Annotated in this window: 42 protein-coding genes and 2 pseudogenes (2 of these 44 only partly in view); 18 read left to right on the top strand and 26 right to left on the bottom strand. The window is 69.6% G+C overall.

Annotated features, from left to right (window positions below; translation table 11 throughout):
• From POL72_RS42410 to POL72_RS42365, 10 genes are all read right to left on the bottom strand, one after another.
• Nucleotides 1–3,825 carry the 5' portion of a non-ribosomal peptide synthetase gene (locus POL72_RS42410; protein WP_272102577.1) on the bottom strand. 1,701 nt of this gene lie to the left of the window's left edge, so 3,825 of the gene's 5,526 nt are visible here — the first part of the coding sequence; its start codon is at nucleotides 3,823–3,825; its stop codon lies off the left edge, out of view.
• Between the two features lie 140 nt (nucleotides 3,826–3,965).
• On the bottom strand, nucleotides 3,966–10,571 hold the full coding sequence (locus POL72_RS42405) for a non-ribosomal peptide synthetase (RefSeq protein WP_272102576.1): 6,606 nt from the start codon (nucleotides 10,569–10,571) through the stop codon (nucleotides 3,966–3,968).
• Nucleotides 10,572–10,644: 73 nt separating this feature from the next.
• Nucleotides 10,645–12,027, bottom strand: coding sequence for a salicylate synthase (locus tag POL72_RS42400; RefSeq protein ID WP_272102575.1), 1,383 nt, complete (start codon nucleotides 12,025–12,027; stop codon nucleotides 10,645–10,647).
• A 4,324-nt stretch (nucleotides 12,028–16,351) separates the two neighbouring features.
• Entirely contained in the window at nucleotides 16,352–17,239 is an 888-nt protein-coding gene (locus POL72_RS42395; RefSeq protein ID WP_272102574.1) for an ABC transporter ATP-binding protein, read from the bottom strand.
• 20 nt (nucleotides 17,240–17,259) lie between these two features.
• Nucleotides 17,260–18,579 (bottom strand): hypothetical protein, encoded by a 1,320-nt coding sequence (locus tag POL72_RS42390; protein ID WP_272102573.1) that lies wholly within the window; start codon nucleotides 18,577–18,579, stop codon nucleotides 17,260–17,262.
• A 30-nt stretch (nucleotides 18,580–18,609) separates the two neighbouring features.
• Nucleotides 18,610–19,566, bottom strand: coding sequence for an energy transducer TonB (locus POL72_RS42385; RefSeq protein WP_272102572.1), 957 nt, complete (start codon nucleotides 19,564–19,566; stop codon nucleotides 18,610–18,612).
• Nucleotides 19,563–20,015, bottom strand: a complete 453-nt coding sequence (locus POL72_RS42380) for an ExbD/TolR family protein (RefSeq protein WP_272102571.1) — start codon at nucleotides 20,013–20,015, stop codon at nucleotides 19,563–19,565. Before POL72_RS42380 ends, POL72_RS42385 begins: the two co-directional genes overlap by 4 nt.
• Nucleotides 20,016–20,017: 2 nt before the next feature.
• Nucleotides 20,018–20,773, bottom strand: a complete 756-nt coding sequence (locus tag POL72_RS42375) for a MotA/TolQ/ExbB proton channel family protein (protein ID WP_272102570.1) — start codon at nucleotides 20,771–20,773, stop codon at nucleotides 20,018–20,020.
• Nucleotides 20,774–20,861: 88 nt separating this feature from the next.
• Entirely contained in the window at nucleotides 20,862–23,666 is a 2,805-nt protein-coding gene (gene mxcH / locus POL72_RS42370) for a TonB-dependent siderophore myxochelin receptor MxcH (RefSeq protein WP_272102569.1), read from the bottom strand.
• Between the two features lie 237 nt (nucleotides 23,667–23,903).
• Nucleotides 23,904–25,295, bottom strand: coding sequence for an MATE family efflux transporter (locus POL72_RS42365; protein ID WP_272102568.1), 1,392 nt, complete (start codon nucleotides 25,293–25,295; stop codon nucleotides 23,904–23,906).
• A 497-nt stretch (nucleotides 25,296–25,792) separates the two neighbouring features.
• Between POL72_RS42365 and POL72_RS42360 the strand changes: the two genes are divergently transcribed.
• A complete protein-coding gene (locus POL72_RS42360) occupies nucleotides 25,793–26,158 on the top strand; it encodes a hypothetical protein (RefSeq protein WP_272102567.1) in 366 nt (121 codons plus the stop codon).
• 51 nt (nucleotides 26,159–26,209) lie between these two features.
• Here the strand turns inward: POL72_RS42360 and POL72_RS42355 are convergent, their stop codons facing one another.
• From POL72_RS42355 to POL72_RS42345, 3 genes are all read right to left on the bottom strand, one after another.
• Nucleotides 26,210–27,394: a CE1 family esterase gene (locus tag POL72_RS42355; RefSeq protein ID WP_272102566.1), complete on the bottom strand. Its 1,185-nt coding sequence runs from the start codon at nucleotides 27,392–27,394 to the stop codon at nucleotides 26,210–26,212.
• Entirely contained in the window at nucleotides 27,384–28,382 is a 999-nt protein-coding gene (locus tag POL72_RS42350; RefSeq protein WP_272102564.1) for a hypothetical protein, read from the bottom strand. Before POL72_RS42350 ends, POL72_RS42355 begins: the two co-directional genes overlap by 11 nt.
• 212 nt (nucleotides 28,383–28,594) lie before the next feature.
• Entirely contained in the window at nucleotides 28,595–29,269 is a 675-nt protein-coding gene (locus tag POL72_RS42345; RefSeq protein WP_272102563.1) for an HAD hydrolase-like protein, read from the bottom strand.
• Nucleotides 29,270–29,872: 603 nt separating this feature from the next.
• On the opposite strand from POL72_RS42345, the gene POL72_RS42340 reads away from it, so the two are divergent.
• Both POL72_RS42340 and POL72_RS42335 read left to right on the top strand, forming a co-directional pair.
• Nucleotides 29,873–30,499, top strand: coding sequence for a hypothetical protein (locus POL72_RS42340; protein WP_272102562.1), 627 nt, complete (start codon nucleotides 29,873–29,875; stop codon nucleotides 30,497–30,499).
• A 224-nt stretch (nucleotides 30,500–30,723) separates the two neighbouring features.
• A complete protein-coding gene (locus POL72_RS42335; RefSeq protein ID WP_272102561.1) occupies nucleotides 30,724–31,737 on the top strand; it encodes a formylglycine-generating enzyme family protein in 1,014 nt (337 codons plus the stop codon).
• A gap of 81 nt (nucleotides 31,738–31,818) precedes the next feature.
• Here the strand turns inward: POL72_RS42335 and POL72_RS42330 are convergent, their stop codons facing one another.
• Nucleotides 31,819–32,505 carry a TetR/AcrR family transcriptional regulator gene (locus POL72_RS42330; protein ID WP_272102560.1) on the bottom strand — a complete coding sequence of 229 codons (687 nt, stop codon included), beginning with the start codon at nucleotides 32,503–32,505 and terminating at the stop codon, nucleotides 31,819–31,821.
• Nucleotides 32,506–32,693: 188 nt separating this feature from the next.
• Between POL72_RS42330 and POL72_RS42325 the strand changes: the two genes are divergently transcribed.
• From POL72_RS42325 to POL72_RS42315, 3 genes are all read left to right on the top strand, one after another.
• Complete coding sequence (locus POL72_RS42325) at nucleotides 32,694–33,911, top strand: FAD-dependent monooxygenase (protein ID WP_272102559.1); 1,218 nt, start codon at nucleotides 32,694–32,696, stop codon at nucleotides 33,909–33,911.
• 88 nt (nucleotides 33,912–33,999) lie between these two features.
• Nucleotides 34,000–34,380 (top strand): BlaI/MecI/CopY family transcriptional regulator, encoded by a 381-nt coding sequence (locus tag POL72_RS42320; RefSeq protein ID WP_272102558.1) that lies wholly within the window; start codon nucleotides 34,000–34,002, stop codon nucleotides 34,378–34,380.
• A gap of 1 nt (nucleotide 34,381) precedes the next feature.
• Entirely contained in the window at nucleotides 34,382–36,562 is a 2,181-nt protein-coding gene (locus POL72_RS42315) for a M56 family metallopeptidase (protein ID WP_272102557.1), read from the top strand.
• Between the two features lie 47 nt (nucleotides 36,563–36,609).
• Here the strand turns inward: POL72_RS42315 and POL72_RS42310 are convergent, their stop codons facing one another.
• A complete protein-coding gene (locus POL72_RS42310) occupies nucleotides 36,610–37,803 on the bottom strand; it encodes an FAD-dependent oxidoreductase (protein ID WP_272102556.1) in 1,194 nt (397 codons plus the stop codon).
• A 90-nt stretch (nucleotides 37,804–37,893) separates the two neighbouring features.
• Between POL72_RS42310 and POL72_RS42305 the strand changes: the two genes are divergently transcribed.
• Nucleotides 37,894–38,901: a LysR family transcriptional regulator gene (locus POL72_RS42305; RefSeq protein ID WP_272102555.1), complete on the top strand. Its 1,008-nt coding sequence runs from the start codon at nucleotides 37,894–37,896 to the stop codon at nucleotides 38,899–38,901.
• Nucleotides 38,902–38,928: 27 nt separating this feature from the next.
• On the opposite strand, the gene POL72_RS42300 is transcribed toward POL72_RS42305, so the two are convergent.
• Together POL72_RS42300 and POL72_RS42295 are read right to left on the bottom strand one after the other, a co-directional pair.
• A complete protein-coding gene (locus tag POL72_RS42300) occupies nucleotides 38,929–39,891 on the bottom strand; it encodes an endo alpha-1,4 polygalactosaminidase (protein ID WP_272102554.1) in 963 nt (320 codons plus the stop codon).
• Between the two features lie 255 nt (nucleotides 39,892–40,146).
• Nucleotides 40,147–40,770, bottom strand: coding sequence for a glutathione S-transferase family protein (locus POL72_RS42295; RefSeq protein WP_272102553.1), 624 nt, complete (start codon nucleotides 40,768–40,770; stop codon nucleotides 40,147–40,149).
• A 675-nt stretch (nucleotides 40,771–41,445) separates the two neighbouring features.
• On the opposite strand from POL72_RS42295, the gene POL72_RS42290 reads away from it, so the two are divergent.
• Complete coding sequence (locus POL72_RS42290; RefSeq protein WP_272102552.1) at nucleotides 41,446–42,192, top strand: hypothetical protein; 747 nt, start codon at nucleotides 41,446–41,448, stop codon at nucleotides 42,190–42,192.
• Nucleotides 42,193–42,599: 407 nt separating this feature from the next.
• Nucleotides 42,600–43,358 (top strand): nucleotidyltransferase domain-containing protein, encoded by a 759-nt coding sequence (locus POL72_RS42285; protein WP_272102551.1) that lies wholly within the window; start codon nucleotides 42,600–42,602, stop codon nucleotides 43,356–43,358.
• Between the two features lie 126 nt (nucleotides 43,359–43,484).
• On the opposite strand, the gene POL72_RS42280 is transcribed toward POL72_RS42285, so the two are convergent.
• Nucleotides 43,485–44,294, bottom strand: a complete 810-nt coding sequence (locus tag POL72_RS42280; RefSeq protein WP_272102550.1) for an SDR family oxidoreductase — start codon at nucleotides 44,292–44,294, stop codon at nucleotides 43,485–43,487.
• Between the two features lie 83 nt (nucleotides 44,295–44,377).
• Between POL72_RS42280 and POL72_RS42275 the strand changes: the two genes are divergently transcribed.
• The 4 genes from POL72_RS42275 to POL72_RS42265 all read left to right on the top strand — a co-directional run bounded on the left by POL72_RS42275 (nucleotide 44,378) and on the right by POL72_RS42265 (nucleotide 46,544).
• Complete coding sequence (locus POL72_RS42275; protein ID WP_272102549.1) at nucleotides 44,378–44,773, top strand: winged helix-turn-helix transcriptional regulator; 396 nt, start codon at nucleotides 44,378–44,380, stop codon at nucleotides 44,771–44,773.
• Nucleotides 44,774–44,972: 199 nt separating this feature from the next.
• Nucleotides 44,973–45,149 carry a type II toxin-antitoxin system HigB family toxin gene (locus POL72_RS52025; RefSeq protein WP_506377485.1) on the top strand — a complete coding sequence of 59 codons (177 nt, stop codon included), beginning with the start codon at nucleotides 44,973–44,975 and terminating at the stop codon, nucleotides 45,147–45,149.
• Nucleotides 45,150–45,159: 10 nt separating this feature from the next.
• The gene (locus POL72_RS42270) at nucleotides 45,160–45,591 is read left to right on the top strand and encodes a helix-turn-helix domain-containing protein (RefSeq protein ID WP_272102548.1); all 432 of its coding nucleotides are present in this window, start codon (nucleotides 45,160–45,162) and stop codon (nucleotides 45,589–45,591) included.
• The gene (locus POL72_RS42265) at nucleotides 45,588–46,544 is read left to right on the top strand and encodes an alpha/beta fold hydrolase (RefSeq protein ID WP_272102547.1); all 957 of its coding nucleotides are present in this window, start codon (nucleotides 45,588–45,590) and stop codon (nucleotides 46,542–46,544) included. The genes POL72_RS42270 and POL72_RS42265 overlap by 4 nt, the downstream gene beginning before the upstream one ends.
• A 9-nt stretch (nucleotides 46,545–46,553) precedes the next feature.
• On the opposite strand, the gene POL72_RS42260 is transcribed toward POL72_RS42265, so the two are convergent.
• The 4 genes from POL72_RS42260 to POL72_RS42245 all read right to left on the bottom strand — a co-directional run bounded on the left by POL72_RS42260 (nucleotide 46,554) and on the right by POL72_RS42245 (nucleotide 50,089).
• Nucleotides 46,554–47,777: an MFS transporter gene (locus tag POL72_RS42260; protein WP_272102546.1), complete on the bottom strand. Its 1,224-nt coding sequence runs from the start codon at nucleotides 47,775–47,777 to the stop codon at nucleotides 46,554–46,556.
• A gap of 351 nt (nucleotides 47,778–48,128) precedes the next feature.
• Nucleotides 48,129–48,749, bottom strand: coding sequence for a glutathione S-transferase family protein (locus POL72_RS42255; protein WP_272102545.1), 621 nt, complete (start codon nucleotides 48,747–48,749; stop codon nucleotides 48,129–48,131).
• Between the two features lie 112 nt (nucleotides 48,750–48,861).
• Nucleotides 48,862–49,263, bottom strand: coding sequence for a VOC family protein (locus POL72_RS42250; RefSeq protein WP_272102544.1), 402 nt, complete (start codon nucleotides 49,261–49,263; stop codon nucleotides 48,862–48,864).
• A 262-nt stretch (nucleotides 49,264–49,525) separates the two neighbouring features.
• Nucleotides 49,526–50,089: a cysteine hydrolase family protein gene (locus POL72_RS42245; protein WP_272102543.1), complete on the bottom strand. Its 564-nt coding sequence runs from the start codon at nucleotides 50,087–50,089 to the stop codon at nucleotides 49,526–49,528.
• A gap of 903 nt (nucleotides 50,090–50,992) precedes the next feature.
• Here POL72_RS42245 and POL72_RS42240 point away from each other — a divergent pair.
• On the top strand, nucleotides 50,993–51,697 hold the full coding sequence (locus POL72_RS42240) for an NADPH-dependent F420 reductase (RefSeq protein WP_272102542.1): 705 nt from the start codon (nucleotides 50,993–50,995) through the stop codon (nucleotides 51,695–51,697).
• Nucleotides 51,698–51,887: 190 nt separating this feature from the next.
• Complete coding sequence (locus POL72_RS42235) at nucleotides 51,888–52,280, top strand: GFA family protein (RefSeq protein ID WP_272102541.1); 393 nt, start codon at nucleotides 51,888–51,890, stop codon at nucleotides 52,278–52,280.
• A 489-nt stretch (nucleotides 52,281–52,769) separates the two neighbouring features.
• Here the strand turns inward: POL72_RS42235 and POL72_RS42225 are convergent.
• From POL72_RS42225 to POL72_RS42215, 3 genes and pseudogenes are all read right to left on the bottom strand, one after another.
• A pseudogene (locus POL72_RS42225) lies at nucleotides 52,770–53,015 on the bottom strand (JAB domain-containing protein); the annotation flags it as partial.
• Nucleotides 53,016–53,317: 302 nt separating this feature from the next.
• Nucleotides 53,318–53,542: an addiction module protein gene (locus tag POL72_RS42220; protein ID WP_272102540.1), complete on the bottom strand. Its 225-nt coding sequence runs from the start codon at nucleotides 53,540–53,542 to the stop codon at nucleotides 53,318–53,320.
• 269 nt (nucleotides 53,543–53,811) lie between these two features.
• A pseudogene (locus tag POL72_RS42215) lies at nucleotides 53,812–54,243 on the bottom strand (JAB domain-containing protein); the annotation flags it as partial.
• 72 nt (nucleotides 54,244–54,315) lie between these two features.
• Here POL72_RS42215 and POL72_RS42210 point away from each other — a divergent pair.
• Nucleotides 54,316–54,819, top strand: coding sequence for a hypothetical protein (locus POL72_RS42210; protein WP_272102538.1), 504 nt, complete (start codon nucleotides 54,316–54,318; stop codon nucleotides 54,817–54,819).
• Between the two features lie 338 nt (nucleotides 54,820–55,157).
• Here the strand turns inward: POL72_RS42210 and POL72_RS42205 are convergent, their stop codons facing one another.
• Nucleotides 55,158–56,141, bottom strand: coding sequence for a LysR family transcriptional regulator (locus POL72_RS42205; protein ID WP_272102537.1), 984 nt, complete (start codon nucleotides 56,139–56,141; stop codon nucleotides 55,158–55,160).
• 178 nt (nucleotides 56,142–56,319) lie between these two features.
• On the opposite strand from POL72_RS42205, the gene POL72_RS42200 reads away from it, so the two are divergent.
• Both POL72_RS42200 and POL72_RS42195 read left to right on the top strand, forming a co-directional pair.
• Nucleotides 56,320–56,796: a DUF4260 family protein gene (locus POL72_RS42200; RefSeq protein ID WP_272102536.1), complete on the top strand. Its 477-nt coding sequence runs from the start codon at nucleotides 56,320–56,322 to the stop codon at nucleotides 56,794–56,796.
• Between the two features lie 446 nt (nucleotides 56,797–57,242).
• On the top strand, nucleotides 57,243–57,671 hold the 5' portion of the coding sequence (locus tag POL72_RS42195; protein WP_272102535.1) for an RlpA-like double-psi beta-barrel domain-containing protein. 39 nt of this gene lie beyond the right edge of the window; only the first 429 of its 468 coding nucleotides appear in the window; its start codon is at nucleotides 57,243–57,245; its stop codon lies off the right edge, out of view.

Here is a 57,671-nt window from a genome sequence, read left to right as displayed (position 1 = left end):
GAGCAGCTCCACCGCGGCCGCCACCGCAGCTTCGACGTTGCGGGTGCTGTTCAGCATTCCGGCGCACAGCACGACGTCGACGGAGTTCGGCAGCAGGCCCTGGGCGCGGTAGTCCTCGTTCAGGTCGAGCTGTCCGAATCGGACCCAGGGGCGCTCCCGGAACCGCTCGCGCGCATCGGCCAGGAAGAAGGCTGTCAGGTCCGTGAACAGATAATCGACGTCATGGCCGTCGAGCATCGGGATGACCACGCCGCTGGTCGCGCCCGTGCCGGCGCCGATCTCGAGCACCCGCAGGGGGGCGCCGTCCGTATGCGCGGCGGCGATCCGGTACAGCAGCGCCGCGACCGCGTGGTTGTTGTAACGCGCGATCGCGTCATCGCGGTACACCGAGAGCGCCACGTCGTGCTTCCCTTGCGGAAACAGCAGCTCGAACGGGTTCTGCTGGTTCTCGAGCAAGGCGTGCAGCCGCTCCACGTGCGCTCTGTGGTACTGAACGAACTCGGGCGTACACAGCCCGGACGACGTCGCCAGCTCCTCGAACCGCCGCCAGGCGTCGTGGACCGCCGTCGCGTCGGCGGCCCTGCGCTGCGCATAACGACGGCTCTCCTCATGGTACGTGAGCCATCCAGCCTCCGCCAGGAGCCCCAGCCAGCGGCGAACGAGCCAGTGATGGCGGTCGTGAACGCGCGCCTCGCGCAGGATCTCCTCGGCCGAGTGCGCGTCGCGCGGACCGGCGAAGAGCCCGCGCTCGGCAAACGCGTTCACCATGGACGCGAACGAGGCGTCGTGAAGCGCTCGAATCGCCTCGGTCACCTGGGCCGCGGTCACGCCGCTGACCTCCTTGTCGGCGAACTGCCGCGCCGCAGACACCAGACGGGCCTGCGACGTCGCCAGATCATCGTCCGTGGGCGCGCCGCGCCGCGCGAGCTCGACGAAGCCGAGCAGCGCGCGATCCGTGAGGTCCTTGCCGGCCACCACGGCCGCCGCGGCGCCTACCGCCGGATGCGCGAGCAGCGCGGCCTCGATCTCGCCGAGCTCGATCCGGTGCCCGCGAATCTTGACCTGGCTGTCCTCGCGGCCGAGGAACTCGATGGATCCGCCGGGGAGATAGCGCCCGAGATCTCCGGTCCTGTAGAGGCGCTGGCCATCGACGGGGTGGTTGAAGAAGCGCGCTGCCGTGAGCTCCGGATCGCCCAGGTACCCCGCTGCGAGGCCGTGCCCGGTGATGTACAGCTCTGCAGCGACCCACACCGGCGCGTCGCGGAGCGACTCGTCGAGGACGCGGAAGCCCTGGTTGGCGAGCGGGATCCCGTAGGGGATGCTCGTCCACGCCGGATCGACCCGCTCGATGCGATGGTAATTCGACCAGATGGCCGCCTCGGTCGCGCCCCCGAGCCCGATGAGCGTCAGCTCAGGAATGAACCGGCGGATCTGGTCGGGCAGCGTGACGGGGATCCAGTCCCCGGACAGCAGCGCCATGCGCAACGAGCGAATCGCGACAGGCTCTGTCTGCAGGTAGCTCGCCAGCATCTGAAGCTGCGCAGGCACGGAGTTCCACAGGGTCACCTCGTGCTTCACGAGGAGGTCCGCCCAGTGGGAGGGATCGGCGCCACGGTCGGGATCCGGGAGCACGAGCGTCCCGCCGAGGGCGAGGGTTCCGAAGATGTCGTACACGGACAGGTCGAAGCCAAGCTGGGCGAGGCCCAGCACCCGGTCCGAACCGGTCACCCCGAAGCGACGGTTGATGTCGTCGATCGTGTTCAGCGCCGCTCGGTGGGTGATCATGACCCCCTTCGGGTCGCCCGTGGAGCCGGAGGTGTAGATCACGTACGCCAGCGCGTCGGGGTCGCCCGTCGGAGCTTCGGGGAAGCTCTGCGCAGGCGCCTGCGTGTCCACATCGATCACGCGCAGGCCGTCCGGCAGCTTGGCCGCCGCGGAGATCCACGACTGGGTCAGGACCTGTCGCACCGCCGCGTTCGACAGCACCTTCTCGATGCGCAGACGTGGCTGCGTGGCGTCCAGCGGCAGATAGGTCCCTCCGGCGAGCAGCACGCCCAGCACCGCGACGACCTGCTCGATCCCCTTGTTCATGACGACGGCGACCCGGTCGCCCGCGGTACAGCCGCCGTCTCGCAGCGCCTGCGCGACCGACGCCGCCCTCATCGCGAGGTCGCGGTACGTCAAGCTGCCCGCATGGCCGATCACCGCCACCGCTCCGGGGTCGCGGGCGGCCTGCTCCAGGAACCCTCGGTGCAAGAGGGAGTCTGGCAGCGGACAGCTGGTCTGATTGACGCGCTCGCGCTCCTGCATCTGCCATCCGGGCAACGCGACAGGCTCGACGGCCTCCCACGCCTCGGAGCGCTCCGCGAGATCCTCCAGTAGCCGCAGCAGCGCGCCGAACATGTCGTCGATGAGGCCGTCCGGGAAGATGCCCTGACGCACGTCCCAGTTGACCTCGAGCCCGTCCGCGTCATCCATGACCTGGCAATCGAGGTAGACCTGCGGGGTTTGCGTGACGCCATGGCCGAAGCGCCGCCCGCTGCTGGGCCGTCGCCGCGAGCCGAGTCCGATGGCGCTGGTGAAGACGACCGGCATCAGCGCGGCCTCCCGCCCGCGCCGGCGGGTCACCTCGCGCAGCACCTCGACCCCCGTGAACAGCCGGTGGTCGAGATCGGCGAACATCTGATCGCCGAGCCGCGCAGCCCATTCCTTGAAGCTGCGCCCGGACGCCGCCTGCACGTCCATGAGGCTGACCGACGTGAAGTCTCCGACGATCCGGTCGACGTGCGGGTGCAGCGGCAGACGGTTGAGCAGCGTGAGGTTGAGGCTGAACCGTTGACGACGGCTCCAGCGCTGGAGCACCGCCGCATAGGCGCCCAGCACGGCGATCGAGGCCGTGAGCCCTCGCTCGCCGGCCCGCTGCCGGAGGCGCTCCCAGCGCTCGGCGGACAGGCGGCTGTGGTAGCGGCGGAAGCGCACGGGTCCAGCTTCCGCGGCCGATGGAAGCATCGGCAGCTCGGGCGCGGCGGGCAGATCGTTGACGCGCGCGAGCCAGTACTGGCGGTCACGCTGGTAACGCCCGGTCTCGCGCAGCCGCCGCTCTGCGAAGATGTAATCGCGAAAGCGGAGGTCCAGCGGTCGCAGCTCGTCGCTGCGACCGGCGAGGATGAGATCGAGCTCCTCGAAGAAGATCCCGGCGCTCGCCCAGTCGGCGATCAGCGAGTCCAGCGAGAAGTGCACCACGTCGCCGCCGCTGGTGCGGGTATGCCGCAGCTCGAACAGCGGCCATACGGTGGTCTCGTACATCCGGTGGTCCATCTCGGCGCGGATCCCGCGGAGCGCGCGCTCCACCTCGGCGGCGGACGCGCCGCGGAGGTCCGTCGACTGGATGTGGTACCGAGGTACCGTGGGCAGGACGCGCTGGTAGCCGTCCTGCTCGATCACGGCGCGCAGCATCTCATGCCGCTCGATCAGCAGGTTCCAGGCGTCGGAGAGGCGCGCGGGGTCGAGCTCTGGATACGTCACCTCCAGGTACCCGTGGCAGGCGACGCCGCCGTAACCGAAGGAGCTCTGGCGCCCCAGCAGGTAGGCCGTCTGCACGTCGGTGAGCGGGAACGGCTCATGACGCGCCTGCTCGTCCGCGGCGACGACCACCCCCTGGTTCGCTGCCAGAAAATCGATGATCTGCGCCTTGTGCGTGCGCAGCACCGTCATCTTGTCTTCCGTGAGCAAACCTTTGGGCGCACGGAACCGGAGCTGCCCCGATTCCGTCCACAGATCGACACCCAGCGTCTTCAGCTCTTCGATGATCCCGGCAACGGGCATGGATGGTTGCTCCTGTAGCTTGTTGAGGACAAGCGTCACATCAGAGGATGAACTCACCGGCGAGGCGCTCTCCCGCGCGCGGCTCCGGCGGCGCGCCGTCGCCCGATCTCGCGGGCGGGGCGCCGCCGTCGCGGGCGCCGCTAGAGCACGCCCTCCTCGATCTCCTGGCGGGCCTCCTGCTCGGCGGCGAGCGCCGCTGCGACCTCGCGCAGCGTCGGTCCGTTGAACAGGCGCCTCAGAGGCAACATGATGGCGTGGCGCTGATTCACCGCTTCGATGAAGCGCGTCGCGAGGAGGCTGTCGCCGCCCAGCTGGAAGAAGCTCTGATGGCGGCCGACGTTGCCGACGGCCAGGAGCTCGCTCCAGAGCGCCGCGACGGCGTGCTCCCATTCACCCTGCGGGGGCTCGACCTCCCGGGCGTCGGGTTCGGCTTCCGCCGAGATCCTCCTGATGATCTCGGCATGGTTGACCTTGCCGTTCGCGCTGAGCGGCAGCTCGGCCAGCACCAGGATCCTCTCTGGTACCATGTGAAGCGGGAGGGTCATGGTGACATGGTCGCGCAGCTGCTCCGCGCTGAGCGCCGCCGCGGCGTCCGGGCGGCGGCCATTCAGGCCATCGACCATCGCGCCTCGCGCTTCCTCCACGGCAGCAGGGACGACCGCGGCGGCGAGGCGTCCGGAGGCCGCCACGGCCACCGCATCCCGCACGCCGGGGTGCGATCGCAGAGCGGCTTCCACCTCGCCGAGCTCGATGCGATGCCCGCGGATCTTGACCTGAGTGTCGGTGCGGCCGAGGAACTCCAGCGCGCCGTCGGGCCAGTAACGCCCGACGTCGCCGGTGCGATACCACCGCGCGCCCTCTCCGACGAACTTGCGAGCCGTCAGGTCCGGTGCGGCGCAGTAACCGCGCGCCACGCCGAGACCGCCGATCCACAGCTCGCCTGGCACCCAGTCCGGGCAGTCGCGGCCATGCGCGTCCACCACGCGAAAGAGCTGGTTGCGCAAGGGATAGCCATAGGGGATCGAGCGCCACGACGGCTGGACCACGTCCACCTCGAAGAAGTTGGACCAGATGGAGGCCTCGGTGGCGCCGCCGAGCGCGATGAACCGACACCCGGGCCGCTGCGCGGCGAGCCGCCCGGGCAGATCCGTCCTGATCCAGTCGCCCGAGACGAGCGCCAGACGGATGGCGCCCGGCGGCTCCGCCGCGCTGCCGACGATGAGCAGCATGTCGAGCAAGGTCGGAACGCTGTTCCAGATCGTCACCTCGTGTCGACACACCAGCTCATGCCAGCGCCTCGCGTCGCGCCGCGATTCCTCCTCGATCAAGACCAGCGAGCCGCCGGCGGACAGCAGACCGAAGATATCGTAGACGGACAGATCGAAATCCAGCGCAGACACGGCCAGGACGCGGTCTTCCGCGCCGACGCCGAAGCGTTGATTGATGTCCAGCACCGTGTTCAGCGCGGCGCGATGGGTGATTTCAACGCCCTTCGGCTCGCCGGTCGATCCGGAGGTGAAGATGATGTAAGCGAGCTGCTCTGCGTCGATCGCTGCCGGGCTCGGCGCTGGCGCGGACGCCATCGCCTGTCCAAACATGCACGGACGGACGCCCTCCGGCCAGCACCTCGGCTCCGAGCCGGTGACGGCGACGCGGACCCCTGCCTGACCCAGCATCCGATCGCGGCGCGCATCGGGTTGATCCACCCCGACGGGCAGGTAGGCGGCTCCGGCCGCCAGCACCCCCAGCACCGCGGCGATCTGATCGGGCCCCTTGGGCAGGTTCACGGCGACGACATCGCCTGTCGCCACGCCGTGCTGTGCCAGCGCGGCCGAGAGGCGCAGCGCGCGCGACGCGAGCTCGCCGTAGCTCATCACGTCGGCCTCGCCCCAGCGCAATGCGATCCGTTGCGGCTGCTCGCGCGCCAGGTCGAAGAACGCGCGGTGCAGGCTCCGCCGTGGGCTCTCTCCGGAGGTCGCGTTGACGAGCGCGCGCACGCGCCGCTGCGGCTCGGGCATGAGATCGGGCACAGGCAGGTGCCATTCGGAGCTGCTCAGCCAGCTCAGCTCGCGCAGGTACGCATCGAACATCGTGGCGATCAGGCCCGCCGGGAACAGGTCCTCGACCACATCCCAGTTCAGGGCGATGCCGCCCTCGGCCTCTATCACCTGATGGTCGAGCCACACCTGCGGGGTCTGCGTCAGGCCCCACACCTGCTTCCTGAAGGGGCCGCTGGCCGGCGCAGCGGTACCCCCGGGGACGCCGAGGGCGCTCGTGAACACCACCGGCATGGTCAGGCTCGGCGCGCCGCTCAACCTGCCCAGCTCGCGAACGAGGGAGATGCTCGAGACGTCGCGATGGTCCAGCGCGTCGCCCAGCTCCTTCTGGACACGCCGGGCTCGCGTCACCCAGCTCTCGCCGGCGGCGGGCCGGTATCCGATCAACGTGAGCGACGTGAAATCGCCCATGACCGTGTGGATGTCGGGATGCACCTCGCGGCGATCGAACAGCGTCAGGTTGAGCGTGAGGTCGGGTCGGCTGCACCAGCGGCTGAGCACCTCGGCGAACGCCGTGAGCAGGACCGTGGACGGCGTGACGCCGTGCTCGCCTGCGCGCTCGACGATGCGGCGCCATCGGCTCGCGTCGACGCTGCCCTCGTGGCGCGTGAAGCGCGGGCGCCCCACCTCGGCCGGGTCTCTGGCGAGCGGCAGCTGCGGCGCCGGCGGCAGCTCTGGCAGCTTCTTCGCCCAGTATGCCCGCGCGGCGGCGAGCGCCTCCGGTCCCGGCGTGCACGTCAGCACATAGTCGCGGAAGGACAGCCCGATCGGCGGCAAAGCAGCGTCCGGCGCCTCGTAAAGCGCGGTGAGCTCCGAGTAGAAGGTGAGGATGCTGAGCGCGTCGAGGATGAGGTTGTCCAGGCTGATGCCGAGGCGCGTCCGGTCGCCCGACCGCACCGCCCGCATGCCGAACAGCGGCCATCGCGTCGGGTCGAAGACCCGGTGCGAGCAGTCGCGCCGCAGCTCCTCGTACGCCTGAGCCGGATCTTCGCCGCCGTCGACGACCTCTATCGTGAACCGCGGCACGTCCGCGAGGATGCGTTGCTGGCCCTGGTCATCGAAGACGGCGCGCAACATCTCGTGCCGCCGCACCAGGACGTTGACGGCCGCCTCCAGCCGCGGCACGTCGAGGTCGACGACGTCGTACTCGCGGTAGAACTGGCAGGCGACGCCCCCGAGCGTGAAGCTCTCATCACGACCTAGCCAGTAGGCCCGCTGCACCTCGGTCGGCGGGAAGGGCTGGTGACGGTTCTCCGGATCGGCGACCAGCGTCGGCAGCGCCGGAGCGCCCGCGCCGAGCGACAACGTGACAGCGAACTCGGCCAGCGTCGGATGGGCGAACAGATCGGCCAGCTTGACGCCGTCGAGGCCGACCTCGCGCAGCCGGCGCACCAGGCGTGTCGCCAGGAGGGAGTCGCCGCCCGCGGCGAAGAAGTTGTCCTCGCGGCCCACCTCCGGCACCTTGAGCAGCTCGGCCCAGACCTCGGCGACCCGGCGTTCCACCTCGCCCACCGGAGCGGTCACGGTCGCCTTGGCCTGAAGGGCCATGGTGTTCACCGTTCGCTGCAAGGCTTTGCGATCGATCTTGCCATTGGGCGTGAGCGGCAAGCTCCTGCAGCGCCACAGGTGATCCGGCACCATCACGGCGGGCAGGCGGCTCACAAGGAACTCACGCAGATCCGCGAGCTCCGGCGGCGGTTGGCGCAGATCGATGATCTCGCCTGCCTCAGGCACTTCGATCCTCGGATCATCCGAGGTGATGGCCACATAGAGCCCACGTTCGCCCAGCACGGCAACGGCCTGGCTGACGCCGGAGTAAGCTCCGACCGCGGCCTCGATCTCGCCGAGCTCGATGCGGTGCCCGCGCAGCTTCACCTGGAAGTCGGCGCGCCCGAGGAACTCCACGCTGCCGTCGGCCCAGTAACGGGCGCGGTCGCCGGTGCGGTACCAGCGCGTCCCGTCCACCTGGAGAAACTTGTTCGCCGTCTTCTCTCGGTCGCCACGGTAGCCGCGGGCCACGCCGGCGCCGCCGATCCACAGCTCGCCCGGGACAAAGTCGGGACAGTCGCGCCCCAGGGGATCGACGACGCGCAGCTGCACGTTGCCAAGGGGCTTTCCATACGGCACCGACTTCCAGTGCGGAGGCACCTCGGTGACCTCGCAGATCGTGGAGTGGATCGCGGTCTCGGTGGTGCCGCCCAGCGCGATGAAGCGGCAGCGCGGAGCGCGCTGCGCAAGGCGCCCCGGCAGATCGAGGGTCACCCAGTCGCCGCCCAGGAGCACCGCGCGGAGCGCCAGCGGACCGGGGCCGTCGCCGGCGGCAGCGAGCGTCACATCGAGCAGGGCCGGCACGCAGTTGAGGACGGTCACGCGATGGCTGCGCAGCAATTCGACCCAGACCGCTGCGTCGCGACGCGCCCACTCCTCGACGCAGACCACGGCGCCGCCGACCGACAGCGGCGCGAAGATGTCGTACACCGACAGATCGAACTCGAGCGCGGACAGCGCGAGCGTCCGGTCGGCCGTGCCCAGCGAGAGGCGCTGGTTCAGATCATCGATGGTGTTCATCGCTGCGGCGTGGGTGATCTCCACGCCTTTCGGCTCGCCCGTCGAACCCGAGGTGAACAGGATGTACGCGAGATCCGAGTCCTCGCCGGCCAGCGGCTCCGCCAGCGACGCCTGCCCCTCCGGGACGTTATCGAGGACGAGGGCGGCGCCGGCAGCGTCGAGGATGCGCTGACGGCGCAGCGCGGGTTGATCCACGCTGATCGGCAGGTACGTGCCGCCGGCGGCCAGCACGCCCAGCACGGCGACGATCTGGCTCGGCCCCTTGGGCAGCTGGATCGCCACCACGTCGCCTGCGCTCACGCCGCGCTCGCGCAGGTAGCCCGCCACGCGCAGCGCGCGCTGCCGGAGCTCCCCGTACGAGATCCTGCCGTCGGCTCCCCACAGGAGAGCAGGCGCCTCTGGCTGTCGCTTCGCGAGCTCGAAGAAGCCGTCGTGCAGGCGCTTGCCCGAGACGGCCGTCCTGGTGGCGTTCGCGGCGACGCGCACCTTCAGCTGCTCTGCCGGGAGCAGCGCAGGCACGGGCTGCCGCCAGGCTTCCTCATACGACAGCAGGCGCTCCAGAAGGCGGCCGTGCGCGTCGAACATCGCGTCCAGCACGCCTGGTGCAAACGCATCTTCACGCGCATCCAGGTTGACCAGCAAGCCGCCGTCGAGCTCCGTGACCTGCGCGTCCAGCCACACCTGCGGCCCCTGGGAGATGATCCAGGACGCCCTCCCGAAGAGCTGCTTCACCACCTCCGGAAACAGCTCGCCCAGGCCGAGCGCGCTCGTGTACACGACAGGCGCCAGCACCTGCTCGCCTCGCAGCCGAGAGAGGTCGCGCAGCACCTCGACGCCCGAATACCCCACGTGCTCGGCGTCTGCATGGAACTGGGCCTGCAGGCGCTGCGCGCGTTCAGCGAAGGTGCCGGGCGCCGCGCCGTCCCAGGCCAGGAGCACCGAGGAGGTGAAGTCGCCCACCAGCATCCCGACGTCGGGGTGCAAGGGCTCGCGGTCGAACATCGGCAGGTTCATCAAGAACCGCGGCTCCGCGCTCCAGGCGGTCAGCGTCTCCGCGAACACCGCCGCCATCGCCATGGCCGGCGTGAGGCCGTGGCGCGCCGCCAGAGACGTGAAGGCGCGCACCTGCTCCGGAGCGAGCCAGCGATGACGCCGCACCACCGTCGTGGCGCCCACGTTCACGTGGTAGGGCGCGGCGGGCAGCTCGGGCGCCGCGGGGAGGTCGCTCAAGCGAGCTTGCCAGTACGCTCGGTCGGCGGTCCGCGACCGCTGGCCCTTGACGCTCGCGCGGCTGGCCTCGCGCTCCGCCAGGTAGCGCGGATAGCTGGTGTTGATCGGAGGCAGCGGCTGCGATCCGGCGTAGAGGTGCGCCAGGTCGGCCAGCAGCACCCGCAGGCTGAGCGCGTCGGCGGCCACCATGTCCAGGTTCACATGCAGGCGCGTGCCGCCCGCGCGGATCGCGTCTGGCAGGAGCGAGATCTGGAGTTCGAACACCTCGCCGGCAGCCAGGTCCAGCGTCCGATGCGACAGCGTCCGGCGCAGCTCGGCGAGCGCCTCTTGCGCCGCTTCGGCCGACAGGGCGCGCAGATCGTGGACCTTCAGCCCACGCCCGCGGCTGTCGGGCAGGATCTGCTGCCGGCCGTCGCTCAGGATCTGCACGCGCAACATGCCGTGCCGCCCGAGCAGGGCTCGTACGGCGGATTCCAGCCGCGCGGGGTCGACCCCCTCGCCATCGAACTCGTTGTAGAAATGCGCGGCGACGCCGCCCAGCTGCTGGCCTTGCTCGCGTCCGACCCAGTACGCGTGCTGCATCAGCGCGAGCTCGAAGGGCGCCGCCTCGTCGATGGTGGTCGCGGCGGGCGAACGCTCGTCGCGTTCGCCCTTGGTACAGCTTCGCTCTCCTATCAGCGCCTTCCAGGCGGACACCCGCGGGTTCGCCGCGAGCTCGGCGAAGTCGACCTCGATGCCTTGCCGCCGCCACCTGCCGGCGAGGCGCATCATCGTGATCGAGTCCATCCCGAGCTCGATCAGGTTGCTGTCTTCACGGACCGCCTCGGCCACCACGCCGAGCACGCTCGCGACCGTATCCCTCAGATCCGAAGAGGCGACTTCGTCGTGCATTCGCTGTGTCTGTTCGTGCATTGGCTGACTCGTGAGAAGAAAAGCTCAAGTCCGGAAAACCATGTCCCCTGCGTCACACCGGCTCGCTGGCGAACTCCGGAGGCACCAGGTGGCGCGCCACGCTCTGGAGCTTCTCGCAGGTCTCCTCCAGCTCTCGCTCGGGCGTCGACTCCGCGACGATCCCGGCGCCCGCGCGCAGCCAGACGCTGCTCCCCCGCTGGAAGATCGTCCGCAGCACCAGCGCCGCATCCATCGCTCCGTCGTGATCCAGCGTCAGGACCGCTCCCGAGTAGAGGCCCCGGCTCTCCGCCTCGTGCCTCCGGATCCAGTCGACCGCCTCCCTCTTGGGGATCCCCGACGCGGTGATGGCGGGGAAAAGCACCTGGAACGCCGTCCAGGCCGTGTTGCCCGCCTCGAGCATGCCCGAGAGCCGTGAGGCGAGGTGCTGAACGGTCCCGCGGCGGGATATCGCCATGAACTCGTTGACGGTCACGCTCCCCTGCTTGCAGACGCGGCTGAGCTCCTCGAACGCCAGCTTCACGGACATCGCGTGCTCGGCCAGCTCCTTCGAATTGCTGAGCAGCTCGGCCCGCAAGCGCGCGTTTTCAACGTCGTCCGAGACGAGCGCCCGGGTCCCGGCGAGCGGCTGCGTCATCACCTGCCCTTCGGCGGTCACCTCGAGCACGGTCTCCGGGCTGAATCCGGCGAACTTCAGGTCGCGGCAGTTGACCACGAACGATCGGGCCGGGGTGTTCTGCCGCCGCCCGGCGACGTACGTCGCGATCAAGTCGACGGGCGCGGCGACCGGGACGACGCGCGACGCGATGACCTTGTGGAGCTTGCGCGCCGCGATCTCGTTCGTCGCCGCGGCCACCAGCTCCTTGTACTTCGCTGCGCCGGTCGTCTCGAGCAGCCTCGCGGGGAGCACCTCCGGCGACGGGACGGGGGGGAGGACGGCGACGTCCGTCATCCCGCGCGCATGGCGGCGGTTCGAGGAGGCGAGGACGTCCACCATCCGCTCGAGCTCGCCCGAGGTCAGCGCGCGAACCAGCGCCGTGCCGCGCTGGAGGCGGATCTCGACCTCTGGAATGGTCAGGTGAAGCAGGGGCTCTGTGCCGAGGTTCGCCTCGATGCCGTGCAGCAGGTACGCGAACTCGAACGAAGCCGTGCCGTACGCGCGCCAGCCACGGACCGGGATCGACGCGAGCGCCGACTCGACCGCGGCGAGGCAGTCCCCGCCGGGACAGCTCTGCTTTCCTGTCGCATCGAGGCGGTGCACGCCGTGTACGTCTGCAGTGAGCTCGAAGGCCGCGCCGAGGGCGACGCTCCATTCGCCGTCGCGCTCGTACACGAAGTACGTCGTGTGCGAGCCCGACCTGGCGAGCGCCGCCGCGAGGTCGATGGGGTCTGCGCTGATCGAGACGCGGCGCTCGAGGTAGTGCCGTTGATGAGACATGTTCATGCTCGCCCCGCACGTGAGTGACGCAATCCCGGGCTGCCTGCGCCTCGATTTCTTCGAGGAGAGCCGGAGATGGCACATCCGCTCTGTCGCCCCGCATCGCCCCTGTTGTTTTTACATAACCGTTGCTTTTGCAACATAGTTAACCCCTGGTACGAGAGGCCGCACAAGAGACGCCAGTCGCAGGAGGAGCACGTGAGCTCTTCAGCCCACGTCCCACTCGCTACACGCAGCATTCCAGGCGCGAGCCACGGCAGTGTTCGCACCCCCGATTCGCGCTCGGGTGGCGAGCCTTCGAATCGGGAACAGGCGTCACGGTAAACACCTCGACCGAGCGGCAGAGGGTCGAAGCGTTCCTCTTCGCGCGCCTTCCAGCATCGACCCGCAGGTCCTGCGAGGGTTCGCAGGCCCGTGCGGTCGCACCCCATCCAGACGAGCTTCTCGTCACAACATGACAATACGGCAGCGCCCGCCCCCGCGATCTGCGGGTCGGAGCTCACGCCGACCTGTCATTGACAGCTATCGCAAATGTACCCCTCCCGCCTCGCGGCACCATGCCCGTGGAGCGTGGCCTCGCGAGCGCCGATAGGCACGACGCTCAGTCGCCTACATCTTGAAGCTGCGTACAGATTGTATATACATACGAATTGCATCAGCGTCAAGCCGGGCGGACGGCGAATTCGTGCGACGGACACGATCGCTCCCCGGAGGCGCCTCCGCGCTGAATTTGAGCGAATCTGGGGGAATTCGACTGCTCAGATCAGAATCGAAAGTCTAACGAAATGAGTCGATGATGCGCTCGTCAGGCGCTGCCCTACGCAGCGCCCGCCAGCGGGGCCAACGAGCCCTCCATGCCGCAGCGAAACATGTTCGTTGCACAGCCCTCATCCTCGTGACGCGCAGAGATGCGCAGGTGCGGGCTCGCGCCATCAATGCGGGCCTGCCTTCCAGGCGTTGTCCCGCGGCGAGCGTTCGAATGAGGGCCACGCGTCGAAGACGACGAACCGGGCATCGCTCTCCAATCTTGCCGGCACGCGGGTCATCCGCGCCGGCGTCTCCTCATCGTAGAAGCGTTGAACGATCTCGAACGTGCTGGAGACGGGCTGCCAGCCGCCCCTCTCCCACTGCGAGCGCTCGCCGCGAACCTCCAGCGTGCCGCCGTCGGCGATCGCGACGGTCACGTCCGAGGCGGAAGGAGGGCCCAGGAGGCGGTCAGCCATGCTCTGGCCTGCTGCTTGCGCAAGCGCGCCTCGGACCGGTTCTCCGGAGCGCACCAGGTCGGCGACCCGCGTCGCTGCGTGCAACGCCTCGGCGTCTCCGGCGGCCTGCGCCCATGCGAGGGTCTCCAGCGGGGCGTATGCCATGACCCATTGGGCCGCGCCGTCATCGGCCAGACCCGACACGGGCGCGTCGAGGGCGCCGAGCGCATCCGCGACGTCGTCGCTGCGGCGTTCCAGGAGCGCGAGCCACGCGTCACCGCCATCGGACCGCCGCACGCATTCGAGCCCGATCCACCCTGCAACGCCGTTGATAAGCCACCGCGCACCCGGCTCCGCGCGCAAATCGGCGCGGTCCGCGAGCGAGCGCGCGGCGAGCGCCTCGGCCACCGCAGCCCGTCGCTTCAGGCGGCCGACGCCGGACGCGGCCACGTCCCAGCCGTCCCCTTCCGGCAGCCACAGGACCGCGCCATGCGCCCGGATCTCGCCGAGGTCGCGAGGCGCCTGCACGACCGTCGTCACCTCCGGGATGGACCCGAGCCGCGCGTGAACACACTCGCCCATCGCCTGGACGTCCTCCAGGACCTCACGCGCCGTATCGGCGTGAGACGGGCCATGCAACGCCGTGATGCCCTCTTGCCGCAGCTGCCTCAGCTCCGCACCCCTGGGCAGCCACGCCACCGCGAAATCGAGGCCCTGTGTCGTGCTCCCCTCGACAGGCGTGCTCACGCCTTGCTCGGAGAACGACACCGACCAGCGCCAAAGGCCCGCCGGCGCCACGGCGAGGGCGGGTACCAATGCATTCCTGTCGAGCGCGCCGGGGCGCTCCGCGAGCCCGAGCTCGCGGCGTGTGGACGGAGATCGCAGCGCTCGCTCTCCGTCGTGTCCGAGCCGCGGGACGAGATCGGCCGCGCGCGCCCACACGCCAGAGCCGTCCAGCCACGGCGCCTCCCCCTCGGCAAACCAGCGAGGCGAGGCGATCGATATCTCGAGCTCGACGTCGCACCCGCTTTGCGCGCAGCTGCCCAGGTCGACCATGAAGTGCTCGTTCGCCGTGACGACCTCACGAGGAGCGCCGTCGACGCGGACGCTGTCGATGTCCATCCCGGTGCGCAGGCTCCCGTGCAGCTTCGCCGCGCTGGCCCGTACTCCCCGCAGCTTCCAGCGGACATGCGCGGAGCGCGCGGACGGCGCGATCTTCGCCTCGACCTCGCCGCCCTCCACGGAGAACGCCGACGCTTCCGGCCAGAAACGGGCTTCCCAGGCCGCGTCGGCGGCGTTCTCCTCGCTCTTCGATGCGAAGCCGCTCTGCACCACGATCTGCTCGTGCAAGATCGTCGCTGAGCACGCGATCACAAAGAGGCTGAGGGCCGCCAGGGATCCCGCGCCCTGGGTGAGCTGCCGCGCTGCCCCGCGCCATCGTTCGATCATCCTCAGGGCCGTGCCGCGCGGGTAGGCGAGCCACGCCAGGGCGACGGCGAGGCCGACGCAGCCGAGCTTGAGCACGCCCATCTCGAGCACGGGCACGATCCACGGCGACCACCCCGAGAGCTCGGAGAGGGCAACATGCACCGGGATCCCTACCTGCGCTGGCGGATACGAGACGATGTCGATCTCGTGATTCACGAGCGCGATGAACGCAGCCAGCATCGATGCGGCGTAACCCGTACCGGGCGAACGCACGAGCGCGTGGACGAGGAACGTGATCGCGCCGAGCTCCAGCAGGGCAGGCGCAGCAATCAGCGCGTTCACGAGCAGCGCATTCCACGGCTCGAAGCTGCTAGGTACGGTGAGAGCTGTCACGATCCACGCCGAGAGCGTCGGCGCCAGGGCCATGACCGTCGTCAACAGGAGGGCGGCGAGGGCGCGGCCAACCACGCGTGTGCCGAGCGGCGCCAGCGTGGCGTCGATCATCTCGTCGAACCCGGATTGCTGATCTCGACGAGCGAGCGCCCCCACGAACCCCGCCACGGCGAACACGGAGAACACGTAGCAAAGGCGGATGAGGAACGGCGCGAGCAGCGCAGGCCGTGGGACCAGCGGCCCCTCGGCGTGCCCGATCACATGGTAGAAGGCCCCTGCCACGTTCATGAGGGTCCAGAGCGCGATCGCGGTACGGAACGCCCACCCTCGGGTCGTCAGCGAGAGGTGCCAGCGAGCCTCGGACAGCGCCGCGCGGAGCCATGATGGCGCCGTGACCGGCGGCAGCGCCGCGGCGGCGGGCGCGTAGGCACGAAAGGTCACCTCGCCGTTCGGCGACGGCTTGCCGGCGCGCCCGTTCACGAGCGCCTCGCGCCCCTGCCGCGCGAGCGCGAACGCCAGGATCGCGAGGGGGACCAGGCCCCAGAAGAGCCGATTGATGAGGAGCGGCGCGGTCATCGCCAGCTGCGCCGTCGCCTTTTCGTGCGGCGTCCAGCGCTTCGTCTGCGCCTCCGCCTCCCCGAAGCCGCTCACATCGACCACGGTCGCGATGTCCGTGTGCAGGTCACCGCCCCGCAGGACGATCATGGCCACCATCCAGATCAAGATGACCACCGCCGCCACGGCGAACGGCCCGGCCGTGCTCCGGGTCCGGAGCGCCGCGGTGAGGTAGAGCGCCCCGAGGCCGATGGCCGACGGCACCACGAAGAGCGCCCACGACGACGCGATCGCCAGGATCGGCGTCGGCCCGACCGCCTCTTTTGGGAATACCCCGAGCGCGGCGAGCCCGGGGACGAGCAGAAACCCGAGCGAGCTCGCCGAGCCCAGGATGCAAGCGAGCCCGACCGCGCCGACGTAGCGCGAGATCAGCAGCCCGCGAAGCGACACGGGCGCGGAGAGGACCAGCTCGTGGAGCCCCGCCGCGCGATCCCGCGTGACGACCTGCGCGAAGATCCACGCCCACGCGAAGATGAGCCAGAACGATTGCCCGGAGGTCATCAAAAAGACCACATGCGGGCTGTTGCGCGCGACGTCCGCCCCGCCCATGTCGCGCAGGTACTCCGCGCTCGAGAGCATGATGAACAGATAGCCGACGAGGCCGACAAACATGAGCGGGACGAGCGAGGTACGCAGCCCCGCCCGCAGCTCGTGCCACGCCTCGACGGCGTAGATGCGCGTCGAGCTCATGCGGCCTCCGCCTGCCGCGATTCGGCCAGCAAGTAATGATAGGCGTCGTCGAGCTTGGGCGCGTGAGCGACGAAGCCGTCGCCGGGCGACACGTCGCGCACCACGACGGCGCGGGTGCCGCTCGGCGTGGGCGAGACGTTCAGCGCGTCGTCGGGGATCGGCTCGCCCCGCGCGTACGTCCGGGTCCACAGGCGGCCCGCGAGCGGCGCGGTCAGCTCGGCCGGCGCTCCTTCGGCGACCACGCGCCCCCGGTTGACGATCGACAGCCGCCCGCAGAGGTTCTCCACGTCATCGACGATGTGCGTCGAGAGCAGCACCACGGCCTCCGCGGCGACCTCCGCGAGCACGCGATGAAAGTGGTTGCGCTCGGCCGGATCGAGGCCGGCGGTCGGCTCGTCCACGATGAGGAGCTGCGGAGATCCCACGAGCGCGAGCGCGATGCCGAACCGCCGCAGCATCCCCCCGGAGTAGGTCGCGACCTCGCGGTGGCCGACGTCGCTCAGGTTGACGCGCGCGAGCAGCGTCGAGATCTCCGCGTCGCGCTCGCGCCGGTCCGTGCGCCCCTTCAGCCAGGCAAACCGCTCGAGCAGAGACCGCCCCGTCACCCCCGGGTACGCGCCGATCTGCTGCGGAAGGTACCCGAGGCGGCGACGGAGGCGGTCAGGAGACGCAATGACGTCGATCCCGTTGAACGTGATCGTCCCCGCGTCCGGCGTCTGGAGCGTGGCGAGGGTGCGCATCAGCGTGCTCTTGCCCGCGCCGTTTGGACCGAGGAGCCCGTAGAGCCCCGGTCCGACGTTCAGGTGGACGCCGTTCAGCGCTCGAACGCCGTTGGCGTACGTCTTCGTCAACCCCTTCACGATCAGCCCGTTCGAGTTTGACATTGGATCCCTCCGCATCTGGTTCAGCGCACGCGCAAGACACCCCACGTGGCGCCAGGCATCGTCAGCGCGCGCGCGGGCGCGCCCTCCCCGGTCGTCCGCACCAGCGTGGTCGAGCCGAAGCCTGCCGTTGACTCGTTCACGTAAGCTTGATCGTCCACCTCGAACACCTTGATGCCGCCGGCGAGCGGAGGGCGATCGAGGGGCTCGGCCGAGCCTGGATCGTCGAGCTCGATGCGCCACGTCTGCCAGCCCTGCGCCGAGAAAGCCTCGAGATGGGTGGCGTCGGCGCTGGGCGAGTAGAGGCCGCTGTCCAGCACGCGCAGGTACGCCGCGCCGTCGGAGCCAGGGACCAGGCCGCCAGTCGGGCCGCCGGTCACGTCGTTGAGCGCCACGACGCTGGTGTCGAGCTCGTCCTGGCCCGCCGCCATGCGCGCCATGCACGGCGCAGGAGCTCTCTCCGGATCGACCATGAAGATCGAGGCGACATAAGGATCGGACGCAAAATGGATGTCTCCGCTCGGCGACTTCACCGTGTAGTAAAGGCCTCCGCAAGGGGCGCTCTTCACCTCGATCGAGCCGTCGGTCGGATCGACGAAGAGGACCTTCGACTCGCTGGCCACGCGATCGTACGCCGCGCTCGTGCCGTACAGCGGAGCGACGAGCCGGCCGCCGTGCTCCCGAAAGCCGGGCTCCCCGATGAACGTGTAGTCCGCGGAGTCGATCCGCGCGTCAGACACGTCGATGCTCCGGGTGATCTCCATGGCAGCGAGATCGAGCTCGAGCGCCTGCCCCGAGACGAGATCGAAGAGAAACCCTCGGTCCGGGCCGTCGAACACCATCCTCTCTCCGAGGAGGAACGAGATCCCGGCTGCGCCCAGCCCGAGCCGAGCTTCGAGCTCCGGTTTGCCGCCGGCCACGCCGTATTTCGAGACCGTGAGCTCTTCCGCGCTGACGACATAGAACACCTCGGTCCGCGGGACTCCCCAGATAGAGCCTCTCCCGGGAAGCTCGGTGGCCTCGCCCAGGCTGACGGATCCTCCGCTCAGGTCGTCCACCACCCAGACGAACATGGTGCTGTTCGTGAAGTCATTGTCCTCGATGCGGCTGGCGACGGCATAGCGGGGCCCGCCGTCGTCCGGCTCCCCGGCGCCGCTCTCCCCGGGGTCGCTGCCGCAGCCAGCCATGAGCGGCAGGCACACGAGGCACGACGTCGCGAGCGGCCATCGAGCGCCCCATTTCACGCATCGTTCATTGAGCGGCCGCCCTTCCCCGCCGCGCCAGGCGCCCCGGCGCGCGGCGGCCTCGACATCGAGGAGCCTGCTGGTACCTGAAGAGCTCATCTCTTGCTTCCTTTCTCGCGTCGGGCTTCGCTAGGGCGCGCCTGTGGATCGCGGATGTCGCGTGAACCTCACGCGGATGGGCGGCGACGTCGCCGTGATAGGCTGACCCCCCTCGTCGGCGGCCGGCACGAATCGCTGCCTGCGGGCGCACGCGAGCGACATCTGGCCAAAGCCATATCCCGGGTCCGCGAGGAGCTCCGCCGAGGCGACGGTGCCGTCCGAACGAACGACCGTGCGGATGACCACTGTTTGCTCGTCCACCGAGAGCGCATCCGCTTCGCGCGGCCAGGGGCAATTCCACTCCCGCGCGGGCTGCCCGACGGGCCTTGCGCGCGAGGGGCCCCCCTGCCGGCGCTCCGGAGGAGCGCTCGGGTCCACACGCGCGGCGTTCACCGCCTGCGCGCTCGTCCCCGCAGAGGAGGTGACGCCCCCGGCATAACGCTCTCCGCGGCCAACGGCGATGTCGAATCCGGTGTAATCGAGGGGCGCAGCCGCGTTTTCCGCCAGGGCGACCTGCCCTGCCTGCGCGGGCGGAGGAGGCGCGGCGGGAGCGGCAGGGGCCCGAGCAGCGTCAGGCGCCCGAGGAGCGGCAGGAGCGGCCGCGCGCGCCGGCGAGCGCTCGGCGGCCCTGGGCGCCAGCGCTTCCTCTCGCGGCGAGGGGCTCGGCGGCGGCGGAGGTGGGGCCAGATCGACCACGTGCTCCACCTGCAGCGGCGGGCGCTCCTCGCGCTGGCTCGCCGTCGTGCCGTCCGGTCCCAGGCGGAGCGCGATGATCCCGACCGTGCCCTCCATGACGGCTGCCGGCATGAGCGCGAGCACGAGCGCTCTGGCCGAATGTTCCTTGACGGCTCCCAGGACGATCCCGGCCGTGCTGTCGGCCGCGAATGCGCGGGCTCGTCCCCTCGCGCGCCGGGGCTGAGCGTGGGCGCGCGCCGCGTCGAGGACGATACCGGCGACGCTCTCGGGGTGGAATTCCGATCGAATCATTGGTGTCCGGTCCTCTCCACCGCATGGGCCTCGGCCTCCGGGCGGACAGCTCCGAAGGCGACGCGCGCGATCCCCGCGGCTTTCAGCGTGTCGAGCACCGTCATCACGCGGCCGTGCGAGACGGCGCGATCGGCCTGGATCACGGCCCGGAGCTGCGGATCGCGCGACAGGGCCGCCCGCGCGCGTTCGCGGAGCGCCGCATCGTCGATCGCAGCTCCGTCGACCTGCACCGGCCCCTCCGCGGGCAGCACCACGCTCAGCACCGCCTGGACCTCTTCGCTCTGCGACGCGTGCGGCAGATCCAGCGGGACGGCGGGCGCGACGACGATCTTGGCGGTGACGATGAAGATGATCAAGAGGACCAGCGTGATGTCGACGAGCGGCGTCACGTTGATCCCTTCGATGATCCCGCCGCGGCGGGATCTAGCGCTCTGCCCGGCGCTCGCCATGGCTAGGCCGCCTCCGGGCGTGACGCCTCGCCGTTCATCGGCTTGTCGATCGAAACGCCGCCGTGGACCGCACGCGCGGAGTCGACACGAGAGGACTGCGCGGCCTCTCCGGTCGCCAGGTAGGCGAGCACCAGATTCGAGAGCGTCTCGGCGTCGTCGAGCATCGCGGCGACCCGACGCTGCAGGTAGTTGTAAGCGGCCACGGCCGGCAGCGCGACGCCGATGCCCACGGCCGTCGCCACGAGCGCTTCCGCGATCGCCGCCATGACCGCGGCGGAGGCGACCTGGCTCGCGGCCCCGCCGCCCGCCGCCCCCGTGGCCTGACCGAGCTGCTCGAACGCCAGGATCACGCCGATGACGGTGCCAAAGAGGCCGACGAAGGGCGCGTTGTTGCCGAGGGTCCCGAGGTACGCGAGCCTCGTCTCGAGCGCCTTCCGCTCGGCGGACATCGCGCTCTGCATCCCCTTGTCCGCCGCGGCCGACCCGCGCGGCGCGAGCCTCAGACCCGCGCGGGCGACGATCGCCCCGACCGATCGCATCGGCCGGAGCGCGTCGAGCGCGGCGGCGACCGAGCCGTTCGACAGGTGAGCGTCGAGCTCGGCGGCGAGCGCTCGCACGTCGTCGTCCTTCGAGCGGAAGTAGAGCCAGCGCTCGATCGCGATGGCGATGCTGCCCCCCGAGAGCGCGAACAGGAGCCACAGGACCCAGGACGCGCCGGACTGAACGAGCAGGTTCTTGACGGCCACAACGGTGTGCATCTCATCTCCTCGGGTTCGTGTGCTCCGCGAGTCGCAGGGTCTGTTGATTCATCGTGTGGCCGTTCATCCCATCACCTGCCTCTCGAGCTCAGAGCTCCGCCGTGGTCTTGACGTAGAAGCTCCTTCCCGGGCGCGGCGTGCCGAAGAAGTCGAACACACGCTCATCCGTGAGGTTCTGCATCTCGAGCGTCGTGCTCAGGCTCGCGCGGCCGCGCCGCACGACGTACCCGAGCCCGGCCGAGTGCACGAGCTGCGAGGGGATCACCTGCTTGGACTCACGCCGGCCGAGGCTCTCCCACGTGCGGAAGTACTCGTGTACGTAGCGGCTGTTCCACGTGAGCCCGACCTCGTCCTCCGCGGCGAAGACGCGGCGAAACAGGAGGCGCGCTGAGCCGTTGGCGAAGAGGTACGGGCGGTTCGGGATGCGATCTCCTTCGAAGGCGCCGAACGCGCCCTCGCTCGATGTGTTGCGGAAATCGAGGTAGGTGACGTTGCCGTCGAGCGCGAGGCGCTCCCCGGGCGAGGTCCATCCGACGGAGCCTTCGACGCCGAGCGACCGCGCGCCGTGGACGTTCTCGTAGCTCTGGTCCCGATCGTTGCCGAGGAGCACGATCAGACGGTCGGCTGCGCGCAGGGAGCCGTTGCCCGTCGCGCGAAAGGCGCCCGCCGGCGTCCCGCGGGCGTCGAGGGTGAGCCCGAGGTTGACGTTGTGGCTGATCTCGGGATCGAGCCCGAGGTTGGCCGCGATGAACGTATTGTCGCCGAAGACCTCGTCTGGGCTGGGCAGCCGCGTCGCCCACTCGTAGGAGGCCTTCCCGTAGAGCCAGGGCGTGAGCCTGTATCGGAGCGCGTCGCCGATACCGAAGCGGTGGGTGCTCCGGTCGCGGTCGCGCGCAGGATCACCGACGACCGGGCTCTCGCTCGCGACGCGCTGCACGTACTGCTTGACGAAAAGAAGGTGTTCGAGCCGGTCCTCGAGCAGGTCGAGGTCGTACTCCAGGCCGTTCACCAGCGCGAGCACGCTGCGGCGGTCGGCGAGCGGATCAGGGCTATCCGGGTCGCTTTGCCGGCGCTCATCGCCCGTCCGCGTCACGTAGGTCGGCGCGGCGGCCAGGCGGACGGCGTGCGACGGATGGATGCGCCATTCCACGTTGAGGCGCGCGAAGGCGGAATGGTCCCAGAAGACCTGGTCGTGGGGGACGACGTCCGTCTCGCCAGGCTCGGCGCCCTCGGGGTCGCAGCGTCCCATCCAGTCGTAGTCGCAGCGCGCGACGTCGAGGAAGCGCCCTCGGACGTAGGCATAGCCGCCCACCGCGTCGAGCGACACGCCGCGCCCCAGCGGCTGTTCGTAACGAAGGTTCACGCCTGCCGAGGTCTCCCCGTACGTCACGCCGCCGTACGGGACCCTCATGACGAGCTTGTGCTGGTACTCCTTGTCGTAATCGGTCACGAAGGCGCGCAGTCGCAAGCGCCGCGCCCACGGTCGATCGACGACCCCGAGCTCCACGTGGCCTCCCGCGCTGCGGTAGGCGTCGTGAAAGCGGTAGACGTGCGCCGGCGAGAAGCGCCCGCGCTCGTCCTCGACCTCGGTATCGACGGGGTAGTCGTTCTTCGCATAGTCGAAGAAGCCGCTCGCGCGAGCGAACAGGCCGCTCGGCCTGTGCAGATGGCTGCCGGCGAGCGCCGCTCGGTGGGTGTCGAACGAGCCCACCTCGTAGGACGCGCCGGCGCGCGACGCGCAGAGGTCCTGATCGGTGATCAGGTCGACCGCCCCGCCGAGGGCGTCGGCGCCGAGGCGCACCGGGACCACGCCGCTGTAGATCTCGACGCGCTCGACGAGGCCAACTGGCACGTTCGAGACGCCGAAGGGATAGCCGGCCAGCTCGAGCGGCACGCCGTCGAGGAAGAACCGCACCTGATCGCCCGTCAGCCCGTTCAGCGAAAAGCGCGTGGCCGAGCCGAGGCCTCCCTCGCGGCGCACGCCGACCCCCTGCGTGCGCGCGAGCACCTCGCCCATGTCCGAGGTCTCCCGCTTGACGCGGTCCGTCTCCACGACCGTCACGGCCTCGGCCGATTGCCGGCGCCGCTCGGCTTCCGACGGCCCGCGCACGGTCACCTCGATCGGGGCCTCCTCGCCGGATTGCACGAGCCGCAAGGCGATCTCGGCGACGTGCGCTCCGGCGATCTCGGTCTCGACCTCGGCCCGGCCTACGCCGCTCGCCTCGGCGATCACGACGCACGGCCCGGGCGCGAGGCCATCGAGCTGGAAGCGGCCCTCGCCGTCGGTGCGCGTTCGCTCGGCCGAGCCATCCTGGTGCCGCACGAGCACCTCGGCGCCGGCGACGCAGAGCGCGCTCGCGCCGGGCAAGAGCACGCGCCCGCGGAGCGCGCCGCTCGCAGGCGCCTTCGGGAGGTGAAACTCGTAGGCGTAGAGGATCCGGGAGGCGACCGGGGTGTCCCCCCGTCGAGCCGGCGAAAACAGGAAGCGCTGCGCTGCGGCCTGCGCCGCCTCGTCGAAGCCGTGCCCCGCGGCCTGCGCCACGTCCGCCGCCGACACCCGCCCATCCGCCTCGATGCTGAGCCTCAGCACGACGGTCCCCTGGAGGCCCTGCGCGAGGGCGGCCGCCGGGTAATCGGCCTCGACGAACGAATGGAGGACCGGCGGGTGATTCTCCGCCGCCTCTCGGGATTCATCGGCGGGGGCCCGAGGCGCTTCGCCGTCCGGCGCGGCGTCCCGGGGCGGCTCCGCCGGCGAAGCCGCGCCCGCGTCCTGCGCGCGCGCGGCCCCGCCCGCGAGCAGAGCACCTGCCGCGATGAGGGCGGCGGCACCGGCGCTCCTTCGCGCCCGGGACGGGCGCGCTGAGCCTCGACGCGCTGGAGCCTCCGTGTTCATGCGGCGACATCTATAGCAACCAGGAACCTTTTGCAACAGTTTTGCATGTGCACCCAGGATGCTGTTCATGGCCGCGCGCGCGGCGCTCCGCGCGGGCTCTCTGGGCGGGCAATGGAGAAGGGGACATCGCGCGCCGGGAGGGCGCCGCGCGCGTGCGTCGGCCGGTGCGTGCTGCTGCCTGGCGATCACCGGGTGATCGCCGCGGGCCGGCGGGAGATCTCGGAGGCCGGGCCGGGCTCAGCCGGCGGGCGCTTCCCTGAGCACGGCGCTCGTCTCGACATCGCGGCCGTCGAGCCTGCGAAACTCTCGATTCACCATGACGAGCACGAGGAGGAACATCGCCACGTCGATCGCCGTGGTCCCCCAATAGACCCCGCTCACCCCGACGAGCCTCGGGAGGAGCCACATCAAGGGAACGAAGAGCACCACCTGCCTCAGGAGGGCGACCACGCTCGCGAGCTTCGCCCTCTCCAGGCAGGGGAACAGCACCAGCGCGTTGAAGACATACGGCAGGAAGGGCAGCACGACGATGTAGATCCGGAAATCGAGCAGCTGCTGCGCGGTGAACTCGGACCCCGGCAGCAGGAAGCCGAGGACCGCGTTCGGGGCGAGCATCATCGCGAGCCAGAACGGCAGGACGAAGGCGACCCCGGCGAGCCCGAAGAGGCTGAAGGCACGCTTCACCCTGGCGTAGCGCTGCGCCCCGTAGTTGATCCCTTCCACCGGCTGCAAGGCGCGCATCAGCCCCAGCATGGGGGTCAGCATGAACAGGAAGATGCGGTTGCAGGCGGCGTAGAAGGCGACGTCGTTCTCCGTTCCCTGGCCCGAGACCGCGTTGTAGACGACGACGTTCTGGGCGATACCCATCATGGTCAAGATCATGCCCGGCATGCCCAGGGAGACGATCTGCTTCCGGATGGCCGGATCGACGCGGATCGTGCGCCAAGCCGTGTCGAACGAGGCGCGCCCCCTCGCGAAATACAGGAGCCCCACGGCCGAGTACACGAACATCGCGGCGTTGGTGGCCCAGGCCGCGCCTTGCACGCCCCAGCCGAACGTGTCGATGAACAGGGGCTTCAGGATGACATCCACCAGCAAGCCGAGGGAGATCATCCACGCCGCGGTCTTCATCTTGCCTTCGCCGCGCACCGTCATGTTCACGGCCAGGCCGTGCACCCAGAACACCGAGCCGAGCGCCGTCACCTTGAAGTACTCGGTGCCGTACGCAAGGATCTCCCCGGTGCCGCCCATCATGCGCACCAGCGGCTCTGCGAACACGTAGGCGAGCACGGTGTAAGGCAAGCTGAGGAGCAGCGATAGCCCGTTCACGCTGCCCAGCAGGCTGTGGAGCTTGCTCTTGTCGCCGGCGCCCAGGTAAATGCTGAGCGCCGTGCCCGCGCCGGTCCCGACCAGGCTGCCAAGGCCGAGCGTCATCTGAGACAGAGGGTAGGCGATGCCGACGCCGGCCAGGGCGCTCTTGTTCATCAGCTGGCCCACGAACACGGCGTCCAGGAAGGCGTTGAGCCCGTAGAGCACCATGGCCAGCACCGCCGGCCACGAGAGCTCCCACATCACTCTCGTCAGCTTCCCCTCGAGGATGAACTGCTTCTGCGTATCTCTATCGTTCATGGGACAGATCTCCGTCGATTCGGTCTCATCGACTCCACACGGCTGACACCGCGCCGCCCTCCACGCGCGCAACTGCAACGCAGCTGGAAGAAATCTGCTTTCATGACGTCCCCACATCGAGAGCGCAGACGTGAGCGTCCGCAGGCGCTAGGGTGCCCACGAAGCCACCCCCCTCGGACGAACGCGATCCGACAGGCAGCCCCAGGGCACACCGCGCCCCTGCTCCTCCCTCTCCAGCGTGCTTGCCATCTCCTAGCATGCGAGCCGGCGCAGATGCAATTGATTTTTATTTTCATCGCACCGACGACCGGCGGGAGCAGCATTCCGACCTCGGTTCGCAGGGATTTTCTGCCGCTCGGCCGCGGAGCGCGCGGCGGTCGGCCCCCGTTGCCCAAGGGTGATCGCGGCGCCCCGGCGTCACGCCGCACGAGGATCCTCGGCCCCGGGCTGCGCGCCGTAGTACATAGCCACGAGCACAGCCCTGGAAGGAGCGCGCGATGGCAAAGCTCATGGTCTACGAGACGTTCTCCAAATCGGATATCGAGGCGCTGCTCGACGCCGGCGTCATCGTCAATCTCGCGTTCGACGCGTCGCACCCGAAGCAGGAGAAGACGGTCCACCTCGAGCTGCTCATCGACGCCACCCAGGAGGCGATCCTGCGGCTCAGGAGCCGCCACAACGAGACGTACATCAAGCTGAAGGGCGCGCTGATGCAGGGCGCGGGCACCTACAAGCTCGAGTGCCACACCTTCGATCAGGACATCGTCAACAGCTCGCCGAAGTCCTACGAGATCCGTCAGAACCGCGCGATCGTGCGGTACGGCGACGTCGGTACCGTCATCCAGGACATCGGCTGGTGGTGAGCGTGGACGCCGGGTGGCCGGCCGGCGTCGGAATCGGTGGCCGCCTCCGTCTCAAAGAAGCGAATGCCGCTTCAGCGTGGCCCACCCGATCTCGGGGCTCCCCCACGTCATGCCGCCGCCCTCCGTGGTGCACAGCGTCACCTCCGCGCCGTCTGCGCAGCTCGAGTACGTCGAGCAACCGTCGCTGTCCGCCGCGCTCGGTGATCCCGTGCACTGGTTCAGCTCGGCCCACCTCTCGAAGGTGCCCACGGCGCCGAGGAAGGTGATGTCCGCGCCGTTCGGCGCCTGCTGAGCCCCGCCCTCGTAAGGTACCAGCAAGTCCGCGGTACCCCGGAACGAGATCTCGGTCACCGGCCGCGACGGCTGGCAGGGCTGCTCCGACTCCGCCAGAAGGTCGAACGCGCTGGGAGCGACCGCGGCAAAGACGTCCGCGGCGTTGCAGCCCAGGTGGTAGGCCATCCCGCCGCCGTTCGCGACGCCGACGGCATAGACCCGCTTGAGGTCGACACACGCCTCCTTCTGGACCGCCTGGACCAGGGCCCGCGCGAACCCCACGTCGTCGACGTCGCGCGACGTCGTGCAACACGGACCGATGTTCCACGCGCCGTCGACGCCCTCCGGCCACGCGACGATGAACCCCTCGGTCTCGGCGAGCTCGCGGTACCCCGAGGCCTCGGCCTCCTCCGCCGGGCTCCCGCCCAGCGTATGGTAATCGAGCACCAGCGGCATGGGGCTCGCCCCCGTGTAGTTTGCAGGGAGGCGAACGACGTAGCTGCGGGTGGTGTCCCCGACCGTCACCGTGCGCTCGTTGTCGCCGGGCGCAAGCGTGGTCGCCGGACAGGCGGTCGCCGTCTCGCCGTCGCCGGGCGTCCGGCAGAAGCCGCCCTGACAGCGGAACGGCGCGCCGAGCGGCTCGCAGTCGGCGTCGCCGCTGCAGGAGATATCGCAGAACGCGGCGCTCCCGGCCGCGTCGCAGGCCGCCTCGGCAGGCCGCTCCGCCACGGCCACGCACTCGGCGCCGAAGACGAGCGCCGTACACTCGCGGGCGGCCGAGCAAGCGCGCGTGCAGACGCCGCAGATGCAGGAGAGACCGTCCGCGCAGCTGGCATCACAGCTCCTGAGAAAGTTGGTCTCGCTCCCGGTCTGAGGGCCGATGTCCCTGCAGGCCGAGCCGAGGAGCGCCCCGCCCGTCACGCTCGCGACGAGGCACGCCGTCACGACCACCCTAGATCTCATCGCCGCCCCCGCTGTCCTGCTGGATCAAGCACTGTCCGATGTACAGAACAACCTGCGTGTACCTGTCCGGCCTCTCGTGCGCCGCGTTGAAGGCCTCGACCTGCTCGCGCAGCTCGACCAGCTGGGCGCGCAGGCGCCCCAGCGTCTCGTAAGCCCGCTGTTCGTGCGGATGGCCGGGCCACAGGTCGAGGGTATAGGTGCTCCCTCCGACGCGGTCGCCGAGGCCGGGCGCGGAGCGATCCTCGCGCAGCCGGCACAGGATGGTCTTCACCATCGCCTGGAAGTGATCGAAGATCGCCGCCTCCCACCCCACGGGCGAACCCAGCAGCACGTAGAGGCTCCCGGCGCTGTACGTCGCGCCCGCCCCCTCCCCGGTCCGCTCGACGCGCGCCGATTCCACGAGGCGCCCCAGGGCGGCGTCGAGCTCCGCGCGCTCGATGTGCGTCCGCTGCAGCAGCTCGTCGCGCGCGAGCGGGCCTTCCCGATAGATGATCGCCCAGACCAGCTCATCGACGCCTTCCCCGGAGCGGAGCGCGCGCAGCGCGCCCAGCTCGTCGTCGGACACCGCGCGACACACCACCTGAGCCCCCTGCCCCGCCTGGAAGATCAGGCGGCTCTCGCAGAGGTCGAAGAGCACCCCGCGGAGCAGGACGTCATCCTCGCCGGCGAACGCCCTCAAGATCTCGGCCCGCGGCGTGATCCCCCGGCGGCGGATGTGGTCGAGCACGGCCTCCCAGAGCGAACGGCCTCGCTCGACCGAGCTCTCCGTGATCCGCCGGACCCGGCGCTGATAGGTCCGGAGCCCCATGCCGAACATGTCGGCGCCCACCTTGCGGCTGACCCCTTGCCGCTCGAGCTCGGTGACCAGGTCCTGGAACACCTGGTCTGCGAGCTGGGCCAGGGGTGCGCGCCAGCCCCCCGAGGTCGCCAGCTGGGCGATGAGGACGGTGGTCTGACGAACGATGGCATGAATCAGCTCTACCGTCATAAATTGATAAGCATCGACGAGAAACCTCGTTGCGCGCCGCAGAGTAATGCCACACAGGCCAGCGGGGGAGTGACAAACCCGACACCCCCCAGGTGTGGGGAGGGGCGACGAGCGGCGGACCATGGGGAGCCCGCACAGGGCGGTGGTGTGAGGGAAGCCGCTGCCCTACGTGGAAGATGGATCTGATGTAGCGACGCTGCGGAGCCGCGGGCTCATCGAGCCGCTCGGCCTCGGGTCTCCCTCAACCCACGCACCGTCAGCACGAGCTCCTCCAGCGTGTCGACGATGCGGTCGGCGCCCGCAGCCTCCAGCTCCGCGCGCGACCCGTAGCCCCATGTCACCCCGATCGCCACGAGGCCGTGCGCCTTGGCGCCGAGGACATCGTGTTCGCGGTCGCCGATCATGCAGGCGTCGGCGGGGGTGAGCGACTCGCGCTCGAGCGCGTGCGCGATGAGCTCGGCTTTGGTCGAGCGCTCGCCGGACAGCTCGGCGCCGTAGACGCGGGGCACGTGCGAGCGAAGGCCGAAGTGGTCGACGATGCGCTCGGCATAAACGGCCGCCTTGCTCGTGACGAGACAGAGGCCGTGGCCCGCCTGGCAGAGCTGCGCGAGCGCCTCTGGCACACCGGGATACACGCTGTTCTCGAACAGGCCGAGCGTGCCGAAGCGCTCGCGATAGACGCGCACGGCCTCCTCGATGCGGGCGCTGTCGCGCGTCGCCAGGATCTCGGCGAACGCCTCGCGCAGCGGCGGACCGATGAAGCGGCGCACCTCGGCGAGGCTGATCGAGCCGTGCCCGAGCACACGGGCCGCGTGCACGAAGCAGGCGGCGATGCCAGGGGCCGGATCCGTCAAGGTGCCGTCGAGATCCAGAAACAACGTACGCATGGCGGCGCACGTAGCGCACCGACGGGGGCGGCGGCAAGGGTCGCGAGGGGTGTTCGACCGTCCGAGTGCGTCGTGGTGGAGGACAGCGGGCCCGGATCAGCTCAGGGCATCGCATCGGTCTCCCTCCGACGGCGACCCGTGTCGTCGTGGAGGGATGACAAATCTGTCCAAGGGGGGCGACGACGATCTCGCCGGCTATTCGCGCGGGTAGCAGCGGCCATAGAACAAGGACGGTCGGACGGGAGCCGAGAGTGCCCGCAGGCCTCGACCGACGCCCCCCAACAGAAGGTGACTACGATGAATTACCCTGTTCTTTCCTACCGATTGGTGGCCCGCTGCACTCTTGGGATAGCCGCGCTCTGCCTCGGAGCGTGCGGTTCAGAAAGTGATCCGGTCGACGGTTCGGAGGCGGAAGGCGCCACGACCGGGGGGACGCCGAGCAGCAGCAGCAGCTCCGCGAACGTAGGTTCGTCCAGCAGTGGGACAGCTGTTGGGAGCACCAGCACCGTCGGCGTGGGAGGAGCCTCGAGCAGCAGCGCCAGCGGTGCGTCCGGCGCCGGAGGAGACGGCACCGGTGGCGCAGACCCGGCCGGACCAGCGTCGGTGAGCAGCTCGAGCGCGAGCACCAGCGCCTCGACGGGCGGCGGGGATGACGGCCTGCCTCCGACGGGCAACAACTCGGTCGCGTACACTGGCTGCTCGATGGCCAACAACATCGGCACTGGCTACAAGCGCGTCGGCGGCAAGATCATGTGGAACTCGGACAGTTATCAAACGGGCGCCATGGTGGTCCAGAACTGGACCAACCCGAGCAGCTCTTCCTGGCAGCTCTTCGACCAGAAGATGGCGTCGATCGGAGGGAAAGACGTCGTCAAAGCCATCATGGTCCAGATCTGCATCCTGTCCCAGAAGGCGACAGACCAGGAGCTCCGTGACATGGTCAACGCGGCGCGCCAGCACGTCAACCCGGGCACGCACATCTACATCGTGGGTCAGCCCGTCTACAACGCAGGACACGATTGCTTCATCGCGGGGACGGGCGGCGCCGACTGGACCGACATGAAGGCGCAAGAGCTGGCCAAGGACCCGAGCATCAACGAGAACATGAGCTACCTCGGGAAGTTCATGCTCAACAACGACGCGGGCGAGGTCAGCGACGGCTGCCACGCCAGCAGCCCGAAGGGCGAGAACGTGCTGGGAGAGCAGGCGAAGGCGTTCTTCGGGGGCTGATCGGGGCGCAGGCCCAACGAGGCCGAGCTGCGATGTCGACGGGCGCGCGCCACGCGTGGTGGCGCGCGCTGCGGCGGCGAAACCCGGTGGCGAAGAAGGTTGATGATGAGGCACTTGCGCACCGTGCGCTGCGTCGCGGCGGCAGTGGCCGCAGATCTGTGTGTAAAGTAGCGGTGAGCCCTGCTCATGGGAGGGGAGCAGGGACCGACCATCGTGGGTGACCTATGATTTCCATTGCCCCTCCTTATCACGCCGTCAGCATCGCGTTGTTCGGGCTGCTGCTCTCGGCAGGTTGCACCTGCGGGAACGATGAGAGGGCCGCGGCGGACGAGACGATCGCGAAGGACCGAAGCAGCGGCCGCGCGGGCGCATGGGCTGGAACGGCGCCAAGCTGCGCCGGGCTGGCGGCGACGTGCGGGCCCTCGGGGAATGAGGACTGCTGCGAGAGCCTGCTGGTCCCCGGCGGAACTTTCGCTCGAAGCTACGACGGCGTGGACTATCTGGACCGGAGCTACCCGGCGACGGTGAGCGACTTCTACCTCGACAAGTACGAGATCACGGTGGGTCGGTTCCGGGCGTTCGTGAACGCAGGCATGGGCACGCAGGCCAACCCGCCTGGGGATGGCGCGGGCGCACATGCAAAGATCCCAGGCTCCGGCTGGAGCTCGGCGTGGAACGCCAAGTTGCCGCCGGACACGGCCGCCCTGAGAAACGCCCTGGATTGCTTTGTCCATCAGAGCTGGACGGACACGGCGGGGAGCGACGAAAACAAGCCGATCAACTGCCTGGACTGGTACACGGCGTTCGCGTTCTGTGCGTGGGACGGGGGACGGCTGGCGACAGAGGCGGAGTGGAACTACGCGGCCTCCGGGGGCAGCGAGCACAGGTACTATCCGTGGTCGAAGCCGGCGACCTCCACGGCGATCGATGACAGCTACGCGGTCTACTGCGGCGGCACCTGCAGCCTGCAGGACGTCGGTTCGAAGTCGCCCAGAGGCGACGGGAGGTGGGGGCAGTCCGACCTCGGCGGGAACGCGTGGGAATGGACGCTCGACTGGGACCCGGTCCAGTACCCGATGCCATGTCATGACTGCGCCGCCGTGACAGCAGGCTCCTACCGGGCCTTCCGGAGCGGCAGCAACGACGACCTCGCCCCGACCCTTCGGTCAGCCACCCGCCACGTCTACTACCCCGAGCTCCGAGGCAACATCGGGTCGCGTTGCGCCAGAAACCCTTGAGCCTGTCGGCCACCGGCCTGCCATGTCGCACTCACCATCACGCTCTGGCCGTGACGCCGCGCACCGCCGGGGCCGCCTGCGCTACGCGAGGGGTCGAGGCTGGGCCGGGCGGCTGGGCGCGTAGGCTCGAAGAAATGCGCGCACCCCCTCGACGAGGAGCTCTCGCATGCGGGCGTCATTCGGGGCGATCACCGGCCCGAACCCGTTGGCGGCGAGCAAGACGGTCAGCGCGATGAAATGATCGGCCGCCTGCCGGGGGTTCGGCGCGTCGAGCAGCCCTGCACGCGCAAATTCCGCGAACCGCTCCGCGATCGCCTCCTCCGGAGCGTTCATCATCCAGTGGTCGCGACCGCGTAGCTGGGACAGCTGAACGGACTCCATCGTTACCAGCCGCATGAGGGCAAGGTAGTCCACCGAGCCGAGCATCTCGGTCACGATCCGCGCCGAGAAGGTGATCAAGGCGTCCTCCAGGTCCGTGACGTGCGTCAAGGTGTCCTCGATGGCCCGTCGGATCGCCGCGATGAGCAGGTCACCTGTGGACTCGACGACGGCCAGCAAGAGAGCCTGCTTGTCGCCGAAATAGTCATACACCGTCCTCTTGGAGACGCCGGCGCGAGCGGCGATGGCATCGACGCTCGAGCGATCGAACCCGTCGGCCAGGAACAACTCCCGGGCCGCCGCGAGGATGGCGGATCGCTTCTGCGCGGACCCTTCACGAAGAGCCTTTTGTGCGCCGGTGGAGGACATGCACCTCCAGGTATAGCCCATTTCGGCCTCTTTTTGCCCTGGCCTTTGTACACTATACGGTGTAGTGTAGTCGACGTCAGAGCTCCCTGGGCCGAGTGGACCGCGGTCGGCAGCTGCTTGCCCTGCCTCGTGGCAGCGGGCGGGTCGCGCCGATCTCTCGCGGATGCGCCCTCCGCCGCTGCGAGCTCACACAGAAGGAAGGCGGACACATGGCGACTTCGCGGAACAAGAAGATCCTGATCTCCGGCGCGAGCATCGCCGGCCCCGTGCTCGCGTACTGGCTTCACAGGTACGGCTTCCAGGTCACGGTGGTGGAGAAGGCCGGCGCTGTGCGAAGCGGCGGGTACCCCATCGACATCCGGGGCACCGCGATCGACGTCGTGAAGCGCATGGGCGTGTTGTCGCGCATGGCAGCCGCGCACATCGACTCACGCAAAATCACGTTCGTCGATGGCGACGGCGCGCTTATCGGGTCGATCCGGCCCGAGGCGCTCACCGGCGGCAAGGAAGGCCGGGATCTGGAGCTGCCTCGCGGAGAGCTCACGACGGTGCTCTACGACGCCGTCCGAGATGACGTCGAATTCCGCTTCGGCGACTCCATCACCACCTTGAACGAGCACGGCGGCGGCGTCGATGTGCGCTTCCAGAGCGGCCTGCAACGCCCCTTCGACCTGGTCATCGGCGCTGACGGATTGCATTCGAACACACGGCGGCTCGCCTTCGGGCCCGAGGCGCAGTACCACCGTTATCTCGGCTACTGCTTTGCAGGTTTCACCATCCCCAACACCCTCGGGCTCTCTCACGAGGCGTTCATCAGCAACACGCCCGGGAAGGCGGCCGTGCTGTTCGCGGCCGGCGACAGCGATCGCCTGCACGCTTTCCTGACCTTCACCCGTCCCCAGCCTCCCTTCTCGGAGTTCGCCGACATCGAGGCGCAGCGGAGGTTGACCGCCAGTGTCTTCGCCGGCGCCCGCTGGGAAGTACCGCGGATGCTCGCCGCTCTGCAGGAGGCCACCGATGTCTTCTTCGACGTCGTCAGCCAGATCCGCATGCCTCGATGGTCGAAGGGAAGGGTCGCCCTCGTGGGAGACGCGGCCCACGCTCCGTCGTTCTTGTCGGGCCAAGGGACGAGCACCGCCATGGTCGGCGCCTATGTCCTGGCGGGAGAGCTGGCGACCCATTCCGACTTCAGCGCCGCCTTCGCCTCGTACGAGCGCGTCATGAGGCCGTTCGTCGAGGTGAACCAGTCGCTCGCCGACGGCGGCGCGGCCAGCCTGATCCCCGCCACATCGCGGGCGCTGTGGATCCGGAATCAGGCGCTCCGGGTGACACCATGGCTGGCGCGCACGGGGCTCGCCGGTCGCAAGGGCCGGAGGGCCTCGACGGCGCTCACCCTCCCCCTCTATGGCGTCCAGGCCAGCGGATAGCCCTCGAGTCGCCGAGCGGATCGTACATGCTAAGAATTTAGCACGTGATACTTGCTAATTTTTTAGCACCAGGCTACGGATGAACGTCATGCCGAAGCCGCCGCTCACGCGCCGAGAGCGCGAGATCATGGAGATTTTGTACCGCCTACGCCGCGCGACCGCGCACGAGGTGAAGGACAACCTCGCGGATCCGCCGAGCTACTCCGCGGTCCGCGCGCTGCTGCGCCTGCTGGAGGAGCGCGGGCACGTCAAGCACGTCGAGGAAGGGCAACGCTACGTCTACACGCCGGTCGCGGCCCCGAGCGAGGCTCGCAGGAGCGCGCTGGCGCAGGTCGTGCGGACGTTTTTTGGAGGCTCGGTCGAGCAAGCGGTCACCGCGCTGGTCGACACGTCGAAGTCCAGGTTATCGCGGGAAGAGCTGGATCGCATCGCCCAGGTGATCGAGCGCGCCAAGAAGGAAGGGGGTTGAGATGAGCCCGATCGAGATGAGTCCGCTGCCGTTCCTCGTCGATGCCGCGCGGGGCGCCGTGCTCCTCGGGCTCGCCCTCGCGGTGATGCCGCTGCTCCGCCGCGCGCCGGCCTCCACACGTCGGCTCGTGCTGGTGCTCGGGCTCGCGGCCGCGGCCCTGGTGCCGGTCGCCTCGCGGCTCGCTCCGGCGTGGCGGGTGCTGCCAGTGGCCGAGCTTGGCGTCGCGGACGCGGGCAGACCCTTCGCCGAGCCCATCGGGGATGCCATTGCCTCGCCCTCCGTCGAGCCTGTTTCCCGCGCCGTGGTGCAGGCTCCGTCCACGCAGGTCGCCCCGGCAAAGCAGTCCTTTCCGTGGGGCCCGGCGCTCCTTGCCGTGTGGGCGCTCGGGGCATCTGCTGTGCTCGCTCGCCTCGCCCATGGCCTCGCCAAGGCGCGTGGGATCGCCCGGCGCGCAACCCTGCTCTCGTTGCCCGGGATCACGGCGACTCTCAGCGAGGCGCGCATGAAGGCCCGCGTTTGCGTCAGCTCCGAGATCGATGTGCCGGCGGTGACCGGGGTCTTTTCGGCGGTGGTGCTGGTGCCGCGGGAGGCGCTCGAGTGGAGCCAGGCGCGCTGGCGGGCCGTGCTGTTGCACGAGCTGGCGCACGTTCGGCAGCGCGATTGTCTTGCCCAGATCGTGGGGCAGCTCGCCTGTGCAATGCACTGGTTCAACCCGCTTGTGTGGCTCGCGGCGCGCAGGCTTCGCATGGAGCGCGAGCTCTCGGCGGACGAGCGGGTCCTGGCGAGCGGGACGCGGCCGACCGAATATGCCGAGCACCTGCTGGCCATTGCGACCAGCGCCGCGCGGCTCCGTGAGGTGCCGGGCGGCGCGCTCGGGATGGCGGAGCCCTCGCAGCTCTTTGCGCGGGTCGAGGCCATCGTGCGACCGCACGCGGGGTCTCTGCGCACGTCGGCGGCGCGGGGCGTTGCCATCACCGCGGCGGCTGCGGCGCTGCTCGGGGTGGTGGCGTGCGTCACCGCCGGCAAGGAAGGACCTGTAGCGGCTGTGGCGGCCAATCCAGCCAATCCATCCGGGAAGTCGGAGCTGGTCGCTTCCGCACCGGCGGGCGCGTCCATTCCGCCCTCTGCCTCCACCGTTGCTATCGCCACGCCGGCCTCTCTGGCCGATCTGACCGCGGAGGTCGCCTCCGTGCTGGGCGCCCCGGCCGATCGCCTGGAGCTCACGATCAATCGCGACATCCAGGCGATCGTCGATGAGGAGATGAAGCGGATGGAGGACGAATGGCACCCTGTCACCGCCACTGCGATCGTGCTCGATCCAAAGAGCGGCGAGGTGCTGGCCATCCACGATCCGAGCACCGCCGCGGCCCCGCGCATCAGCGGCTCGACCATCAAGTCGCTCACCGTCGCGGCCGCTCTCGACGAGGGGGCCATTGCGGTGACCGACCGGTTCTTCTGCGACAGGGGCGCGCGGAGCTATGGCAAGGAAGTCCTCCGCGACGCGAGCCCGAACGAGTGGCTCGACGTGCCGCAGATCCTCGTGCGCTCGTCGAACATCGGGGCCTCGCGGATCTTCGACAAGCTGGGCGGTGAGGCGCTCGGGCGCTGGCTCCGGCGCTTTCATTTCGGCGAGGCGATGCGCATCCAGCTCCGCGGCGCGCCGGTCGGCGAGGTCCCTCCGGTCATCGCGGACGGCTCGCTCCGCGGCGTGGGCCTGGCATCCGGCCATGGCGGCGCGATGGCCAGCCCGCTGCAGATGGCCGCCGCTTATGCCGCGATCGCCAATGACGGCGTGTTCAATGCGCCGACGCTCGCCCGGCGCGCGCGGGGCGCGGACGGCAGCGTCCGCTTCGAGCACCACCCGGAGAACGAGCGCGTGCTCCGCCCGGAGACGGCGCGGGCGGTGATGGGCATGCTGGAGCGCGCCGTGAGCGACGAGCAGGCGACGGGCAAAGCAGCGCGTGTGCAAGGGGTGCGGGTCGCCGGGAAGACCGGCACCACGGACGAGGAATCGGCGACGGGCGAGCCGCGTGCTTACGCGAGCTTCATCGGGGTCGCGCCGGCGGAGCAGCCGCGTTTCGTCATCCTCGTCGGCGCGGTGGTCGCCGCGGAGGGCGCGACGGGCGGCAAGGTGGCGGGGCCGGCGTTCGCGCGCATCACCGCGCGGGCGCTCGGGCGCTGATTCGAGGGCGCCCACGGCGAGGGGGCGCGCCGCCGCCCTTTCCCCGGCTACGCGATCCGCTCCTCCCAGTCGATCCGGTACGCGTGCGCGCGCTCCTGCGCGGCGGCGCCGATCCGCAAGAACAGCGGCAGCGCCCGGTCGCGCAGCCACCCCGCGACAGGCCCCGAGACCGCCTTGCGGCTGCCGTTGCGGCGCGCCTGGCGGACGATCGCCTCGACCCGCGGCCGCCGCAGCCGCTCGAACGCCGCGAACGCTCGCTCCGGCTCGGGCTCGTCCCGCAGGCACCTCGCGAGGAGCATCCCGTCCTCCATGGCCAGCGAGGCGCCCTGGCCGGCGTGCGGCGTCGCGGCGTGCGCCGCGTCGCCGATCAGGCAGACCCGGCCGGCGTGCCAGCGCGGCATCGTCAGGATGTCGTGCAGCAGCCATGGACCGAGCACCTCGGGCGTCGCGCGCACCACGTCCGCGATCCAGCCTGGATCGCCCTCGTGGAGCGCGAGGATGCGCTCGCGGAGCGGCCCCGGCGCGGCGGCGCCCTCCGGCGCGGGCTCCCCGCTGTTGTGGAACCACCAGACCTCGCCCTCCGGCGCCGCAAACGCGCCGAAGAACGCGCGCCGGCCGAAGACCATCACGCTCCAGCCAGGCTGGAGCGGCGCGCCGGGGCAGCGCGCGAAGCCGCCGAAATCGACGAGGCCTGTGTAGCCCGGCGCCGGCGCGCCGGGCAGCGCCGCCGCCCGCGTGCGCGATCGGACGCCGTCGCACCCGATGAGCACGTCGCCGCGCGCCTCGTCGCCGCCCTCGAAGCGCGCCACGACCTCGCGCGGATCCGAGCAGTCCACCCCTTCGAGCCGCATGCCGTACCGGATCGCGACGCCCCGCCGGGCCGCCTCCTCCGCGAGCGCCGCGTGCAGCGCGCCGCGCCGGATCATCACGAGCCCCGCGCCGAACCGGCGCGCCGCGTCGCGCTGATCGATCACGCCGATGCCCCGCCCACGCGCGTTCTCGAACCGGATCCCGTCGCACACCGCGCCCCGCGCCTGCACCGCGCGCGCGACGCCCAGCTCTGCGAGCACGTTCATCCCGTTCGGCGCGACGCCCAGGAACGCTCCCTCCTGCTCCAGAGGGGCCGCGCGCGCCTCGAAGATCGTCGCCTCCACGCCGATGCGCTGAAGGAACATCCCGAGCACCGGGCCCGCAATGCCCCCGCCGATGAGCACCACCCGCCGCACACCTCGCTGTGTCATCTCGCCACCTCCAACCTCGATCCCGGGCCAGCATGGGTGGGACTGACGCTCATTGCCAATGATGATTCGTGATGGTAATCGTCACCGTTCGTGAACTTGTCGACGCTCGATCTCAACCTGCTGCTCGTCCTGCACGCGGTGCTCGAGGAGCGGAGCGCGGCGCGGGCGGCGCGGCGGCTCCGCGTCACGCCGTCGGCCGTGAGCAACTCGCTCGCGCGGCTGCGCGCGCAGCTCGGCGACCCGCTCGTGGTGCGCAGCGGGCGCGGCCTCGTCCCCACGCCCCGCGCGCAGCAGATCGCGCCGCGGCTCCGGGCCGCGTTCGGCGAGATCGCCGGCGCGATCGAGGGGGATCGCGCGTTCGACCCGCGGGCGACCACGCGCGCGTTCACGCTCGCGCTCTCGGACCTCGACCAGATCTGCAGCCTGCCGGCGATCGCGCGCGCCTATGCGGCCGAGATGCCGCGCGCGACCCTCCGCGTCGTGAGCGTCGACCACCTCGAGGCGACCGGGGGGCTCGGCGGCGGCGACGTCGACGCGACGATCGCGCCCGCGCACCCGCTCCCGCCGGGCCACCACGCCGCGGACCTCTTCGAGCAGGACAGCGTGTTCGTGGTCCGCCGCGGTCACCCGTGCGCCCGCCGCCGGCTCACGCGCGAGGCGTTCAACTCGCTGCGCCACATCGACATCCACATCGCGCTCGGGCGCGGCGGCATCGGCAACCGCGCCGCCGTGGAGGCGCTCGCGGCCCAGGGGCTGCACCGCGAGATCGCCGCCGCCGTCCCGACCTTCTCCGCCGCCGCGGTCATCGCCGCGAACACCGATCTCGTCGCCGCCATGCCGCGCCGCATCGCCGAGGCGCTCGCGCGCCTCGCGCCGCTCACCCTCCTCGAGCCGCCCGTGGCCGCGCTCGTCTTCCGCATGCAGCTCGTCTGGCACGAGCGGACCCACGAGGACGAGGGCGCCCGCTGCTTCCGGGAGCTCGTCATCGCCGCGCTCCGCGACGGCCCGCGGGCGCGCGGCCGCGCGGCGGAGGGCACGAGGAAGAAGCCCAGTGGACCTCGGGACTCGAGGCCTACGTCCCGCTCACCGACAAGGTGATGATGCGGGCGCTCGGAAGGCCGCGGGTCACCGGCAGGGCCACCGGCCACCGTCGAGGTCGAGCGGCATCTCCATGCTGTTGAAGCCCCAGGCGTTCGCCTGTTCGCAGAAGAGCGACCTGTCGGTCATGTGACCCGAGAACGGATCGTCGTACTCCACCTCGAACACGGCCTTGCCGTTCGCCAGGAAGGAATCGACGAGGAGCTCGCACTCTTCATACTCGAAGCACTGCTCGTTCAGCGTCCAGTCGAAGTGCGGCCACAGGTCCTCCGCCTGCTCGATGTCGCCCTTGAGCCCCACGGACATGCCCATCTCGTGGGCGAGATCCGCGATGAACATGTTGTACGCGATCTGGTCTTCATAGGTGAGGGGGAACCCGGAGTCGTTGGCGTAACCGTCGACTTCATCGGGCTCGATGGCGTCGAAGCCCTTGTCCTTGCAGACCTGGAACCGGGCCTGCATGATCGGCCCGAGGACGTCGATCTGCCGGATGTCGAGCCAGAACGAGCCTTCCCAATGATAGTCCGGGTTGCCTTTGACCGACTCCGGGAAGTCGCCGGCGTCTGGCCGGTAGTCCTCGAACGCGCCGACGTCGACGTAGCAGATGACATTGGCGCCCATCGCGTGGAGCGCGGCCACCGTCTCGGCCGGCGTGTACTCCCAGTCGATGTCGTAGACCGTGGGTGGCGGCGACTCGATGGGCGCTCCCGTGGGATCGACAAGGCCCATGTCCCTCGGGTCGTCCAGGTCCAGGGGGTGGTCGATCATCCAGTGCCACGACGTCTCGAGCGCCGGGATCCAGATGCCGGGGTCCCCGCCTGCGGACGTCGATGAGGTGGACGTCGACGCCTGCGTGCCGGAACTGTCGGGCGACTCCGGCCGCGAGCCCCCTGCCCCGCCCGGATCCGCGCCGGCGTCGCCGCACGCGGCGGGCACCGCCGCGAGGACGAAGATCAACGACTTGACCACCGCGGGCCACGATCGATTCATGATGGCGTTCCTCCGTCGCTCCGGAGCTCGCCGCCCCGGCTGGGCGCGGCGATGTTCACCCGGCACCCTGGCGCTGCGCCCAGGGGTGTCCTGTGCTTCCGGGTCATCTCCGCCTCGTCAAGAAAGTTGCCAGTGGACGAACCTTGAGCTCGTCAGGCTTCGCAGGCATCGCTTCCACCGATCGATGTCCCGGCAGGCTACAGGCAAACCATGCTGGGTCAACTTTTCCAGGAGGGATGCGTATCGCGTTTGGATTCAGCCCCTGTCCTCACCATGGCACCTCGCGCGCGCGCGCTGGTACTCCGGCCGCGCGGCGATCCGCTCCTGGTAGGTGACGAGCTCGTCGGGCAGCGTCTTGCCGAGCGCGCCGCGATAGATTCCGATCGCGGTGCTCACGGAGATGTCGGCGAGCGTGAGGCCCTCGCCGGCGAGAAAAGGCATGTTGCCGAGCCTGTCGGCCGTGAAGCGCAAGGCCTTCTCGACGGTTGCCTCGTGCGCGCGGACGGACCAGTTGCGCTTGTCCGCCTCGGGCGCGCCGAAATGCGCTGTCAGCAGGGCATTGACGGCTGCCCCGATGGTCGCTTCGCCGAACACGGCCATTTGCAGCACGCGCGCGAGCGCCGGATCGCCCTTGCCGGGCAAGAGGGGAGTGGGCCCGTATTGCTGCGCCACGTAGACCATCATCGCGACGGACTCGTGGATCGCCACGCCGCCCTCATCCTCGAGGAACGGCACGGTGCCGAGCGGATGCAGCGCGAGATAGGCTTTGCTCGGCGGAAACGAGACCATCTCGACCTGGTAGGGCAAACCCATCTCTTCGCACTGCCACATCACGCGCAGGCCGCGGGCCCCGCGCGCGAAGTTGTAGACCTTGATCATCGGTGGTCTCCTTGCTCGCGATCCATGGTTCGAGAGGCGGGCTGGCCGCGGCCCGATCTGACCATGAAGGCGGGGAGGCGGGAAGCAAATGTGAAGCTCATCGGTCGAGCGACGCCGGGCTCGCGAGCAGCGCGCGCGCGCGGCGGTCGGGATTCACCCCGTAGACCCCCGGCCCCGCCAGGAATCATCGTTCGCCGGAAAAAATCGCCGCGCCGCCTCTGACCGGGCGCCCGGCCCGGCGGACGCGCCGGAAGGGCGCCGCGGCCCTGCCGGAACGGCGCTTGCGGTGACGCCGGGAGAGCGCCGCGGCCATGCAGGAAGATCGAGCAGCAGGCCGAACCGCGGGAAGAGCGCCTCGGTGCCAGGAAGGACGTCATGCTGGGGATGCGGTCCCCCGCGATGTCGAGCAGATGGATCGCCCAGGCCCGGTGGCCACCCTCCGGCGCGGGGCGAACCTGCGCGAACGCGGGCGCGCCGCTCGCCGCCGTCGGCGCGAGCCGCGCCTTCGTCCGGTGTAGAGCCCGCGCGGTCCGGCGCAGGTCTCCTTGACAAGGCGGGGCAGCCGCCGGATACGCTAATTTCCCACGATGCGTGGGGCGGCACGAGGGGGTGGGCCCCCTCCACGGATACGTGGCGACTCGTTCGCGGAGGGCTCCCAGGACCGCGAGGCAATCCATGAGCATGTATTATTCTCATCTTCTCGTCCCGCTCGATCCGAGCTTGGTCTTCAAGGCGGAGGCGATGACGGCGTTTCTCGAGGCCGCAATGAGTGCTGGGTTCGTCGGGAAGAACCCCGAGCGGTTTGTGCGGACGGACCCCGAGCCCGTTGGGTCCTTCGTGTTCACTGTGTCGCGCGGGATGCCCAAGGCCGGCAAGTACCGCGGGCGCAATCCGGGATCGTGGCTGCGTCCCGACTCCGCGGAGGAGCTCTGCCATTCCCTGGAGAATGATGACAACGTTCAAGCTACGATCTGGAGCGAGTTCCGACCGGATCGACCGCCTCTGCTTGCGCTCGAAGCGCTTCAGGGCGGGGCGCGGTTCGACATGACGCAAGCGCAGTTCGACGACGTCTACTACGTCGCGATCACATGCCATCGCACCCAGGTGCCCGTGTCGATGTCCGCCGACCGCGACTCCGAGGACGCGGCGCCCGGATTCGGAGCGCGCATGGATCTCGTGGACGTTCCGCCGGTTGCCATCGCCAACTATCCATACAAGGCCGGGCACATGGAGATCGCCGGAATCGCTGCCGCTCGATCATGGGTGAGCATCACCTTTGGCAACTACGTTTTTCCGCCTGCCCGGCTCTTCGAAGGCCTGTTCTCACGCGAGGGAGGTCTTCCATTTGCTGTGCCCGACTTCACGGCTCTCGCCGAGCGATGCCTCGGCTGCGATCTTCGCCAAACGTGCCATTGGTGCTGACTCGTAGGCTCCGTTCGGTACCCGTAGTGAGTTCCCGATGGCCATACCTCTCGAAATGTCCAGGCATCTCGACGCGTGGGTCGGCACGTTCCCCTCGGCCTGGTGGATCTACTTCAGGCTCCGCGTTCGCGGTTACCTGTCACCTGGAGCCTCCGGGGCGGCCGTGCGTCGAATCATTCGTGAAGCCATCAGCGGAGGAGAGCGCTCGCGCCGCGAGCAGCTGGCCAGGCTGCGAGCCGAGGGATTGACGGCAAAACAGGCGGCGCAGTTTCCCCCGCCGCCGGGTGCTTCTTGGAACACGCTGGTGGCGCCCAGGCTTCTGGAAGAACATCTGCTCAGTTCGAAAGGTGAGGAGATGGCGAGGTGGTTGCCTTGGGCGAGCAGATGAGACGACCTCGGAGAACAAGATGAGCCCCGACGAACTCGCCACGTGCAGCTGGCCCGACCTCCCGCCGAGGTATGCGACAGCGCTCCGTGCGGTCGTCGCGTTTGTATTCGAGACCTTCGAGCCGCGGGCGATCGTCGCCGCGGGGTCGGTCGTCCGCGGCGCGGGTGATCGAACCAGCGATCTCGACATCTTCGTTGTCCAGGAGCGTCCGTACAAGCAGCGTCTACAGCGGTGGTTCGGCGACGTTCCGGTCGAGATCTTCGTCAACCCGGCGCGCGCAATTCGAGCGTACTTCGCCAGCGAGCATGAGCGCGGTCGCCCCTCCGCGGCGCACATGATGGCCACCGGCTTCCCTGTGTTCGGCGGCCAGGCGATCGAGGGCCTGCGGGAGGAGGCCGCCGAGTGGCTGAAGAAGCGCGCCGTGCTCGCTCCGGATGAGGACGCGTTCGCTCGTTATTCAGCGGCGACACTCCTGGAGGACGGCGAGGACGTCGTGGAGCGCGATCCCGCCATGGCCAGCGCGCTGCTCGGTGAGGCGGTCATGGCGATGCTCCGGTACTACCTCCGCGCCGAGCGCGGGACTGTGCCAGGGGACAAGAGCCTGCTGCTCGAGGTCGAACGCAGCGACCGTGAAATCGCCGAGGCGGCGCGCCGCTTCTTCGGGGTCTCCACGATCGAGGAGCGCCAGCTCGCAGCGCGAGCGCTGGCTGACCGCACCATCCGTGCACGGGGCTTCTTCGAGTGGGACTCCGAAAGGATCCCCGTGCCGGACGACTGACACGGAGCGCCGCTCAACGAGGGCTTGCGGGGCCGGCGCGCGGGTGCGCTGCGCACACCGACACGCGGCAGAAGCCGAGGCGTTCGGCGGGCGGGCGTTGCGCCAAGGTGGGTACGGTATTTGCCGTCAAACGGTGGGCACAGTGCCCCCGTCGATCAGGTACTCGCTCCCATGGATGGATGCCGCCCTGTCGGAGGCGAGGAACGCAACGAGCTCCGCGACCTCTTCGGGCCATGCGGGACGCCCGATGGGGATACCACCGAGCGCGTTCATGATGCCCTGACGGACCGTGTCTTCGTCCGTACCGGCGTTATCGGCAAGGCGCTTCACCAGGGCGTCGGCTGCCGTCGTGCGGATCCATCCCGGGGCGATCGAGTTCACGCGGACGCCCTTCGGTCCCAGCTCCTTGGAGAGCGCCTTGCTGTACGTGGACAACGCGGCTTTCGCGGACGCGTACGCGATCGTCGCGTCGTGGAGCGGGAGCCGGCGCTGGATGGACGAAACGTGGAGGACGACCCCCGCGCCTCGCGCGATCATGTTCGGGAGGAGCGCGCGATCGAGACGCACGGCGGCCATGAGGTTGAGAGAGAGCTCGTCGCGCCAGATGTCCTCGGTGAGCGACGCGAAGCCGCCGCCCGGTGCAGAGGAGCCGCCGACGGTGTGGACCAGGATGTCGATCCCGCCAAGCTCGCCCAGGACCGTGCGGACGACGGCGTCCACACCCGCTACCGTCGCAAGGTCGGCCTGTACGAAGACGTTCGGCGACTGGCCTGCCGGCAGCGCAGAGCGCGCCGTGGTCACAGTCACGGCGCCCCCTGCGCCGAGGCGGCGGACGATGGCCTCGCCCGCCCCCTTGGTGCCGCCTGTGACGAGCACGCGCTTGCCGGCGAACTCCTCCGGATCGATCGAGAATTTTCGGGGCGTGTTCACTTGCATGGACGACGGTTCCTCCTGGGGGACGATGACCCGAGGCCCAGCACGTGGACCCCTCACACGCAAAGTTGGGCTAGGCTCATCGGGTGGCAAGAACGCACAAAAAGGTGGGGGACGCACCCGAAGGTGAGTATGACGAGCCGGCCACCCCCGAGATCGCCGCCGAGCGTGTCGAGCAGGCCCTCCAGCTCGTCAAGGGGCGCTGGAAGCTGGTGATCCTGTTCCGCCTCTTCGGAGGGAAGGTGCAGCGCTTCTCGGAGCTCGAACGCGCCATCCCTGGCGTCTCGCAGAAGATGCTGATCCAGCAGCTCCGGGAGATGGAGCGGGACGGGATGGTCTGGCGCGTCACGCACCCCGAGGTGCCGCCCCGGGTCGAGTACGGGCTCACCGAGTGGGGACAAGCGCTCTGCCCGGCGCTCGACACGCTGCTGCGATGGGTAGCGAAGCGCGGCGCGTCCTCTCCCGTCGATGCGCGTTCGTGATGGCCTGGTTCAGCTGCCACCGGAGGCTGCACTCGAAGGGCTTGCTCCCACCGCGGGAGCATGATATGCCTTTCACTCCGTGAGGATCTTCAGCCGCAGCACTCTCGTTGAGTTCTGGACTCGGCACGCCGATGCCGAGATTCCGCTGCGGCTCTGGTTCTCCATCGTCCAGAATGCCACCTGAACGGAGCCCGCTGACATCAAAGCCGTCTTCGGAAGCGTCGACTTCCTCCCGAACAACCGGGTTGTGTTCGACATCAAGGGCAACAATTACCGCTTGATCGTTCAAGTCAAGTACGGCCCATTGTATCTGGTCTACGTCGGATTCATCGGCACCCATGCCGAATACGACAAAATTGACGCGACGAGCGTATGAGGGCACCGCGATGATCGAGCCTGTTGTGGATAAGGAGAGTCACGGTCGGGCGCTTCGTAGAATCGAAGAGCTCTGGGACGCGGAGCCGGGCTCGCCCGAGGCGCAAGAGCTCGATGCGCTCGCGACGCTAGTCGACGCGTACGAGCGCAAGCAGTTCCCTGTTGCGCCGCCAGACCCGATCGCAGCGATCGAGGCGCGCTGCGAGCAACTCGGGTGGACTCGCAAGGAGCTTGAGCCGCTGATCGGGTCCAGGGCACGCGTCTCGGAGGTCTTGGGCCGCAAACGGGCGCTCACGCTCCCGATGATCCGAAAGCTCCACGCATCGATGCAGATCCCGGCCGAAGTGCTGATCGCCCATCCGCCTCATTCGCGTGGGAAGCCGCCACCGCGGCGAACGTCGGGACGGAGCACTCATGGTAAAGGCGCGAAGCGCGCTGCGTGAACGGCGCCTTCCATCTGACTCGAATCAGCCGTCGAACAAGCCCATGCTGCCGACCGCACTTCGCGCGGCAGCAGATGGGCAGGTCGTTTGGCCGCGTACTTGGACCTGAACCATTTCATCCCACTTGCGAAGCTGCGGCAGGCAGGAACAGCCCCATGACGACCTGGATCAGCGGAGTCTGCGAAACGAACGGCATCAACATCCACTACCTCCGGACCGGAGGCGCCAAGGTTCCCGTCGTCCTGCTCCATGGATTGATGGGGAGCGGCGCCTGCTGGACTCCCCTGGCGCGGGCGCTCGAAGCTGAATTCGACGTCGTCATGCCCGACGCCAGAGGGCACGGCGGCTCGAGCGCGCCGCACCACGGATACCGGTACGACGATCACGCGAGCGACGTCGTGGGCCTCATCCGCGGTCTGGAGCTCTCCCGTCCGGTTCTGCTTGGCCACTCGATGGGCGGCATGACCGCCGCGGTGGTGGCGAGTCGAGGGGCGGGGATCATCCGCGGCCTCATTCTTGTCGACCCGACGTTCTTGAGCCCCGAGATCCAGCGCGAGGTGCACGCCAGTGACGTCGCGGAGCAACACCGCCAGGCCCTCGGCTTACAGAAGTCTGACCTCGTTGCGAAGGCCCGAGCCCGAAACCCGCACCGCTCGCCCGAGATCATCGAGCTGCAAGCCGAGGCGAGGCTGAAGACCCGCATGGAAGCGTTCGACGTCCTCACGCCGCCCAACCCCGCGTATCGCGACGTGGTCAGCGCGATCGACGTCCCGAGCCTGCTCGTCACCGGTGACAGCAGCCCCGTCGTCACGCTCGAGATGGCGACGGAGCTGCAGAACCTCAACCCACGCGTACGGATCGAACAGGTACAGGACGCCGGCCACGGCCTTCCATTTGAACAACCCGAGCGCCTGGGAGCGGTGGTCCTGTCGTTCTTGCGTGAGCTGGCGTAGCGGCTGCGGTCACTCCGGCTCGCCCTCGGCGAGCGCGACCGGCTGGCCGTTCTCGGTCAGGACGCCGCGCCCGTGCCACACCATCAGCACCGCATAGAGCGCCGCGAGCACGCGAAAGCCGCTGAACAGGCCGAAGCGCTGCCCGAGCGAGCCGCCCGCCACCGCGCCGATCAGGCCCCCGGCCGGTCCCGAGAGCGAGAACAGGCCGCCCACCCGGCCGCGGCCGAGCTCGGCGGTGAGCGCCGCGAAGCGATTGACGCTCGTGAGGTGCTGCACGCCCAGCCCGAGCCCGAGCAGGACCGCCCCGATCCACAGCGACGCGACGCCGAGGGGGAAAGCGAGCAGGAGCTCGGTCGCGAGCAGCAGCGAGAAGGCGATCGCGTAGCGGGCAGCGTCGCGCAGCGGCGACAGGGCGCCTCCGGCGAGGAGCAAGGTCAGCACGAAGACGGCGCCCTGGATGGTCACGAGGCTCGCGGCTTGTGGCACCGAGAGGTCAAACTCGCGAATCGCGATCAACACAACGAACACGGCGAAGTAGGACATCGCCATCTGGCCGCACAGCTCGATGAGCATGCTCTGGCGCAGCTCGCGGCGAGACAGGATGATCCCGACCTGTCCGCGCAGGCGCTCGAGGAGCGGCGTGGCCGAGCGCCCGCGGCCGGGGGGAGCCCCGGAGAGCACGCGATCGCCGACGAAGACCGTCGCCAGCAGCCCGAGTCCGGTCACCACGAACACGCCTGTGTAGCCGAGCAGGCCCAGGAGCTGCGCGCCGAGCATCGGGCCCACGAAGAACATGCCGAGCGAGTGGGACGCGCGCTGCCAGCCTGCCTTGCGCGGGCCGAGGCGAGGAAGCAGGTGAAGGAACTCGGTCTGGGTCGCGACCATGCGAAACGGGTTGAGCAGCCCGAAGAGGACCACGCCCGCGATGAGCTGCCAGGGCCGATCCATGTGGGTGAAGCCGATCAGGTACAGCGCCGCGCCCGCGAGGCCGCCGAAGCGGAACAGCGGCCGGCTGCCGTGGCGGTCGATCAACCCTCCGACCGGCATCGAGAGCAGCAGCATGCCGGTGAACTGCAGGCCGCCGACCAGGCCGATCTGCCAGGGGGAGGCGTGGAGCGAGGCGGCATACAGCGGCAGGACCACCTTGGCCACGCCGTTGCTCGAGCCCGCGAGCAGGCCGAGCACCATGAAGCCGAGGAGATAACGCTGGGGGAGAGGCGGCGAAGAGGTCATCACGCGAACCGAGGCGAGCGGCCAGTCGTCCGGCGCGTTCGTCCGCGGTGCCGAATCGGGTGGCGCTGCCGCGCGGGCGCCTTGCAAACCACGCTCCCGAGCCGGCGCAGGCCCATGGCGACCGCTGGCTGCTGCGCCAGCAGCACACGCGCAGCACATGCCTGCTGCTGGCGCAGCAGGGAGCATCCGGTACTGCGGATACACGTCGTCGGGACCGGAGCTTCGCGCAGCGTATCGAGCAGCCGGTAGCTCATCCAGTCGGCCTGGGCGTCGGGGTGGCCGCCGCCGCGGCTGGCGCTCATGAAGCTCATGAGATAGCCGCCAGCGCGGCCGGGCGGCCAGGGCGAGACGTCAGCCGGGCCTGACCCGCTTGGCCGCAGGCCGGCTCGTGCAGCCGGCGATCCACGCGTTCACGTTCGCGAAAGGCGAGAGGTCCACGCCGAAGCGGGCCAGGAACGGCACCGCCGTCACGAGCGACACGTCGGCGAGCGAGAACTGGTTGCCCACGAGGTACTCCTTGCCCTCGAGCGCGCGATCGAGGATCTCGATCCCGTTCGTGAGGTCCTGCTTCGCGCCCTCGGCTACCTTGGGGTTGCGCTCCTCGGCGGGGAAGCGCTCCAGGGTGTTGCGCAGGAGCCGCGTCGTCGCCTCGAACAGCGTGACGCTGCCCCAGGCCATCCACTTGAACGCCTCGGCGCGATCGGCGTTGAGCGCCGGGAAGAGGCCCTTGTCCACGCCGAAGCGCTCGCCGAGGTAGAGCAGGATCGCGAGCCCCTCGAAGATCGGCTTCCCCTCCGCGACCAGCAGCGGGACCTTGCCGTTCGGGTTGAGCGCGAGGTACTCGGGCTTGCGCTGATCTCCCGCCGCGAGGTCGAGCTTGACCTTCTCGTAGGGGACGCCGAGCTCCTCGAGCGCCCAGTGCACCCGGTCTGCGCTCGTCATGGGGGCGTAATAGAATTTGAGGTCGGACATGCGGCGAGCAGAACCCCGCCGCGCGCGGGCCGCAAGCGGGCTTCGTTCGTCGCGCATGACGCCGCCCGCGCCAGGTGTTCGAATCCTCCTCCTCCGCCGAGATCCGTGCGGCTTACTGCGCGGCCTTCGGATCCATCCACAGCACCTCCCAGTGGTGCCCGTCGAGGTCCTCGAAGCTCCGGCTGTACATGAACCCGTGGTCCTGCGGCGGGTCCGGCTCCTTGCCGCCGCCGGCGAGCGCCTTCTCCACCATCGCGTCCACCTCGGCGCGGCTCTCGCACGTGAGCCCGAAGGCCCCCTCCACGTGCGTCGCGGTGTCGCAGATCTCCCTCTTGGTGAACGTCTTGAAGAACGGCTCGACGAGCAGCATCGCGTAGGCGTGCTCGCCGATGAGCATGCAGGCGGCCTGTTCGCCCGTGAACTTCGGGTTGAACGTGAAGCCGAGGGCCTTGAAGAACGCCGTGGTGCGCTCGAGGTTCTTGATGGGCAGGCTGACGAAGAGCTTGTGGGACATGAGGGGGTCTCCTTTTGCTCCATGGACGCCCCGCCCGAGGAGAACTCATCGGTCGCTCGAAAAAATCTTCGCGCCCTGCTCCGGCAGCGCCACGGGCAGGCCAAACGCCGGGAGCAGGCGCTCGGGCAGACGGGCGTCGCCGGCGTGGCGCAAGTTGTCTCAGGAGCCCGGAACCTGGCAGGCTTGCTCGCGTCGTCGCGCGCAGCGCGCAAAGCCGGCGCGATGCCGTACCGCGCCGCGGGCTACCGCGAGGTCGAGCCGTTCAACGGGGAGCCGTACGCGCACCACGAGCTGGCCACTGCGCGCACGTAACGATTTCCGCGCCCCTGCTGGGAAAGACGGTGTTGACGAGGAGCTCGTGCACCGCCGGGTCCGGGTCGGCGCACCCGTCGCGGAGCACGGTCAGCTCGTAGCCCCGGTCCGACGCATCGTACAGCGTGGCCGCGACCATGGCGCTCGTCGCGACACCAGTGAGCGCGAGCGAGTCCACGCCGCGGGCGCGGAGCACCAGATCGAGATCCGTTCCTGCGAACGCGCTCGTGCGCCGCTTGAGCACGACAACGTCGTCCGCGGTGACCTCCAGCGCGACCTCCGTACCCGGCGACCCCTCGTGGAACAGGTTGCCGGCCCGGTGGAAGGCCGCGAAGACCTCACCCGCCAAGTCCGCGCCGTTGGCCCGAAACGCGGTACGCACGAACACGACCAGCACCCCGGCTGCGCGGGCTCGCGACAGCAGCTCGGTCACCGGCGGCACCACGGCCTTCGCGAACGGGTAGTTGTCGAGAATCCCGACCTGGAGGTCACCGACGATCAGCGCGCTACTCATGGTGCGAGCTTCTCCATCCGGCGGCCCACCGTCAATAGCACACCGACGCCGGGACCCTCGTCGAGGTTCGCGGGGCAGTCTTCTGCCCTCCCTCGGCGATCATGCCTTGTCTCAGGCACGACCCTCGATGCCCCGTCGACCGGCACACGCACCATGTACATACTCGCCTGCGTCATCGATCGCGTCCAGCGACGCGCCAGGCGTGCGCCTCTCATCGGCATGCCCGTGCGCTCGACGCGCGGCGCGCGACCATCAATGGCCCGACGCGCGGCGGACGCGCCACGTGCTCATCTGCGTTGTCGTCGAGAGCTCGGCCGCCGTCTCGGCGGGGGCGCCGACGGGGACGCGGCCCACCGGGCTCATCGGGACCATCTCCGAGAGCGGGTGAGGGCGCGGGCGAAGAGGAGATCGAGCGCGGCCGGCCGCGCATGCGTCCGGCCGGCACCTGTCGGCCAGACCCCGTGTCCGCAGCTCGACAGCCCGCGGCCATCCGCGCGCTTCTCCACGTGGCTCATCGTCAGCGCGTGTTTTGCCGCGGCTTCGGACGCCGTCCCGCGTGGTGGAGAGCTCGGCAAGCTGCGGCAACCTGAACAGCCCCGCCACCGATCGGCCGCGCCGTTGCAGGGGCGCTTCTTCGCTTCGGAGGGGTAGGGCATCGAGCGCTCGCTCGCGTCGTCGTCCGGTGTAGGTACCGCACGGTCCTGCGTTGGTCTGCTTGACAAGGTGGGGCAGCCGTCGGATACGCTGCCTTTGCACGATGCGTGGGGGCGGCACGTGAGGGTGGGTCCGAGTTCAAGGCGGACCGACCATTCAGCGAGCGATCGCCCGTCTGCGTCAGACGATGCATTTGGACCGCCGGCGTCCGCGCTCGATCGCGGGCGGCTCGGCTCGAAGGAGTGACGAATGCAGATCGGAATCATCGGCGCCGGCTTGATCGGCGGGTCGCTGGCGAAGCTGTTGGGGAAGCTCGGTCACCAGGTCGTGATCGCGAACTCGCGCGGGCCGGACACGCTCCGCGAGCTCGCCGCCGAGACCGGCGCCACCCCCGTCACGGCCGCGGAGGCCGCGCGCGGCGGCGAGATCGTGGTCGTTACGATCCCCCAGCGCGCGGTCGTGGACCTGCCGAAGGATCTCTTCGCCGGCGTGCCCGCCGACGTGGTCGTGATCGACACCAACAACTACTACCCGGTCCGCGACGGCAGCATCCCGGCCATCGAGGCGGGGCAGGTCGAGAGCGCGTGGGTCGCCGACCAGATTGGGCGGCCGGTGGTCAAGGCGTTCAACAACATCTACTTCGAGAGCCTGCTCGCGAAGGGCAAGCCGAAGGGCACGCCGGGGCGCGTCGCGCTCCCGATCGCGGGGGATCCGCCGGAAGCGCGGGCGAAGGTCATGCGCCTCGTCGACGAGCTCGGCTTCGATGCGGTCGACGCGGGCGGCCTCGAGGACGCGTGGCGCCAGCAGCCGGGTACCCCCTGCTACATCCACGACCTCGACGCGCCTCGGCTGAAGGAGGCGCTCGCCGCGGCCGAGCGGAGCCGCGTCCCCGAGTACCGCAAGGCCTCGGACGACTGGCTGCGATCGCTCATCGCGTCACAGAGCCCGAGCTGATCCGAGCGCAAGCGGAGTCGTCAGCCGCGGCGGCTGCCTCGAGGACACAGGTTCCTCAGATGGATCCAGGCGTCGCTGATGCTGCGAAGCTTCCCGAGCCTGCCTTCACCGGCTGGGCTTCGGAGCAATAGCAATGACAGTGCCGTTCGCTGGAGCCATTCCGACCGCTCGATTTCAGAGGAGACCCAGTATGGACCGATTCACCGGCGGTTGCCTGTGCGGCGACGTGCGAATTGTGGCGTCGGGACGCCCATACCGGGTCGGCCTTTGTCACTGCCTCGACTGCCGCAAGCATCATGGAGCCCTTTTTCACGCTTCTGCGGTGTTCCCTCAGGATGCGGTGACGATCGATGGCGAGACCCGCGACTACGCCGGGCGGTTCTTCTGCCCCCGCTGCGGCTCGTCTATTTTTGCGCGCAGCGCAGACGAGATCGAAGTGAACCTGGGCTCCCTGGATGCCCCAGATCAACTGATGCCAACCTACGAAAGCTGGATCGTTCGTCGCGAGTCCTGGTTGCCGCCGTTTCCACTCACGAGACGATACGACCGCGATCGTGACGCCACGGGTCGCTTTGAAGAGTAGGTCGCACGAACGGTGGGGTGTTCCGGCGGGGTGCCCTCCCTCGCCCCGCGCTCGCTCCCGGCCGACGTGCGAGCTCCTTGCCAGATCCAGCGGAGCCGACCACCCACCCAGGCACGTCTCACGGACCCGGCCGTGGGCGTCGAGCGCCGCGATCCAGAGCTCCTCGTGCACGAGGGATGCGAGAGATGCCAACGGCATCCGTGCTCAGGTCCGTCTCCGTTCGTCGAGCGTCGCGCGGAGCACCTGTAGCATGACTTGATCCTTGGGTCGGGTGAGCTTCTCCTTGCGCGGATCCTGCCGGGTGTTGTGACCAGAGACTTCCGCGATGGCCATCCACCAGGCCGGACCAGATGGGGCGGGGGCGCCATCCGCCAGCCTGAGCCGCCGCTGCCGGAGGCTTGCGGAGCAGCCGGCCGGCGCGATGCGCTGTGGCTGGATGCGTGGTGCTGCAGTGCCCATCGGCGGGGCGCGGCGCGCCGCGAGGGCAACCTCGTGGACGGCGGCGTAGCGGCCGCTGGGCGTGACGATGACGTGGGCCGTGAGCGGGACGAGCAACTCCGCCGAGAGGTGGCGCAGCTCCAGGGTCATCGCTTCGTCCTCGCGGGTCGGCGTCGGGTCGCCGCTCGGGTGGTTATGGGCCAGGACGAAGCTGTGGGCGGCCATGTCCAGCGCCGTGCGCAGGACGGTTGCGCGGCCGACGTAGATGACGTCGGCGCCACTACGGGCGAGCAGGCGCGGAGCCGGACTACTGGCGCCCGCGCCAGTAGAAGGGCCGCCGCTTCTGATGTGCAATCGCGAGAATACGAATGTGATCGGCCCGTACGCGGTACAAAACGCTGTAGGGGAATCGCCGCACGAGCCACCAGCGAACATCGTTCTCCACAGCCCTTCCCGCGAGCGGTGACGCAGCCGGGGCATCGACGCGCCTTGAACCTCGGCGACGAAGGTGTCACCAAGACCAGGACGTGCCCGAGCGTCGTAGGCGGCGGCCTCGTTCAGCTCGACCTCAGCCGGGTCGTGAACGATGACCGGGAGCGTCACCGGAGCCGCGCGCGGGCATCACGAAAGACGTCCTCGGCCGGTCGCCCCCGAGACGGATCCGCGTCAAGCTCTGCGTCCCGGCGCGTCGCTTCCTCGGTCCAGAGGCGCCTGTGCTCCTCCTCGGAGAGCTCATCCAGGCTTGCCAGAAGCGTCTCTGCGAGACGTGCGCGCTCCGCGACGGGCAGCTTCAGGGCTTCGGCTTCCAGCTCGGGAAGGTTCACGGGGGGATTGTACCGCGCGGCTCGGAGGCTGCCCAGGCGCGCTTCCCCATCGGCGAGGTGCTGCCGCGACGACGGCGATGGCCGACGTCGACTGGCGTAGCGCAGGCACAGAGCGACCTGACCGAACTCGGGCTAGCCAAGCCACGGTCGGTTGCTCCACGTGCTCCAGCGCCTCTGCCGCTGCCGGGGCTCCCGGAGCCCCCGGCCGGGGCGGTGCGCGGGAAGCTGGCGGCCGGATCCGCAGGGGCGCAGCGCCCCGCGAGGGCAACCTCGTGGACGGCGGCGTAGCGGCCGCTGGGCGTGACGATGACGGGGGCCTTGAGCGGGACGTGCAGCTCCGCCGAGAGGCGGCGCAGCTCCAGGGTCATCGCTTCGTCCCCGCGGGTCGGCGTCGGGTCGCCGCTCGGGGGTTATTGGCCAGGACGAAGCTGTGGGCGGCCATCTCCAGGCGCCGTGCGCAAGACGGTCGAGCGGCCGACGTGGAGGGCGTCGTCGGAACCGCGGGCGAGCAGGCGCGTCTCACGGACGCGGCCGTGGCTGTCGAGCGCGGCGATCCAGAGCTCCTCATGGACCAGGGACGCCAGCCTCGGGCCGAAGTACCGCGCCACGCGGGCGGCGTCGGTGAGGAGCGCGCCCCGGCGCGCGCGGGCGGCGTGGGTGCGGCGGCCGAGCTCGAAGGCGGCGGCGGTCCGGGCAACATCAGCGACGTGTTCGATCCTGCGGAGGTCTACCTGCTGGGGACGGTCCAGCCGGGCTCCAGCGGTCGCGACGCCATGGCCCACTGGAGCGACCCGAACACGGCCGCCGTCAGGTTCATCGGCGCCTACGATGAGTTCACCGCACACCTCCAAGACGGCGGCAAGCTGCTCTACGTGCTCACAGGATCGGTTCGCGAATTCGTGTGCGACGCATGTCCCTATCTGGGCACGTACCTCAACGGCTCGGACGCGAACGACCTCGTCCTGCCGACGGCACCATGCGTCCCCAACGATTGGATCGAGGACATCAAGGTGGGGCCCGGGCGAGCGTGGATACACAGCTGCTCCGGCGACTGGAACAAGCACTGGTACGACGCGAACGGCGTCATGGTGTACGGCGACGATCAGGACATGCTCGTCCACCTCGGCTACGCGAACCTCGCGCTCACTAAGAACCGTGTCGTCGATCTCGCCAACGCGAGCTCGGTGCCGATCGTCGGCCTGCCGAACGCTCCGCTGCTCGCCGTGCGCGCTCGCGCCGGACTCGTTCCGCGTCGCGCTCGCCACGGACCAGGGTAGCGGGGCAGCCGAGCTCTGGCAGATCGACGCGACAGGGACGGCGACGCTCATCGGCTCGTATCCACCGGTGCCCGCGGGGTACACTGTGCAGCCCTTCTTTCCCCACCTGCATCACGCGCTGGAGGCGACGGGCGCGCTGCTGCAGTTCGGAGAGGGGCCGATGGTGTTTCAGGACGTGATCGTTCGACGCGAGATCGGAGGCTCGAGTGTGGTGGTATACGACGAGGCGAATGGTCCGCTCGTACAGATCCACATCTCGGGTCTCGTGACGGGGCCGTGACGATCCGCCGAGCGCCCCAGCGTCACCGTGGGCCAGATGGGAGACCCCACCTCGGTCGTCAGGAACGGGTCCTCGCCGCTCGGCCCGAGCTGGGCCTTCGCCGCGTGCCCGGGCGCCGGGCCTTCGCCGCCACCGGCCGTGTTTCGCGTGCCTGGGTCGCGTAGGCACCAAGCTGCGCGACGAGGTGCTCGAAGACGAGGCGGACGCGGCGCACGGCGCGCAGATCCTCGTGCATGACGACCCACGCGTCCAGGTGGAAGGCGAGCGCGGGCAGCACGCGCACGAGCGGCACCGGCCGCCGGCTGAGCGGGAGCTGGCACACCCCGATGCCGAGGCCGGCGCGCACCGCGGCGAGCTTCGCGATGTCGCTGTCGCTGCGGAACGCATAATCGCGCGGCGTGGTGACGAGCCCGGCGGCGGCGAGCGCGTCGATCATGGCGCGGGAGCCGTCGGCGCCTATGAGGGCGTGGCCCTGCACGAGCCCAGCGAGCGACGTCGGGGCAGCGTGCACAGCGAGGTACGCCTTGGTGGCGAAGAGGCCGAGCTCGACGCGCCCGGCGCAGCGCCTCACCAGGCCGGCCTGCGTCGGCTCCGCCATGCGCACGGCGACATCGGCGTCGCGGCGCAGGAGATCCTCGGTGCGATTCGTGGCGACGAGCTCGATCTGAAGGCGCGGATGAGCAACGAGGAGCGGGGCGAGCATCCGGGGAAGCACCTCGACGCCGACGACCTCGCTGCACGTGACGCGCACGGTGCCGCGGTCGGCATCGGTGGGGCTCGACACGGCGCGCACGAGGGCGCGCGCGCTCGCGGCGATGGACTCGGCGTAGGGCAGCGTGGCGAGCGCGAGCTCGGTCGGCACGAGGCCGTTCGGCGCGCGGGTGAAGAGCACGACGCCGAGCTGCGACTCGAGCTGCTCGATCTGGCGGCGCACGGTGGGCTGCGCGACGTCGAGGGCACGCGCGGCGGCGGAGAGGCTGCCGGTGCGCATGACCGCAAGGAAGGCACCGTAGAGGTCCCACGAGGGCTCGGCTGGGCTCATCAAAAGATGATGAGCGGATGGACGCATTTGTACAATGTTCATGAGCCCCCGCAGCGACCATGCTCTCCACGTCGCCGGCACCCGCGCCCGCGAATTCACGGCCACGGCGCGCTCCACGCGAGGATGGGGTCTTCAGGACGGATACCCCGCGCCGGTACGCACGACGAGGAGAACGACCATGACCACCGCCGCGATGCTCCCTGCGCTCGACCTTGCTCCCTCTACCCTTGGCCCCGCGCCGCAGCCCACCTGCGAGGTCTCGGCGGGCGGGGCCAGGGGCATGCCGCGCGCGCTCCTGCGCCTCGAGGGCGCGCTCGTGCTCGGAGCCGCGCTGCTCGCCTACGCGCACCTGGGCGGGAGCTGGGGATGGTTCGCGGCGCTGTTCCTCCTGCCCGACCTGTCGCTGCTCGGCTACCTCGCGGGCCCGCGGGTGGGCGCGGTGGCCTACAACGCGGGGCACAGCCATCTGGCTCCGGCGCTGCTCGCGGCCGCGTCGGTCGCGCTTGGCTCGCCGGCGCTGCTGTTCGGTGCGGCGATCTGGGTCGGGCACATCGGCTTCGATCGGATGCTGGGCTATGGGCTCAAGTACGGGACGGCGTTCGGCGACACGCACCTCGGCCGCGTGGGCTCAAAGCGCTCTTTCAAGCAACGATAATTTCGAGGTCCTCTCCTTGCCTGACGACGAGGTGTTCGAGGAGATGCCGATGCTTCCCGCCCGAGCGCCCCGCTGACGGGACGGTCCCGGGTGGTACGGGAACCTGCGGTGCTCGACCGATCCGCCTGGCCGCCGCTGCACCCGGGCCTGTGGACGCGCCGGCTTCCACCGGCGCGGCTCGCTGCGCGAGCTCCAATCCAGCTATTCAGGAACCGGAGCGTCTCCACGGCGACGCCGTCCTCTCCTGATGACGGGCCGAACTCGTCTGGGACGTCCTGTGCCCGACGTGCTGCGTGCGCCGGACACAGGACGTCCATTGGGTTCGAGCATCCGCCCCCCAGCCTGCGGGGCGGGCCCGCCCTGTGCCTTCGCGGAGCTGGCCTGTGCGAAACAGGCATCGTGCGGGCACACGGATCGGCCCCGACCGGGGGGAGGAAAGAGGCCTTATGAAGCTGTCCATGTTTGTCTGTTACGCCGCTGGCATCGCAACCTTCTGGAGTGGATCGGCCGGCGCGGCGAGCAGGTTCGAGGTGACGTTCTACGGCTGGCCCGACAACGATCCGCCGGGCAACGCCATCTCGGACCCCGTCATCCATCAAGGCGCGGGCGGGACGGGGACGAGCGACGATCCGATCACCGTGGCGGTCCGCCAAGGCAGGTTCCAGCCCGGTACCCGGATGTACCTTCCTGCCCTAAGGAAGTACCTGATCGTGGAAGATACCTGCGCTTCCTGCGAAAGCGATCAAATCGACATCTGGATGGAGAGCGACGGGCGGTTCGACGAGCAGGTTGTCGCGTGCGAAGAAGCCTGGACGCCCGACGGCCCCCTGGAGGTGGAGATCGACCCGCCGCAGGGACGCCCGGTGTCGACGACG

The organism is Sorangium aterium, assembly GCF_028368935.1.
GTDB lineage: Bacteria > Myxococcota_A > Polyangia > Polyangiales > Polyangiaceae > Sorangium > Sorangium atrum.
The sequence above is the reverse complement of the archived record's forward strand: the minus strand, read 5'-3'. Positions and strand labels throughout refer to the sequence as shown.

Coding starts and splice junctions, on each gene's coding strand:
- POL72_RS42405 (WP_272102576.1), bottom strand. CDS start 10,571: ATGCACGACGAAGTCGCCTCTTCGGATCTGAGGGATACGGTCGCGAGC.
- POL72_RS42400 (WP_272102575.1), bottom strand. CDS start 12,027: ATGTCTCATCAACGGCACTACCTCGAGCGCCGCGTCTCGATCAGCGCA.
- POL72_RS42395 (WP_272102574.1), bottom strand. CDS start 17,239: ATGTCAAACTCGAACGGGCTGATCGTGAAGGGGTTGACGAAGACGTAC.
- POL72_RS42390 (WP_272102573.1), bottom strand. CDS start 18,579: ATGAGCTCTTCAGGTACCAGCAGGCTCCTCGATGTCGAGGCCGCCGCG.
- POL72_RS42385 (WP_272102572.1), bottom strand. CDS start 19,566: ATGATTCGATCGGAATTCCACCCCGAGAGCGTCGCCGGTATCGTCCTC.
- POL72_RS42380 (WP_272102571.1), bottom strand. CDS start 20,015: ATGGCGAGCGCCGGGCAGAGCGCTAGATCCCGCCGCGGCGGGATCATC.
- POL72_RS42375 (WP_272102570.1), bottom strand. CDS start 20,773: ATGCACACCGTTGTGGCCGTCAAGAACCTGCTCGTTCAGTCCGGCGCG.
- mxcH (WP_272102569.1), bottom strand. CDS start 23,666: ATGAACACGGAGGCTCCAGCGCGTCGAGGCTCAGCGCGCCCGTCCCGG.
- POL72_RS42365 (WP_272102568.1), bottom strand. CDS start 25,295: ATGAACGATAGAGATACGCAGAAGCAGTTCATCCTCGAGGGGAAGCTG.
- POL72_RS42360 (WP_272102567.1), top strand. CDS start 25,793: ATGGCAAAGCTCATGGTCTACGAGACGTTCTCCAAATCGGATATCGAG.
- POL72_RS42355 (WP_272102566.1), bottom strand. CDS start 27,394: ATGAGATCTAGGGTGGTCGTGACGGCGTGCCTCGTCGCGAGCGTGACG.
- POL72_RS42350 (WP_272102564.1), bottom strand. CDS start 28,382: ATGACGGTAGAGCTGATTCATGCCATCGTTCGTCAGACCACCGTCCTC.
- POL72_RS42345 (WP_272102563.1), bottom strand. CDS start 29,269: ATGCGTACGTTGTTTCTGGATCTCGACGGCACCTTGACGGATCCGGCC.
- POL72_RS42335 (WP_272102561.1), top strand. CDS start 30,724: ATGATTTCCATTGCCCCTCCTTATCACGCCGTCAGCATCGCGTTGTTC.
- POL72_RS42330 (WP_272102560.1), bottom strand. CDS start 32,505: ATGGGCTATACCTGGAGGTGCATGTCCTCCACCGGCGCACAAAAGGCT.
- POL72_RS42325 (WP_272102559.1), top strand. CDS start 32,694: ATGGCGACTTCGCGGAACAAGAAGATCCTGATCTCCGGCGCGAGCATC.
- POL72_RS42320 (WP_272102558.1), top strand. CDS start 34,000: ATGCCGAAGCCGCCGCTCACGCGCCGAGAGCGCGAGATCATGGAGATT.
- POL72_RS42315 (WP_272102557.1), top strand. CDS start 34,382: ATGAGCCCGATCGAGATGAGTCCGCTGCCGTTCCTCGTCGATGCCGCG.
- POL72_RS42310 (WP_272102556.1), bottom strand. CDS start 37,803: ATGACACAGCGAGGTGTGCGGCGGGTGGTGCTCATCGGCGGGGGCATT.
- POL72_RS42300 (WP_272102554.1), bottom strand. CDS start 39,891: ATGAATCGATCGTGGCCCGCGGTGGTCAAGTCGTTGATCTTCGTCCTC.
- POL72_RS42295 (WP_272102553.1), bottom strand. CDS start 40,770: ATGATCAAGGTCTACAACTTCGCGCGCGGGGCCCGCGGCCTGCGCGTG.
- POL72_RS42290 (WP_272102552.1), top strand. CDS start 41,446: ATGAGCATGTATTATTCTCATCTTCTCGTCCCGCTCGATCCGAGCTTG.
- POL72_RS42285 (WP_272102551.1), top strand. CDS start 42,600: ATGAGCCCCGACGAACTCGCCACGTGCAGCTGGCCCGACCTCCCGCCG.
- POL72_RS42280 (WP_272102550.1), bottom strand. CDS start 44,294: ATGCAAGTGAACACGCCCCGAAAATTCTCGATCGATCCGGAGGAGTTC.
- POL72_RS42270 (WP_272102548.1), top strand. CDS start 45,160: ATGATCGAGCCTGTTGTGGATAAGGAGAGTCACGGTCGGGCGCTTCGT.
- POL72_RS42260 (WP_272102546.1), bottom strand. CDS start 47,777: ATGACCTCTTCGCCGCCTCTCCCCCAGCGTTATCTCCTCGGCTTCATG.
- POL72_RS42255 (WP_272102545.1), bottom strand. CDS start 48,749: ATGTCCGACCTCAAATTCTATTACGCCCCCATGACGAGCGCAGACCGG.
- POL72_RS42250 (WP_272102544.1), bottom strand. CDS start 49,263: ATGTCCCACAAGCTCTTCGTCAGCCTGCCCATCAAGAACCTCGAGCGC.
- POL72_RS42245 (WP_272102543.1), bottom strand. CDS start 50,089: ATGAGTAGCGCGCTGATCGTCGGTGACCTCCAGGTCGGGATTCTCGAC.
- POL72_RS42240 (WP_272102542.1), top strand. CDS start 50,993: ATGCAGATCGGAATCATCGGCGCCGGCTTGATCGGCGGGTCGCTGGCG.
- POL72_RS42235 (WP_272102541.1), top strand. CDS start 51,888: ATGGACCGATTCACCGGCGGTTGCCTGTGCGGCGACGTGCGAATTGTG.
- POL72_RS42210 (WP_272102538.1), top strand. CDS start 54,316: ATGGCCCACTGGAGCGACCCGAACACGGCCGCCGTCAGGTTCATCGGC.
- POL72_RS42205 (WP_272102537.1), bottom strand. CDS start 56,141: ATGAGCCCAGCCGAGCCCTCGTGGGACCTCTACGGTGCCTTCCTTGCG.
- POL72_RS42200 (WP_272102536.1), top strand. CDS start 56,320: ATGACCACCGCCGCGATGCTCCCTGCGCTCGACCTTGCTCCCTCTACC.